This window comes from Microcystis flos-aquae FACHB-1344, from assembly GCF_014698375.1.
Taxonomy (GTDB): domain Bacteria; phylum Cyanobacteriota; class Cyanobacteriia; order Cyanobacteriales; family Microcystaceae; genus Microcystis; species Microcystis aeruginosa.
The window spans coordinates 1-57,671 of sequence record NZ_JACJSW010000216.1 but is presented as its reverse complement, the minus strand read 5'-3'; the positions used below and the strand labels follow the sequence as shown (position 1 = coordinate 57,671).

General features: G+C 44.5%; 54 protein-coding genes and 2 pseudogenes (1 of these 56 running past the window's edge). 25 read left to right on the top strand and 31 right to left on the bottom strand.

The genetic code is table 11. From position 1 onward, the window contains the following. On the bottom strand, nucleotides 1-479 hold the 5' portion of the coding sequence (gene pyrG, locus H6G48_RS22565) for a glutamine hydrolyzing CTP synthase (protein WP_190723289.1). It extends 1,162 nt beyond the left edge of the window; the window shows 479 of its 1,641 coding nt (coding positions 1-479); its start codon is at nucleotides 477-479; the stop codon falls past the left edge of the window. Nucleotides 480-710: 231 nt separating this feature from the next. Here pyrG and H6G48_RS22560 point away from each other — a divergent pair, with 231 nt between their 5' ends. Then, nucleotides 711-1,064: a hypothetical protein gene (locus tag H6G48_RS22560; RefSeq protein WP_190723287.1), complete on the top strand. Its 354-nt coding sequence runs from the start codon at nucleotides 711-713 to the stop codon at nucleotides 1,062-1,064. A gap of 47 nt (nucleotides 1,065-1,111) precedes the next feature. Here the strand turns inward: H6G48_RS22560 and H6G48_RS22555 are convergent, their stop codons facing one another. Genes H6G48_RS22555 through H6G48_RS22535 form a run of 5 tightly spaced genes read right to left on the bottom strand, consistent with a single transcriptional unit; the run spans nucleotide 1,112 to nucleotide 5,545 of the window. Then, nucleotides 1,112-1,882 (bottom strand): ABC transporter permease, encoded by a 771-nt coding sequence (locus tag H6G48_RS22555; RefSeq protein WP_190723285.1) that lies wholly within the window; start codon nucleotides 1,880-1,882, stop codon nucleotides 1,112-1,114. Between the two features lie 12 nt (nucleotides 1,883-1,894). Continuing rightward, complete coding sequence (locus H6G48_RS22550; RefSeq protein ID WP_190723284.1) at nucleotides 1,895-3,103, bottom strand: ABC transporter substrate-binding protein; 1,209 nt, start codon at nucleotides 3,101-3,103, stop codon at nucleotides 1,895-1,897. 4 nt (nucleotides 3,104-3,107) lie between these two features. Further along, nucleotides 3,108-3,890, bottom strand: coding sequence for an ABC transporter ATP-binding protein (locus tag H6G48_RS22545; RefSeq protein WP_149988525.1), 783 nt, complete (start codon nucleotides 3,888-3,890; stop codon nucleotides 3,108-3,110). Further along, on the bottom strand, nucleotides 3,887-5,002 hold the full coding sequence (locus H6G48_RS22540; protein WP_190723282.1) for an acyl-CoA dehydrogenase family protein: 1,116 nt from the start codon (nucleotides 5,000-5,002) through the stop codon (nucleotides 3,887-3,889). The genes H6G48_RS22545 and H6G48_RS22540 overlap by 4 nt, the downstream gene beginning before the upstream one ends. Nucleotides 5,003-5,014: 12 nt before the next feature. Next, a complete protein-coding gene (locus tag H6G48_RS22535) occupies nucleotides 5,015-5,545 on the bottom strand; it encodes a DUF4242 domain-containing protein (protein WP_190723280.1) in 531 nt (176 codons plus the stop codon). Between the two features lie 371 nt (nucleotides 5,546-5,916). On the opposite strand from H6G48_RS22535, the gene H6G48_RS22530 reads away from it, so the two are divergent. Next, nucleotides 5,917-7,293: a serine/threonine-protein kinase gene (locus H6G48_RS22530; RefSeq protein ID WP_190723278.1), complete on the top strand. Its 1,377-nt coding sequence runs from the start codon at nucleotides 5,917-5,919 to the stop codon at nucleotides 7,291-7,293. On the opposite strand, the gene H6G48_RS22525 is transcribed toward H6G48_RS22530, so the two are convergent. The 5 genes from H6G48_RS22525 to H6G48_RS22505 form a co-directional block, all read right to left on the bottom strand. Further along, nucleotides 7,285-8,724 carry an aminotransferase class I/II-fold pyridoxal phosphate-dependent enzyme gene (locus tag H6G48_RS22525; protein WP_190723275.1) on the bottom strand — a complete coding sequence of 480 codons (1,440 nt, stop codon included), beginning with the start codon at nucleotides 8,722-8,724 and terminating at the stop codon, nucleotides 7,285-7,287. The genes H6G48_RS22530 and H6G48_RS22525 overlap by 9 nt on opposite strands. Nucleotides 8,725-8,933: 209 nt before the next feature. After that, entirely contained in the window at nucleotides 8,934-10,748 is a 1,815-nt protein-coding gene (locus H6G48_RS22520; RefSeq protein WP_190723274.1) for an ABC transporter ATP-binding protein, read from the bottom strand. 40 nt (nucleotides 10,749-10,788) lie between these two features. Beyond that, nucleotides 10,789-11,865: a phosphotransacetylase family protein gene (locus H6G48_RS22515; RefSeq protein WP_190723272.1), complete on the bottom strand. Its 1,077-nt coding sequence runs from the start codon at nucleotides 11,863-11,865 to the stop codon at nucleotides 10,789-10,791. Nucleotides 11,866-11,900: 35 nt separating this feature from the next. Then, a complete protein-coding gene (gene ebsA / locus H6G48_RS22510; protein WP_190723270.1) occupies nucleotides 11,901-12,278 on the bottom strand; it encodes a type IV pilus biogenesis protein EbsA in 378 nt (125 codons plus the stop codon). A gap of 222 nt (nucleotides 12,279-12,500) precedes the next feature. Then, on the bottom strand, nucleotides 12,501-13,757 hold the full coding sequence (locus H6G48_RS22505; protein WP_190723268.1) for a GAF domain-containing sensor histidine kinase: 1,257 nt from the start codon (nucleotides 13,755-13,757) through the stop codon (nucleotides 12,501-12,503). 387 nt (nucleotides 13,758-14,144) lie between these two features. Here H6G48_RS22505 and H6G48_RS22500 point away from each other — a divergent pair, with 387 nt between their 5' ends. Next, complete coding sequence (locus H6G48_RS22500; RefSeq protein ID WP_002798554.1) at nucleotides 14,145-14,465, top strand: DUF3155 domain-containing protein; 321 nt, start codon at nucleotides 14,145-14,147, stop codon at nucleotides 14,463-14,465. A gap of 147 nt (nucleotides 14,466-14,612) precedes the next feature. Here the strand turns inward: H6G48_RS22500 and H6G48_RS22495 are convergent, their stop codons facing one another. Beyond that, on the bottom strand, nucleotides 14,613-16,430 hold the full coding sequence (locus H6G48_RS22495; RefSeq protein WP_242034739.1) for a S8 family serine peptidase: 1,818 nt from the start codon (nucleotides 16,428-16,430) through the stop codon (nucleotides 14,613-14,615). Between the two features lie 439 nt (nucleotides 16,431-16,869). On the opposite strand from H6G48_RS22495, the gene H6G48_RS22490 reads away from it, so the two are divergent. Next, nucleotides 16,870-17,658 (top strand): winged helix-turn-helix domain-containing protein, encoded by a 789-nt coding sequence (locus H6G48_RS22490; protein WP_190723266.1) that lies wholly within the window; start codon nucleotides 16,870-16,872, stop codon nucleotides 17,656-17,658. 85 nt (nucleotides 17,659-17,743) lie between these two features. Here the strand turns inward: H6G48_RS22490 and ftsH are convergent, their stop codons facing one another. Further along, the gene (gene ftsH / locus H6G48_RS22485) at nucleotides 17,744-19,639 is read right to left on the bottom strand and encodes an ATP-dependent zinc metalloprotease FtsH (RefSeq protein ID WP_190723265.1); all 1,896 of its coding nucleotides are present in this window, start codon (nucleotides 19,637-19,639) and stop codon (nucleotides 17,744-17,746) included. Between the two features lie 214 nt (nucleotides 19,640-19,853). Here ftsH and rimP point away from each other — a divergent pair, with 214 nt between their 5' ends. The 5 genes from rimP to H6G48_RS22460 all read left to right on the top strand — a co-directional run bounded on the left by rimP (nucleotide 19,854) and on the right by H6G48_RS22460 (nucleotide 25,872). After that, nucleotides 19,854-20,324, top strand: a complete 471-nt coding sequence (rimP, locus tag H6G48_RS22480) for a ribosome maturation factor RimP (protein ID WP_190723262.1) — start codon at nucleotides 19,854-19,856, stop codon at nucleotides 20,322-20,324. Nucleotides 20,325-20,521: 197 nt separating this feature from the next. After that, complete coding sequence (gene nusA / locus H6G48_RS22475; protein WP_190723260.1) at nucleotides 20,522-21,718, top strand: transcription termination factor NusA; 1,197 nt, start codon at nucleotides 20,522-20,524, stop codon at nucleotides 21,716-21,718. Then, a complete protein-coding gene (locus H6G48_RS22470) occupies nucleotides 21,715-21,996 on the top strand; it encodes a YlxR family protein (RefSeq protein ID WP_002798549.1) in 282 nt (93 codons plus the stop codon). Before nusA ends, H6G48_RS22470 begins: the two co-directional genes overlap by 4 nt. Before the next feature lie 111 nt (nucleotides 21,997-22,107). Next, nucleotides 22,108-25,140, top strand: a complete 3,033-nt coding sequence (infB, locus tag H6G48_RS22465) for a translation initiation factor IF-2 (protein WP_190723258.1) — start codon at nucleotides 22,108-22,110, stop codon at nucleotides 25,138-25,140. 162 nt (nucleotides 25,141-25,302) lie between these two features. Next, nucleotides 25,303-25,872 (top strand): low-complexity tail membrane protein, encoded by a 570-nt coding sequence (locus tag H6G48_RS22460; protein ID WP_190359887.1) that lies wholly within the window; start codon nucleotides 25,303-25,305, stop codon nucleotides 25,870-25,872. Between the two features lie 26 nt (nucleotides 25,873-25,898). Here H6G48_RS22460 and H6G48_RS22455 read toward each other — a convergent pair whose 3' ends face one another. Both H6G48_RS22455 and H6G48_RS22450 read right to left on the bottom strand, forming a co-directional pair. After that, nucleotides 25,899-26,627, bottom strand: coding sequence for a carbonic anhydrase (locus tag H6G48_RS22455; RefSeq protein ID WP_190723256.1), 729 nt, complete (start codon nucleotides 26,625-26,627; stop codon nucleotides 25,899-25,901). Between the two features lie 37 nt (nucleotides 26,628-26,664). Then, nucleotides 26,665-26,808: pseudogene (locus tag H6G48_RS22450) on the bottom strand (hypothetical protein); the annotation flags it as partial. Nucleotides 26,809-26,928: 120 nt separating this feature from the next. Here H6G48_RS22450 and H6G48_RS26620 point away from each other — a divergent pair. Continuing rightward, a pseudogene (locus tag H6G48_RS26620) lies at nucleotides 26,929-27,091 on the top strand (ISNCY family transposase); the annotation flags it as partial. A 53-nt stretch (nucleotides 27,092-27,144) separates the two neighbouring features. Next, on the top strand, nucleotides 27,145-28,098 hold the full coding sequence (locus tag H6G48_RS22445) for an ABC transporter ATP-binding protein (protein ID WP_190723252.1): 954 nt from the start codon (nucleotides 27,145-27,147) through the stop codon (nucleotides 28,096-28,098). A gap of 22 nt (nucleotides 28,099-28,120) precedes the next feature. Here H6G48_RS22445 and H6G48_RS22440 read toward each other — a convergent pair whose 3' ends face one another. After that, entirely contained in the window at nucleotides 28,121-28,873 is a 753-nt protein-coding gene (locus tag H6G48_RS22440; RefSeq protein WP_190723251.1) for a tetratricopeptide repeat protein, read from the bottom strand. A 44-nt stretch (nucleotides 28,874-28,917) separates the two neighbouring features. Here H6G48_RS22440 and nblB point away from each other — a divergent pair, with 44 nt between their 5' ends. Then, nucleotides 28,918-29,583 carry a phycobilisome degradation protein NblB gene (gene nblB, locus H6G48_RS22435; protein ID WP_190723249.1) on the top strand — a complete coding sequence of 222 codons (666 nt, stop codon included), beginning with the start codon at nucleotides 28,918-28,920 and terminating at the stop codon, nucleotides 29,581-29,583. A gap of 73 nt (nucleotides 29,584-29,656) precedes the next feature. Beyond that, entirely contained in the window at nucleotides 29,657-30,748 is a 1,092-nt protein-coding gene (locus H6G48_RS22430) for a tetratricopeptide repeat protein (RefSeq protein WP_190723248.1), read from the top strand. A 97-nt stretch (nucleotides 30,749-30,845) separates the two neighbouring features. Here H6G48_RS22430 and H6G48_RS22425 read toward each other — a convergent pair whose 3' ends face one another. Together H6G48_RS22425 and H6G48_RS22420 are read right to left on the bottom strand one after the other, a co-directional pair. Beyond that, complete coding sequence (locus tag H6G48_RS22425; RefSeq protein ID WP_190723247.1) at nucleotides 30,846-31,319, bottom strand: DUF29 domain-containing protein; 474 nt, start codon at nucleotides 31,317-31,319, stop codon at nucleotides 30,846-30,848. Nucleotides 31,320-31,557: 238 nt separating this feature from the next. Continuing rightward, entirely contained in the window at nucleotides 31,558-32,544 is a 987-nt protein-coding gene (locus H6G48_RS22420; RefSeq protein ID WP_002782393.1) for an RNA polymerase sigma factor, RpoD/SigA family, read from the bottom strand. A gap of 686 nt (nucleotides 32,545-33,230) precedes the next feature. On the opposite strand from H6G48_RS22420, the gene H6G48_RS22415 reads away from it, so the two are divergent. Continuing rightward, entirely contained in the window at nucleotides 33,231-34,655 is a 1,425-nt protein-coding gene (locus H6G48_RS22415; protein WP_002798537.1) for a Ni/Fe hydrogenase subunit alpha, read from the top strand. Nucleotides 34,656-34,739: 84 nt separating this feature from the next. On the opposite strand, the gene H6G48_RS22410 is transcribed toward H6G48_RS22415, so the two are convergent. From H6G48_RS22410 to H6G48_RS22400, 3 genes are all read right to left on the bottom strand, one after another. Next, nucleotides 34,740-35,312 (bottom strand): Uma2 family endonuclease, encoded by a 573-nt coding sequence (locus H6G48_RS22410; RefSeq protein WP_190723415.1) that lies wholly within the window; start codon nucleotides 35,310-35,312, stop codon nucleotides 34,740-34,742. A 20-nt stretch (nucleotides 35,313-35,332) separates the two neighbouring features. After that, entirely contained in the window at nucleotides 35,333-36,499 is a 1,167-nt protein-coding gene (locus H6G48_RS22405; RefSeq protein WP_190723246.1) for a DNA-methyltransferase, read from the bottom strand. A gap of 84 nt (nucleotides 36,500-36,583) precedes the next feature. Next, entirely contained in the window at nucleotides 36,584-37,855 is a 1,272-nt protein-coding gene (locus H6G48_RS22400; RefSeq protein ID WP_190723245.1) for a dihydroorotase, read from the bottom strand. Between the two features lie 189 nt (nucleotides 37,856-38,044). Between H6G48_RS22400 and H6G48_RS22395 the strand changes: the two genes are divergently transcribed. The 4 genes from H6G48_RS22395 to H6G48_RS22380 all read left to right on the top strand — a co-directional run bounded on the left by H6G48_RS22395 (nucleotide 38,045) and on the right by H6G48_RS22380 (nucleotide 41,472). Further along, the gene (locus H6G48_RS22395; protein ID WP_190723244.1) at nucleotides 38,045-39,313 is read left to right on the top strand and encodes a DNA methyltransferase; all 1,269 of its coding nucleotides are present in this window, start codon (nucleotides 38,045-38,047) and stop codon (nucleotides 39,311-39,313) included. Between the two features lie 376 nt (nucleotides 39,314-39,689). Beyond that, a complete protein-coding gene (locus tag H6G48_RS22390; protein ID WP_190723243.1) occupies nucleotides 39,690-40,469 on the top strand; it encodes an Rpn family recombination-promoting nuclease/putative transposase in 780 nt (259 codons plus the stop codon). Between the two features lie 22 nt (nucleotides 40,470-40,491). Further along, nucleotides 40,492-40,659 (top strand): hypothetical protein, encoded by a 168-nt coding sequence (locus tag H6G48_RS22385; RefSeq protein WP_199328878.1) that lies wholly within the window; start codon nucleotides 40,492-40,494, stop codon nucleotides 40,657-40,659. After that, nucleotides 40,660-41,472 (top strand): Rpn family recombination-promoting nuclease/putative transposase, encoded by an 813-nt coding sequence (locus tag H6G48_RS22380; RefSeq protein ID WP_190723242.1) that lies wholly within the window; start codon nucleotides 40,660-40,662, stop codon nucleotides 41,470-41,472. It abuts the gene before it with no gap. Nucleotides 41,473-41,536: 64 nt separating this feature from the next. Here H6G48_RS22380 and H6G48_RS22375 read toward each other — a convergent pair whose 3' ends face one another. The 6 genes from H6G48_RS22375 to H6G48_RS22355 form a co-directional block, all read right to left on the bottom strand. Further along, a complete protein-coding gene (locus tag H6G48_RS22375) occupies nucleotides 41,537-42,559 on the bottom strand; it encodes a 6-bladed beta-propeller (RefSeq protein ID WP_190723241.1) in 1,023 nt (340 codons plus the stop codon). A gap of 376 nt (nucleotides 42,560-42,935) precedes the next feature. After that, nucleotides 42,936-43,115 (bottom strand): hypothetical protein, encoded by a 180-nt coding sequence (locus H6G48_RS26615; protein ID WP_287738090.1) that lies wholly within the window; start codon nucleotides 43,113-43,115, stop codon nucleotides 42,936-42,938. A gap of 58 nt (nucleotides 43,116-43,173) precedes the next feature. Then, nucleotides 43,174-43,983, bottom strand: a complete 810-nt coding sequence (locus H6G48_RS22370; RefSeq protein WP_190723240.1) for a DNA adenine methylase — start codon at nucleotides 43,981-43,983, stop codon at nucleotides 43,174-43,176. After that, complete coding sequence (locus H6G48_RS22365) at nucleotides 43,970-44,659, bottom strand: peptidoglycan-binding domain-containing protein (RefSeq protein WP_190723239.1); 690 nt, start codon at nucleotides 44,657-44,659, stop codon at nucleotides 43,970-43,972. The genes H6G48_RS22370 and H6G48_RS22365 overlap by 14 nt, the downstream gene beginning before the upstream one ends. A 99-nt stretch (nucleotides 44,660-44,758) precedes the next feature. Next, on the bottom strand, nucleotides 44,759-46,690 hold the full coding sequence (locus H6G48_RS22360; protein ID WP_190723238.1) for a PBP1A family penicillin-binding protein: 1,932 nt from the start codon (nucleotides 46,688-46,690) through the stop codon (nucleotides 44,759-44,761). A gap of 148 nt (nucleotides 46,691-46,838) precedes the next feature. Next, entirely contained in the window at nucleotides 46,839-47,324 is a 486-nt protein-coding gene (locus H6G48_RS22355) for a pentapeptide repeat-containing protein (RefSeq protein WP_190723237.1), read from the bottom strand. Between the two features lie 219 nt (nucleotides 47,325-47,543). Here H6G48_RS22355 and H6G48_RS22350 point away from each other — a divergent pair, with 219 nt between their 5' ends. Beyond that, nucleotides 47,544-48,308, top strand: a complete 765-nt coding sequence (locus H6G48_RS22350) for a YebC/PmpR family DNA-binding transcriptional regulator (protein WP_190723411.1) — start codon at nucleotides 47,544-47,546, stop codon at nucleotides 48,306-48,308. 40 nt (nucleotides 48,309-48,348) lie between these two features. Here the strand turns inward: H6G48_RS22350 and H6G48_RS22345 are convergent, their stop codons facing one another. Next, on the bottom strand, nucleotides 48,349-48,960 hold the full coding sequence (locus H6G48_RS22345) for a 4Fe-4S single cluster domain-containing protein (RefSeq protein WP_079209518.1): 612 nt from the start codon (nucleotides 48,958-48,960) through the stop codon (nucleotides 48,349-48,351). 81 nt (nucleotides 48,961-49,041) lie between these two features. Next, nucleotides 49,042-50,223: an RtcB family protein gene (locus H6G48_RS22340; RefSeq protein ID WP_012264780.1), complete on the bottom strand. Its 1,182-nt coding sequence runs from the start codon at nucleotides 50,221-50,223 to the stop codon at nucleotides 49,042-49,044. A gap of 367 nt (nucleotides 50,224-50,590) precedes the next feature. Between H6G48_RS22340 and H6G48_RS22335 the strand changes: the two genes are divergently transcribed. Then, nucleotides 50,591-51,565: a hypothetical protein gene (locus H6G48_RS22335; protein ID WP_190723236.1), complete on the top strand. Its 975-nt coding sequence runs from the start codon at nucleotides 50,591-50,593 to the stop codon at nucleotides 51,563-51,565. 397 nt (nucleotides 51,566-51,962) lie between these two features. Beyond that, nucleotides 51,963-53,867 carry a molecular chaperone DnaK gene (gene dnaK / locus H6G48_RS22330; protein ID WP_190723235.1) on the top strand — a complete coding sequence of 635 codons (1,905 nt, stop codon included), beginning with the start codon at nucleotides 51,963-51,965 and terminating at the stop codon, nucleotides 53,865-53,867. 120 nt (nucleotides 53,868-53,987) lie between these two features. On the opposite strand, the gene H6G48_RS22325 is transcribed toward dnaK, so the two are convergent. Continuing rightward, on the bottom strand, nucleotides 53,988-54,638 hold the full coding sequence (locus H6G48_RS22325) for a calcium-binding protein (RefSeq protein WP_190723234.1): 651 nt from the start codon (nucleotides 54,636-54,638) through the stop codon (nucleotides 53,988-53,990). Nucleotides 54,639-54,792: 154 nt separating this feature from the next. Here H6G48_RS22325 and H6G48_RS22320 point away from each other — a divergent pair, with 154 nt between their 5' ends. The 4 genes from H6G48_RS22320 to H6G48_RS26980 all read left to right on the top strand — a co-directional run bounded on the left by H6G48_RS22320 (nucleotide 54,793) and on the right by H6G48_RS26980 (nucleotide 57,363). Further along, nucleotides 54,793-55,209: a helix-turn-helix transcriptional regulator gene (locus H6G48_RS22320; protein WP_190723233.1), complete on the top strand. Its 417-nt coding sequence runs from the start codon at nucleotides 54,793-54,795 to the stop codon at nucleotides 55,207-55,209. A gap of 161 nt (nucleotides 55,210-55,370) precedes the next feature. After that, the gene (locus H6G48_RS22315; protein ID WP_190723232.1) at nucleotides 55,371-56,345 is read left to right on the top strand and encodes a hypothetical protein; all 975 of its coding nucleotides are present in this window, start codon (nucleotides 55,371-55,373) and stop codon (nucleotides 56,343-56,345) included. 450 nt (nucleotides 56,346-56,795) lie between these two features. After that, nucleotides 56,796-57,179: a hypothetical protein gene (locus tag H6G48_RS22310; RefSeq protein WP_190723231.1), complete on the top strand. Its 384-nt coding sequence runs from the start codon at nucleotides 56,796-56,798 to the stop codon at nucleotides 57,177-57,179. Nucleotides 57,180-57,237: 58 nt separating this feature from the next. Continuing rightward, a complete protein-coding gene (locus H6G48_RS26980) occupies nucleotides 57,238-57,363 on the top strand; it encodes a hypothetical protein (RefSeq protein ID WP_277925695.1) in 126 nt (41 codons plus the stop codon). Nucleotides 57,364-57,409: 46 nt separating this feature from the next. On the opposite strand, the gene H6G48_RS22305 is transcribed toward H6G48_RS26980, so the two are convergent. Next, nucleotides 57,410-57,562, bottom strand: coding sequence for an HAD family hydrolase (locus H6G48_RS22305; RefSeq protein ID WP_190723230.1), 153 nt, complete (start codon nucleotides 57,560-57,562; stop codon nucleotides 57,410-57,412). Nucleotides 57,563-57,671 lie beyond the last annotated feature (109 nt).

The window sequence follows — 57,671 nt, the reverse complement described above, 5'->3', positions numbered from 1 at the left end:
TGCCTAATTGCTTCTAAAAAAGGCAGAGATTCGATATCTCCCACCGTACCACCAATTTCTGTGATGACAATATCGGGGTTGGTATCTTTGGCCACCCGGAGAATCCTTTCCTTGATTTCGTTGGTAATATGGGGAATTACCTGCACGGTTCCCCCCATATAAGCACCACGGCGCTCTTTATTCAATACCGCTTGATAAATCGAGCCAGTAGTCACGCTATTGAGACGGGAGAGTTCCGTATCGGTAAAACGTTCGTAGTGGCCAAGGTCGAGGTCGGTTTCGGCCCCATCATCGGTGACAAATACCTCTCCGTGTTGAAAAGGACTCATCGTACCCGGATCCACGTTGATATAGGGGTCTAATTTCAGAATTGAGACGGAATAATCCCGACTTTTCAACAATCTTCCCAAACTAGCAGCGACAATCCCTTTCCCAATACTGGAGACGACTCCCCCAGTAACAAAGACAAATTTACTCATAAAATTTTTCCTGCGATCGATTATACCTAGCAAGGGGTGAGAGTTTTCGGGATGGGGCGGTGTCATTTTCCCAGATTTCATTATAACTGGATGATCTATACCCCGATCCTCGTTTTAACTCCCTCTCGAAAATCTATTGCACCACAGCCTTTAGTCACCTTCATCCCGATCATGTAAATTTTCCGCTACAATCGAGAGTACTAAGACTCAGGCAATTGTAAAGTAATATTAATGATAGATTTTAATACCCTCGCTGAATTTTCCCGCAACTATTGCGTCTCGATTTGTGCCTTTTTAGTACCCGCTAACTTAGTAACCACCCTTTTAACAGTTCTTTTTCTCTATTTCGGTCGTCCTACCCGTCAAATCTTCCCCATTGCTTCCCTAGCTTTGTTGTTCGCTGTCACCATGTTTCTCCACGTCGCCACTTGGTTAATGATTGGTGTGGTTATGGCCCCCACTTTTATCCTCTTTGGACTAGGTTTAACCTGTTTTGTGATCAATTTTCAAGCCATCAGCGATCGCCAAAGCTTGGAACAGTTATTACACACCGGGATTAATCGTCTGGCCCGCTCTTTCAACTAAAGAAAAGCGCCAAGACTTCCCCCTTCCCACATAGTTGAACCAAGAGGCTAATCTTGATGCGTCCAAGAGCGATGAGCCAGACGCAAACCCCAATCGAGCAGATAACCAATCGCGCCAATAACGAGAATCACCGCCATCAACTCTGAATAAGCGAGTCGATCGCGTGTATCGAGAATATAATAACCCAAACCCGCACTAACCCCCAGCATTTCCGCCGGGACAAGAACGATCCAGATAATACCGATAGCCAAACGGAAACCAGTTAAGAGATGGGAGAGGATCGCAGGCAGAATAATCTGGAAAACCGTTTCCCCTCGGGTAGCACAGAGACTGCGGGCTAAAGTCAACCAAGAGCGATCAACCGCATTAACCCCAGCAGCCGTATTGAGAAGGATCGGCCAGATGGCCGCCACCGTCAGCAAAAAATACACAGGTAGATCACCAATTCCCAAAACCATCACCGCTAAAGGCATCCAAGAAAGGGGCGAGATCATGCGTAGAAATTGAAATAGGGCCGACAAAGCCGATTCAAGGGAGCGATACAACCCGATTAATACCCCCAACGGCACACCGATGGCACTAGCGAGAACTAAGCCCACAAGAACCCGGCGGCAACTGGTGAGGATATGGGGCATAATCTCCCCCCCAACAAAAAGCTGTAATAAAGCGACAAAAGAGCGCTCAGGGGAAAAATCATTTAAAATCGGGTTTGAGTGCCATAGAGGACTGGTAAATAGCCACCAGAGCAATAATCCAAAACCGATACCCCATAAGGGTAGTAAAGCTCTTGGCGGGGAGGTCAAAGATTGTGACTTCATAGGTTCAGACCTTTAAAATTTGATCGTCTCGATGCGGGAGAGATTATTCGGTAAGCCGAAAGCTTTCGGTCCGCCCACCTGTTGCAAGGCATTACGGACAAAAGAGTCATCCACGAGATCCCGCGCCACCTGTCGGGGTTGCAGTTTTTGGAGAAAATCCGTATTTCCTTCCACCTGAGTGGTTTTGAGCAAGCGTACCAGTTCCTCGGTATAGGAAGGGAAAGGATAGGGCTGGAAATCGATCCGGTTGACTTGCCAGTCTGGATTCTCGATCGCCCCGTCTTTTTTATAGAAATTGCGATCATAGTAAGTAAGCGCCCGTTGCAATACTGGCAGCGGGTGAGGCGTATATTTTCCACCATCTTTAGAGAGAATCCGGGCCACTTCCGAGCGATTGCTCCGGGACCAGAGTTGAGCTTTAACGAGGGCGTTTACCACCTTCTGCGTCCATTGTTTCCGTTGCCTAATATCCTCCTCGTGAACAAAGACGACGCAACAGGCGTGATTCTTCCAGACATCGCCAGTGAAACGGAGAACCCTACCGGTTTTTAGATTTTCCGCCGCCGCGTTGAAAGGTTCAGCAACGATATAACCACCGATGCTCTTATTGGCGAGGGCTGATACCATATCCGGGGGCGGGAGAACCACTAGATTAACCTCGTTAGAAGCGATCGGCGCGTCCTTGGCTTTGCGAACTATTTTCAGCCCGTTACGTTGTAAGAGTTGTTGCAAGACCAAATTATGAATTGAATACCAGAAAGGAACCGCGATCGTTTTACCTCCCAATTCCCTGGGATTTTCAATATCGGGAAGGACGGTGAGGGCTGAGCCATTGGTATGGTTCCAAGCGACGATTTTAGCGGGGAAATTGCGCCCGTAACGAATCCAGATCGAGGTGGGAAAAAGAACATGAATAACGTTCACCTGCCGAGCGAGAAAGGCTTCAACAATCTGCGCCCAAGAACGGAATAGGCGCGGTTGTTCTGTAGTTAAACCTTCCGCTTGATAAAGTTTTCGCGAGTGGGCTACCAATAGGGGGGCGGCATCCGTAATCGGTAGATAACCGATTTTCACAGGCTGATCTTTGGCATTGGCGTTAACGGGGAGATTCCAATTATCGGCGGCGATCGCTGCCCCGAAGGAACTGGTAAACAGTGCCGAAAGTTTCAGAAAATCTCGACGGCTCATGCCGCAACAAGCACAATTATCGTGTAGGTTCATGGATTTACAGTGTCATGACAAGGGCTAATTCTTGAAAAATTGACTGGCGTAGATCACTCAAAAGCTTGGCTGACTCGAAACGGGGTTTCGGCATCGAGATGGTCCATTCTCGGCGGATGCCCACCGGATGACGGCCCATGAGAAGAACTCGATCGGCCACTAACAGGGCCTCATCGATGTCGTGGGTAACGAGGAGAACCGTGCTGTTATAGAGAGCTATGACTTCTAGGAGGAGTTTTTGCATCTCGAAACGGGTGATCGCGTCGAGGGCGCTAAACGGCTCATCCAGGAGGAGGAGAGAGGGGCGGCGGGCGAGGACGCGGGCTAGAGAAACTCTCTGAGCCATACCGCCGGATAGTTGATGAGGATAGGCACGCTCGAAGCCATCTAGTTTGACGCTTTTAACGGCGGTGTGAACCCTTTCGCGTAATTGCTGATGATCGAGGCGGGGCATCCGCTTTAATTTCAAACCAAAAGCCACGTTTTGCCAAACGGTTAACCAAGGTAAAAGGGCGGGGGATTGAAAGACGATCGAGCTGCGGATGTCTGGTGCTTGTAGGGGTCGTGAGTGCAATTGTATTTCTCCGCCATCGGCACTTTGCAAACCAGCGGCGGTAGCAAGGAGGGTAGATTTACCGCAACCACTGGCCCCGAGCAAACAAACCACCTCACCGGAGCGCACCTGTAGGTTAATATCCTCAAAAACGGTACGGTAGCCATGGCGGGTTTTATAGCGTTTGTGGAGATTTTTGAGGGTGAGGACGGGGTAATCAGTGGCGACGCTCATTCCCTCACCCCCGCTCGATCAAGTTCGCCAGTGAGAATTTTATCGGTAGAGGACTGACGTTGTAACTCTCTTTCTAGTTGAATCAGGCTCGGAGTTAACACTGGTAAAAAGGCGACCTCGCGCAGCCGTCGCGCCGTGTCGCTATTACGAAAATAGCCTTTTCCTCCCTTAATTTCCGCTTCTAACCATACGGATTCCACCGCTAACCGGGTAATGTCCACTCTGAGGGTGAATAGTTGGCGTGTTCGTCCGAGATCGAAGCTTTCTAGGGTGCTGAATTGCTCGATTTTCTTTTCTAGACGAGTCAGACGCTCCCGGGCGAAGAAATAACGATCGCTGGCTACCGCGGCCTTTCCCCCTAAACTTTTCTCTGTCTCCCCAAGGGATTTACGCGTAATGCCAAGGGCCAGTCCGCATTGTAACAGCAAGAAACAGGGGCGGACTGAGGGTAAAAATTTTGCTGCTTCCAAGCTGATAATCCAGTCGTGAGATAACTGAACTCGATCGAATTCAAGGGTACTGGTGCGGGAAGCTTGTAAACCCAATAATTGTAGGTCTTCACCCCGTTTTAACCCTTTTGCGAAGGAGGGAAGGGCGAGGATAAGAGTTTGTCCAGATGTGGTTTGAGCGGCAACGGCCACTATAAATTCTCCCTTAGAGTCGAGGTTAGAGGCCCAGGGCAGGAAGCCATTAACAGTGACGTTTTCTCCCTCGATCTTTGCCTGTAAACGCAGCTCCTCGATCCCGCCGAGGTACTTCATCGCGTTGGAGAGTCCTGTGGCTCCGGCTATCTCTCCCTTGAGAACAGCAGGTAGAATTTTGTTTTGTAGGTAAGTGTTATTACTGGCGGCCAGATATTGAATGAAGACGCGCTGACACCAGAAAACAAAACCGGTGGTCAGGCAGCATTGGGACACAGAGGAGATCGCCTCTACTGCCTGTGATAAGGAGCCACCCCGACCCCCTAAGCTTTCAGGTATAGCATAGCCGAACCAGCCCGATTCTCCTAGCTTGGTTAGGGCCCAACCGACGTTGAGATTAGCTGTACCGTTGTTGAGGTCAGTGGCTCTTTCTTCCAGAAAAGAACTGATTTCGGAGCCTCGATCTAGCATCATTGTTCTCTCCTAGGGCTGAATATTTTCAATCGAGGTCAAACTATCTATGGGTGCGCCGACCACTTCTCTGGCTCTTTTTACCGCCGCTTCATCGGGACTATCGTAGAAACAGAGACATTTACTCAAGTCTTCGCAAATATATGTACGCTCGAAACTGACTTCAGGCACTTGAGCATAAAGGGGGGTTTTCTCCGCTTTTCGTTGCAGGTAAGTTTCCATCGTTAGCCCCGGAGGTAAATTCCACTGTACTAGATAGTTGGCTTTGTCTTTGCGCTCTCGCACAGTGGCTAAGTCCTGCCCAATCAAGCGCATTTCCTTGATTAGTTGCCAACCTAGCCCAGCGTTTTCTAGTACTTGTTCGAGGGAGGCGCGATCGATCGCTTTGATAATCAGGAATAACCGCCCCTCTGTTTCACCGATTAGGGCTTCGATTAACTCTCCCTGCGATTTTGATGCGAGTGTGGCAATGCGCTCCAATATCTCGCTCACCTCTTCTTTTGTCCTTTCTTGTCGATCATCCTCTACTAGATATAGAGTCATAATTCATCTGAAATACATTTACAATACATTTGAGTTTACTGTCTTTGAGAAAAAAAAGCAATATTTTCAAGAGCCTCAAAACGAGGTGACACGGGAGTAGATGGTTCAAGACCGTTTCGCTCAAGTCGTGGCCAGAACCCTGGCCTTGAATGATATGCGTGACCCGATTTTTTCGATAACCGCCCTTATCTGGCTGAATTTTTTTCGGCCAAAGACTTGACAAACTCCAAAATTTCTGCTAACCTTGTAGTATAATGGGAATCCGTGTCGGCCTACGAACCCTCTTTGTAACTCTTTCTCAAGAATAAAAATTTTAACCCGAATTGCCGGTAGTAGCTAAACTAAGAGCAGTACCACGGGAAACGGTGACTATGGAAGTTATTTGTACGCGTCCCCACTGTCCGAAACCGCGTAATCAGTGCCTAGACCTAGACGATAGCAATCGCTTAACCTCGATCGAGCAGAAATATTGTATTACTTGCGGGATGCCATTAATTTTGGGGGGACGTTATTTACCGGAACGTCTATTGGGACAAGGAGGATTTGGGGCAGCATTTTTAGCAGTAGATCGTTATAGTCCCAAAAAAGCTAAATGTGTACTCAAACAATTTCAACCCTCCGGTAATTTAAGTCCCCAAGCTTTAGAAAAAGCGAAAAACTTATTTTTTCAAGAAGCGCACGTTTTAGAAGATTTAGGCCGAGAACATCCCCAAATCCCCGATCTCTATGCTTTTTTCCCTTTAACAGTCAAGAATCAATTAACGGGAAAAGAAGAGCAATTTTTCTATCTGGCCCAGGAATATATCGACGGTAAAAACTTAGAAGAAATTCTCCAACAGCAACAAAAACCCTTTCAAGAAAGTGAAGTCAAAAACATTCTCAAAGAATTACTTCTTATCCTCAAATTTATTCATGAAAATGGTTCCATTCACCGGGATATAAAACCATCTAACATCATGCGCTCCCAAAATGGCCGCCTCTATTTACTCGATTTTGGGGCAGTAAAACAGGCTACCAATAACCCTAGTAATACACAAGAGAAATCCACAACAATTTACTCAGCTGGATTTGCTCCTCCCGAACAACAATTAGGCAATCAGGTATCGGCAGCCACAGATTTATATGCCCTAGCAGCTACCTGTGTTATACTCTTAACTAATCGCGATCCTGATGATCTATACGATCCCCAAAAACAGGTCTGGAATTGGCAAAATTATGCCCCCAACATCAGTGCAGATTTAGCAAGAGTATTCAATAAAATGTTACTAGCAAATCCCCTGGATAGATTTCAATCCTGTGGAGAAGTTTTAACCGCTTTAAATACACCTCCCCCATCTCCTCCATCTCCTCCACCTTCTCCAATTCCTCCATCCCCTCCAGCTTCTCCAGTGATTAGAAAAACTTCCCGCTTTTCTCTTGGGGAAACCTTCGCTAATGCTGCCTTTACAGGATTTGAGGGGACATTATTAGTAATTGCCTTAAATAGTTTACTCCCCTCGCTAGGAATTGTCATCGCTTTTATGATCTTAGGTGGCTTAGTTTGGGCATTATTTAAAAAAGTGATTGAAGGGAGAGATTTACCGATTCTAGCAGCAATTACCCTCACCCTCATCTTCTTTCTTTCGCAACTGCAAGGAAGCCTAAATTTTCCTGAAATTGCTATCATTGCCGTGATGGCAGCCATCGGAGCAATTGCTATTACCGCCTTTTTCCGGTTAATATATCAGATAATTTTGCGATTATTTTAAAACCCTGAAAGTGGTTAAATTATCATCACTACCGCCGGTAATCGTGCCACCGAGGTCTAAAATAGTTTGCAGATAGTCGAGGACTTCCTGAGAAATTAACTCACCCGGCATCAAAACGGGAATACCGGGGGGATAGGGACAGATAACATCAGCACTAAGACGATCGAGGGCATTTTTCCGGGATACTATCTCTGTAGGGGCAAAAAAAGCCTTTCTAGGAGAAATAGCCAAATTTCCCGTGACTGGGGGAGGAGTGGGGGGTAAACTGGTAGAGTCAGGAGATTGAAGGCATTGAAAAGCAGTAATTAGGCGATTAATGTGTTCGCGATGGTTGCCGATGGAGATAATAAAAGTAAGTTGGCTTAAAGTCGGTAATTCTGCGGTGACAGCGTATTTTTCTCGCAAAATATCGTCTATTTCGTAACCAGTTAAGCCAAAATTTTTGACAATTACCGTTAAACGAGTGCGATCAAACCAGTGACAACCCGGGATAGAATGGGGAAAGTCTAGAACAGAGATATTAGGAATTTTATCGAGTTCTTTTCGGGCAGTAGCGGCTAAATCGAGGGTTTTGCTCAGTAAATCTAGTCCTTGCGTCGCCATTTGCTTTCTAGCACTATCAAGGGAAGCGAGAAGCAAATAACTAGGGCTAGTGGTTTGAACTAATTGTAAGGCTCGATCGACTTTTTCGGAACTAATGCGATCGCTTTTTAAGTGTAACATCGATGCTTGAGTTAAGGCCCCTAAAACCTTATGGGTGGACTGAATAGCCATATCAGCGCCGAGAGACAGGGCAGCCGGAGGTAAATCGGGATGAAAGGCAAAATGCGCCCCGTGAGCCTCATCGACGAGCAGCGGGATAGAATAATGATCGGTAATCTGGGCGATAGTTTCTAAGTCACAGCAAACCCCTTGATAGGTGGGAGAGACTACCATCACCGCTTTGGCGTCGGGATGAAGTTTCAGGGCATTTTCGAGGGATTGGGGGGTTATATTTAAATTTAGATCGATAGTGGGATTATATTCGGGATTGATAAAGATAGGCTGCGCCCCAGAGAGAATTAAGCCCGAAATTGCCGATTTATGAATATTTCTCGCCAAAATAATTTTATCTCCCTCGCCGCAAGTGGCTAAAATCGCCGCAATAATGCCACAACTGGAGCCATTGACTAAAAACCAGCTTTTATCTGCCCCAAATGTCTCGGCTGCTAAAATTTGCGCTTCTTTAATCACCCCCGTCGGGGCAAACAAATTATCAAGGTCGGGTAATTCGGGTAAATCGGCTTTAAAGACGCTTTTTCCCAGTAAATTACTTAAATCTTCCCCGATTCCTTCCCCCTGCTTATGCCCTGGCGCATAAAATGGTACATCTAAACTATTGACTTTTTTTTGCAGTTGTGATAGTAGCGGAGCAGATTCTGGCGAAGGCATTGTGAGAAGTGGGAAGTGGGGGATTTGTCAGTGTTGCCAAAGGCACGGCGTAGCCGTCCAGTAAACAGTAAACAGTAAACAGTAAACAGTAATCAGTAAACAGTAATTAGTGAAGATTGATCGGCGAATAATATCATTTAAAACTTAAAACTTATCAGTTATCACTTTAATCTGATAACTGATCACTGATCACTGATCACTGATAACTGTTAACTATCTGTGCCTAACATTTGCAGTTTATATAAACTAGCGTAGAGGCCGTCTTCGGTTAATAAATCTTCATGGGTTCCCGATTCGACTAATTCCCCGCGTTTAAGGACAAGAATTCGATCGACATCGCGAATAGTGGAGAGACGATGGGCGATAATAATAGCGGTACGATCGACTAAAATCTGTTCTAAAGCTTCTTGAATTAATACTTCTGTCCCCACGTCTAAACTAGCGGTAGCTTCATCTAAAACTAAAATTTCGGGGTTACGAATAGCGACTCTCGCAAAAGCGAGTAATTGTTTTTGTCCTCCCGATAAATTTGCGCCTCGTTCCCGTAAAAGGGTATGATAACCATCGGGTAACTCCTCGATAAAGTGATCGATATTAGTTAATTTAGCTGCTGCCTTCACCTGCTCAAAATCATAATTTTCCCCTAAAGTAATATTGCGAGTAACATCTCCGGCAAAGAGAAAAGTTTCTTGCAGAATGACACCGATATAACGTCTTAATTCCGCTTGGGGAAGATAACGGATATCGATACCATCCACTAGAATTCTGCCCTTACTTGGTTCGTAAAGACGACAGAGAAGACGAATAATCGAACTTTTTCCCGCACCAGTCGGACCAACTAAAGCGACTTTTTCCCCTGGATGAATGGTAAAATTGAGACCTTTGATAATATATTCATCGGGTTTATAACCAAACCAAACATTATCAAAAATAATCTCGCCAGTTTTAAGTTTTTCTGGGAAATAAATCTCCTTATTATTGTTATAATCTTTGATTTCAATGGGAATACTAATTAATTCACCAATTCGTTCTATAGCAGTAAAACCCGCTTGAAACATAGTAAATTTTTCGGCAAACTGACGCAGGGGATTAAAGAGACGTTGGGAGAATAAAATAAAAGCTGATAAAACCCCAAAATCAATGGTTTTCTGGAGAATCAAAATCCCGCCTAACCATAATACTCCTCCCACGGCAATTAATCCGATCCATTCCAAAGTGGACGAGACAGCCGAATCATAAAAAATTGTTTTATCTAGGGATTGACGATAGTGAGTATTGATAGCGCGAAACATTTCAGCATTAAAGCGTTCGCGGCGAAATAATTGAACAATATTAACTCCGACTATATTTTCCTGTAATTGGGCATTAAGTTTTGATAATTCCTCGCGTACTTGATAGTTAGCGATGCGGTATTGTTTTTGAAAAAAGATAATTAAAGCAGTGACGGGAAATAACATCAACACCAACAATAGAGCTAATTGCCATTGTAGGGTAAACATGGTGATGATAATAACTAAAATATTGACCAAATCACTGACAACTCCGATCGCCCCACTAGCAAAAACTTCTCCTAATGCTTCCACATCGCTGGTTAAACGAGTGACTAAACGTCCCACGGGAGAGCGATCAAAAAAACTGGAGGAAAGGGAGGTGACATGGGTAAATAAATCTTCCCGGACATTAGCAGTAATTGACTGACCGACTTTCTGCACTAGATAACCTTGTGTTGTCCCTAAAATCAGTCGTAAAATAATCGCAGCCGAGAGGATAATAATTAGGGTATTAATGGCTGCTGTTAAGGGCATTCGAGCCAAAAAATCCCAAGTTTGTTCCTTTTGCAAAAGGGAGACCGCTTGACCGATAATTAAGGGTTGGATCGCCCCTGTGAGAGATAGGGGAAAAAGAAGTATTAATGACCAAAATAGCAGGGCTTTTTGCTTTTTTGCGTAGGGAAGTAATCTTAATAATAATCTCCAGTCATTTTCTTTGACCGGAGGGGACACAGGGGAGGATGATAGACTCATGAAGGGATTTCCAATGAAATTCTCGGCAGCCGGGGAGAAATTACCCCTCTGTTGTTAACTTTTCTAACAGGCGATCGATCTGGAAATATTCCTCCATTAATTCTCGAATACAAGCGACTTTTACCTGTTCCTGTAAGCGAATCTTCCCGAAGGCCTGATCGACGATTTCCACGGTACTGAGAGTATCTAAATTTACCGAGAGAATCGGTACTTCTAAATCCTCGGCCCGGCCCAAAATCAGGGGATCTGGAGAGATAGAACCAGTTAAGATTAAACAGGTGGTGGAAGTTTCTAGGGCAGCTAACTGGAGGTCTGTGCGATCGCCACCCGTAATCACGGCCATATTTTCCCCCTTGCGAAAATATTCTAAAGCGGCGTTGACATTCATCGCCCCGATCGCTAAACTTTCTACCATCCAATCCAAACGATCGGGCCGACATAATACTTTGGCCTCTAAAAGATGGACAATTTCCCGAACACTAATACTGCGCAGCAGTTTACTAGCGGGTAACAGTCCTAAAACTTCCACACCTTGGCCAGCGAGATAGGGTTTAAGGAGAGATTGTACTTCATCCCAATCATCGGCGGGGATATCGCTAATTACTACCCCCAGCAGCTGATTATTTAATTCCTGTTGCGCTTTCAGCAGACTATCGGCAATCAGGGGAGAACTATAGCGGGCCACCAATAGGATCGGAGTCTGGAGAATTTTGGCCATCTCCCCCATCGATAACTGAAAAATACTCCCTTCCCAGAGAGTCCCCGGCCCTTCGAGGAGGGTAATATCACTGTTAACCCGATCGAGATAGCCAGCAAGAATATTGCCGTAGTCCTGTTTATCTGCACCTTGCAGACGTTTAGCAACGGAATCCACATCTGTATAGATCACGGGTAAACGCAGCTGATCGGGGGATAATTCTAGTAATTGCCGGATAAATTCTACATCCTCATCGACCAATTGCCCATCGACGTAGCCCGGACAATTGCCCACTGGTTTGCCGTAACTTATCTCTAGGCCTTTTTGCCGCAAGAGATGCGCTAAACCGACGATAGTTCCCGATTTACCACTGAGGGGTTCCAGGGAAGATATGAGTATAGATTTGGCTGATTTCGCCACGATTTGCTCCTTTTTAACCCGTAAAATCCCGACTTTTATTCTTCAAATCGCAGCAGTTTCCGATAAAATCCCTGCGAAAAGTCGGCTGAACCTAGCTGCTTAAAGGTTTTAATCGCATCGATGAGATATTCGATCAACTCGGCGTTAATAATCGTCATCTCATAGCTTAGGTCGGCCTGTCCTTCAAATTGTAAACGACAACGGGTCAATTCCGAGGGCAATTTTGATACATACCAAGACGCCACAAAGGGAATCCCTTGACTGTTTTCTATGCGACGACGACCTTCTAAAAATCCTGCTTGATACAAAGCGATCGCATAGGGCAGGATACTATGTTTGTCCTTGGCATAGTAGGGCATATATACTACCACATCGGCCTTATTAGCGGGTTCTAATTGTTCGATAGTCGGCATAATTTAAGTAATAGGACAAAATTAACTTCTTGGTTAGGATAGGCACTCATGCAAGGGGCAAAAGGCAAGAGTTACTTAGATGTGTGTAATTGATTGTCTCTAGCTACTGTTAATTCTTTGGTTCACAGCCAAGTTACCATTGACACTGATATTTTCCATATATTTTAACCGATCGCCCCAGGAATCTCCCGATCGAGAAAATAGGCAGAATTGACGACCAGATCATCCCTCTATACTGAGGTTATCATCGGGTATAACTGGTATATGAACCCGAAAAACCGTGCCGGGGTAGAGGGAACTTGTTTGCTCGGGATTGGGACTGATAAATTCAATCGTCCCCCCCATGCTGGTAATTAATTCTTTAGCGATCGCTAAACCCAATCCTGTGCCGGGTATATCTCCCCCTGCTTGCACTCCCCGGTAGTGACGTTGAAAAATTCTTTCTTGATCGCTCCTCGATATACCATAACCCGTGTCTTTAAAAACAATTTCTACACTATTCTTAACATTCTGCACCTCGACGGTGACTTTTCCGCCAGCAGGAGTATATTTGAGGGCATTATCAATTAAATTGCTGAATACTTCCCGCAAACCGGGGATATTGGCGCAAATAAGTGGTATGTCTTCCCCGTGAATCGTTTCTAGACTGAGATTTCTCTCTTTGGCTACGGCCTGGGCCGAAAGGAGCAGCGGATCGAGAAGATCATGGAGATCGATCGGAGTTAGTTGGCCGCTGCCAGCAGGCAAGAGAAAGGCGGTGGGGGAAGATTGCGCTTGCAGGAGAGGAATATCGACGGTGGGGTAATTTTCGCTTTCTTGCTGAATTTGTGCCTCAAATTCGGCGATTAAGTCCCGAACTCGATCGCTTTCCCTCAGGATACCAGTAATGGCGGGATCGTTACCTTCTTCGGCTAAAAGCCTTTTGAGCAGAAGTTTACCAAAGGTTTTTAAAGCGGTGAGGGGATTGCGGATTTGATGGAGAAAGGTATCGAGGCGCTGACGTTGCCATTGTCGATAATAACGTTCTTCTCCTAATTGGCGATCGAGTACACAGGCCAAAGCGAGGGTTTGGGTGATTTTTTCCATCCGGGTTAATTCCCAACTTTGCCAAGGTCGTTTTTCTCTGGTTGTCACCAATAATCCGATCATGCCCTCTTCATACATTAAGGGTAAAAACAAGCGATGACTGCTGACGGTCTCCTGATTACCCCAGAGGTGGGATAAATCTTCTAACTTAACCGCAGTTAACAAGTCTGCCGCCGGTTGCCCCGGTTGTAAGGAAAGCCGCTTTTTTTGGGGAGAAGGGGGGTTAAAAGGCGGATAAACAACGACTGGGATTAAATTACTCGATAAAGGTTCAGTTAAATAAACCGCACTTCTGTCCGTTTCCATTTGCTCTCGCAAAAGTTCCATCTGTGCCTGACACAGGGCAATAAAATCATCACTCAGGGGAGTCCGGGAGGGGGAGGAGAAGGGCATACCAAGAAAGTAAAAAGTAAAAAATCAGAAAACCTAGATACAGCTAGGGTTGCGAGTTTTGTTTCCCAGTTTACATAGGGGAGAATGACCCTCCTCTTGAGTCGAGGGCAGCCAGCAAAAAGCAATTAGGACAAGGGTTTAGCACTATTTTCGGGGTGGATCACGGTATATATTAAAAAAAGTTTAAGAATAATAAGTTTTGTATCGATATTTGTGGGTGTGTTTTTGTAACAAAAACTTAAACCTAGTCTCAGTCTAGCTTCTAGTCAAACTTGTCTGTAATTGGCTTTGTGAGAGACACTTGATTTCTTGGTCTAGAACGGATACAATTGCTACGGCTTTTGTAACTATCATTACAACGATTAGCCAAAACAGGAGGTAATTGGGTTGGCCAGAAAACGGAAACGTAAAAGTCGCCGTCGTCAAGAAGGACGTAAGATACTTGAACTTATACCCCAGTATAGTATTGAAAGTGGCGAAGATAAACCCGTAACTGCGGCGCGTAAGTATATTCAAGCTATAGGCATTAGCCCACCAGCTTTATTGATTGTTAAGCGTAACGAGCATACAACCGATCGCTATTTCTGGGCTGAAAAAGGACTGTTTGGAGCGCAATATGTGGAGGAAAACCACTTCCTTTTCCCAAGTTTGCGCGACCTGCAGCCCCAGCCCCAGCCCGTCAAAGCACCGGTAGCAGTTGCCAAATAATTCCCAGGACTATTAATCGTATCATGGAAAGTAAACTCGTTTACGCAAAAGTAAACGAGTTTTTTTTGTCTGAGATCTAGGAATCAGCCATCAGCTTTTCGCTGATGGCTGAAGGTAAGAAATCTGAGGCTGAAAAACAGCCAAGTTTTAGGCGACATTACCTGCTGTGGCCGTAATAATTTGACGTACTTGAGCATCGGTCAGATTAGGATTGGCACTCAACATTAGGGCCACCACTCCGGCCACATGGGGTGTTGCCATGGAGGTTCCACTCAAGAAACCATAGCCACCATTAGGGATAGTAGAATACACTTGCACGCCTGGAGCGGTGACATAGCTCATCGAAGAATTGGAGCCAGCACGATTGGAGAAGGAAGCCATCTGGTTAGAACTATTAACGGCACCTACGGCAAGACCCCAAGAGGTGGCATTGAAAGCGGGATAACCGGGTTGAGCTGCCCCCGCATTACCGGCGGCCATAACCACGATAACACCGCGACTGCTGGCATACTGGAGGGCCGATTGAACTGCACTGTTAGTGCTACCACCGCCCAAACTCATATTAATCACATCGGCACCGTTGTCCACGGCGTAGCGAATTCCTTGGGCAACGCCACTATAGCTGCCACTACCGGAATCGCTCAAAACTTTCACCGGCATAATTCTGGAATTGTAGGCCACACCAGTGGCTCCGAAACCATTATTACCGGCAGCAATGGTTCCCGCCACATGAGTACCATGGCGGTTGCCATCTAAAGTGTTATTATTGCCATTGGCAAAGTTCCAGCCATAAACGTCATCAACGTAACCGTTGCCATCGTTATCAAGCCCATCATTGGCAATTTCGCCCGCATTCGTCCAAATATTGCCCGCTAAGTCGGCATGATTGCGGTCAACTCCTGTATCTAGTACAGCAACGACGATTCCTTGTCCTGTATAACCTCTTGCCCAAGCTTCCGGAGCATTAACTAAGTTAACCCCCCAGTCATTAGCACCACCAAAAGTGGGAACATTGGCAAAAGTACTTTGATTCAAGGCTCCGGCGACGGCTGCTGCGGCATTAACTAAACCGTATCCTGAAGTGGCACTATATCCGGGTACAACTGTGGCTGTGGTCGCCGACAGGGTTAAGTTATAGTTAGTGCTGCCACTCCAGGGATAAACCCAGACATAGTAAGTACCCGCATTCAGTTGACCAGTAATACTCTCACTGATGTTACTGCCATTAGTGGAGCTAGTAATCTCATTGCCATTACTATCTAATAAGGACACATCGGCATCGGCACTTAATCCCGTTAAATTGAGGCTAAAGTCGCTACTGTTGCCTAAACTGAAACGATAGTAATCATTGGTGTCTGTAGAACCAACAAAATCACTGTAGCTGGTGGGAGTCGCTCCAATGGTGATATCACGCGCCGTTGCTAAGGTATTGCCAGCGTTATCAGGACTCCCCGCAGTGGCAGCTAAACTTAAGTCATAGTTAGTGCTGCCACTGTAGGGATAAACCAGGACAAAGTAAGTACCCGCATTCAGTTGACGAGTAATACTCTCACTGATGTTACCGTCATTAGTGGAGCTAGTAATCACACTGCCATTACTATCCAATAAGGACACATCGGCATCGGCACTTAATCCCGTTAAATTGAGGCTAAAGTTGCTACTGGTTCCTAAACTAAAACGATAGTAATCATCGGTGTCTGTAGAACCAACAAAATCGCTGTAGCTGGTGGGAGTCGCTCCAATGGTGATATCACGCGCCGTTGCTAAGGTATTACCGGCGTTATCTAAGGTAGTAAGATCAAGATCAATGCTCGCTACTTCTTCTTTGAAAAGAGATGTGGCTCGATTAGTGGCTATGGTGGGAAAAATTGATGACTTATTCCCCGCTAGGAATTTCTGAAAATCTGAGGAATCTAGACTATCTATACAGTTATAGAGGTCGTTGGCGGCAAAGTTATCTATCATGGTGTTCTGGTGCTTTTTTAGTGGTTAAATGGCTGAGAGAACAATCAATAAGATATTATCAGACAGACAATATGGCGCTTCTGGTTTCTGTGTGAAAACGAGGTCTATACTGATAGAATATCCGCAAAATAGTCCTAAAAGTCTTGCCCGATAAGCATTTCACGATTACATAAGCAAAAATTATCACACAAAGTCGAGAAGAGCCAAAATTAGTTGCACATGGGGTGAATTATGAAGTAGGGAGCAGGGAGCGGGGAGCTTTTTTTCAGTGACCAGTCAACAGTAAACAGTAATCAGTGAACTGAAAACTCAGATCTGATCACTGATCACTGATTCAAAGCTGACGACCGACGAATGTTACGATTGTTACAACATCTTGACATTAATTCTGATACCTTGACAATGTGTCAATCTGTGCAGTAATGGGGCAGAAACTCAAGTGGTATCGATCCATATTTCTATTGTTGAGGGCAACCCGCACTTGCGATCGCTATTAGCTTGGCATCTGCAACAGGCCGGTTATTTGGTTAATCAATCGGCAACCCTGCAAAGTGCGCGTCAAGCTTTCCTTCATCGTCAACCAACCTTAGCAATTATCGATTCCGACTTGCCGGACGGGGATGGAATCGAACTCTGCCGTTGGCTTGATCAACAAAAACAGTCTTTAATACTGATTCTCTCGGCCCGCAATAGCGAAAAAGACGTGGTCAATGGTTTAAAAGCAGGGGCCGACGACTACCTGAGAAAGCCCTTTGGAATGCAAGAATTTATGGCTAGGGTAGAAGTGTTAACTCGTCGTTTAGGCAGTAGGGCTGCTCCTCTACACTTGGATTATGGGCAATTAAAAATAGATTTAGCCCAACGACGGGTACAATTTCGCGGGGAGTATATCGAATTAACGCCCCAAGAATTTAGCCTACTCTACGTTTTAGCCCAAGCGGAGGGAACACCCCTATCAAGAGCCGATTTACTGCGTCGCGCTTGGCCCGAGGAAATTGATAATCCCCGGACAATCGATACTCATGTTCTCTCTCTGCGGAAAAAAATCGAAACCGATCCCAGACAACCTAATTTAATTCAAACCGTCCGCAACGTCGGCTATCGTTTCAATCTAGAAATGTTGGCCGAGATCAATTCAGCTTTAGAAGCTAATATTATTGCTTCCACCAAAGGCAATCATAACGGTCATTCCATTAACAAAATTCCTGCTCACAATGTTAGTCGTTAATTCTGGCTTTGTCCGACTGATTAGCAGATTGTCTGCTGAAATCGTCTCCTAACCACTTAATCGAAGCGAGGAGACGAAGGGCAAATTAAACCGTAGTCACCATTGACCGATCCGCTTGTTGCTGAAATTCCGTCAATAAACGCCGGAATTCGTCGCCGTCAATGGTTTCCTGTTCAATCAGTATATCCACCAAGCGATCAATCGCCACACGATTGTCAAGGATAAGTTTTGTTGCTAAATCGTGGCATTGCTTGACAAGTTCCCGTACTTGTGCATCAATTTTCGCCATCATCGCAAAAGAATGGTCGGCATGATAACCGGCACCGGCACCACCGAGATAGGAATTGCCCTCCTCCTCTAGGGCAATCAATCCCAATTCCGACATTCCCAGACGCGTTACCATCTGTCGGGCCAGATAGGTAATTTTTTCAATATCATTACCGGCCCCGGTGGTCACTTCATCCTCACCGAAGACACATTCCTCCGCCACTCGTCCCCCTAATAATCCCGCAATTCGGGCTAATAACTGGGAACGACTGGTTAAACCCTGTTCTTCATCGGGAGTGAACCAAGTTAACCCCTGCGCTTGACCCCGGGGAATCAGGGTGACTTTTTCCACCTGATCGTGGCCGGGACAGAGAGTACCGACAATCGCATGGCCAACTTCGTGATAGGCGATCAAACGCTTGGCTTTACTATCCACTAAAGCGCGCCCTTCCATACCGGCCACAATCCGATCGATCGCATCGTTGACTTCCGCCATGGTAATCGCCTCTTTCCGTCTTCTAGCGGTAAAAATCGCCGCTTCGTTGAGCATATTAGCCAAATCTGCCCCGGTAAAACCGGGGGTGCGACGGGCGATCGCCTCCAGAGTAACATCGGCAGCCACCTTTTTATCGCGAGAATGGACCTCTAAAATGCCCAAACGTCCCTTAAAATCTGGATAATCCACCACCACCTGTCGATCGAAACGACCCGGACGCAGCAGGGCCGAATCCAAAACATCGGGGCGGTTGGTGGCGGCAATGACGATAATGCCGGTATTTCCCTCAAAACCGTCCATTTCCGTCAATAATTGGTTCAGGGTTTGTTCCCGTTCATCATTACCTCCCCCATAACCGACCCCTCGTTGACGACCAACGGCATCAATTTCATCGATAAAAACCAAACAAGGGGCATTTTCCTGGGCTTTTCGGAACAGATCTCGCACTCGCGACGCACCAACCCCGACAAACATCTCCACGAATTCCGACCCGGAGATGCTGAAAAAAGGCACTCCCGCCTCTCCCGCGATCGCTTTAGCCAGTAAAGTTTTCCCCGTCCCCGGAGGCCCGATTAACAGGACTCCCTTGGGGATTTTTGCGCCAATAGCCGTAAATTTTTCCGGTTGTTTGAGGAATGTCACCACTTCCTGTAGATCTTCCTTGGCCTCATCCACACCCGCCACATCATTGAATTCTATGCCAGTTTTCGCCTCCATCTGAAACCGCGCCCTTGATTTACCGAAGTTCATCGCTTGACCGGAAGCATTGGCAGAACGACGGATAATAAACACCAATAATCCCAAGACGATAATAATCACTAACAGGTTAGTGAGAACATTGATCAAGGCCGAATTGTCAGTGCTGGGGAGAATGCCGTACTCAATTTTTTCAGCATCGAGTTTCTTGATTAATTCGGGATTTTGGTCAAATAAATTGACTTCTTTCGGGGGATCCTTGTCTGTTTGACCGACGAGGGTAACTGCTGCCTGCTGCAAAGAAGGATTGATTTCGACCTTTTTTACCTTTCCTTGCTCGATCTTCTCTAACAATTCACCGTAGGTGAGGGTATTTTGGTTTTTTTGACTCCAAGCAGGAGTGACATGGCCAAAGGTTTGCAGAATCATCCAAGTGGTGACCATCCCTTTCCATACTGGCCGACGACCACGATTCTTAGCTGACTTGGCTCTAACTACGGTGAGTGGAGATTTTTGATCCATAATTGACTCTATATCTAGTTACCCTGTATTCATTGTGACAGATCGACTCGATCGTGACCACTGTTCTGTTTTCCCCCAGGCACGACCCCGGGGGCAAATAGTGATGACGGTTTTTTGCTATATTGTATTTAGCTAGGTGGTCTAACAACTGCCTATCCCAATCACTAACAGTTTAGGGAAGTGGGTTTCGCCCGCTTTTTTTGTTGTCTAAATCATGACCCATCCGCTCATTCCCGACCTGCTGCACCTAGCCACCCCTATCGCTGAAAACTTGGGGCTAGAAGTGGTCGATATCGTTTTCCAAACCAATAAAAGGCCTCCCGTCCTGCGCGTCGATATTCGCAATCTGGGGGGGGATACTGGTTTAGAGGACTGTGAGCAGATGAGTCGGGCCTTAGAAACCGCCCTCGACAGTCAAGAAATCTTACCCGGGGCCTACGTTTTAGAAATATCTAGCCCCGGCATTTCTCGACAACTGAGCAGTGAGCGCGAATTTCAGTCTTTTAAAGGTTTTCCCGTCATCGTTACTGGCCAGGATAGCCAAGGAAAACCACAAGAATGGCGCGGAAAACTGCAAGGTAGAGATGAGCAATCTATTTATCTTAACCAAAAAGGTCGATCCCTGACCATCGATCGCACTACCGTCATCAGCGTCCGTTTAGATGAGCAGCGCAATAATCAGTAATCAGTAAACAGTAATCAGTAATCAGTAATCAGTGATCAGGGATGAAGATAAAGATAAAGATGAAGATAAATAAATAACTAACTAATTAACTTAAAACTTACATCTGATAACTTACATCTGATAACTTACATCTGATAACTGATACAAAGCTAATGGCTAAAAAACTAATCACTCAAAAGTAAGGAGAAAAAATAATTATGGCTACTGTTAATTTGCCTGGTTTAAAAATAATGCTCGAAGAAATTAGCCAACGACATAATCTGCCCAAAAATGCCGTACAAGAAGCCTTGCGTGAAGCACTTCTCAAGGGGTATGAACGTTATCGACGCGCTCAAAGTTTAGAAAAAGCTGCTCAATTCCATGAAGATTATTTCAATAACTTTGATGTGGAATTAGACGTAGAAGAAGAAGGCTTTCGCATCCTTTCTACTAAAACTATTGTCGAAGAAGTGACCAATCCCGACCATCACATCGGTCTCAAAGAAGTGCAAGAAGTGGCCGATGAGGCCCAGTTAGGGGATGAAGTAGTTCTTGATGTCACCCCCGACCAAAAAGAATTTGGTCGCATGGCGGCGATTCAAACTAAACAGGTTTTACTGCAAAAACTGCGGGATAACCAACGCAAAATGATTCAAGAGGAGTTCCAAGAGCTGGAAGGAACCGTTTTACAGGCCCGGGTCGTCCGTTTTGAAAGACAGGCCGCTATTGTCATGGTACAAAGTACCTACGGTCAACCGGAAGTGGAAGCAGAACTACCCAAACGGGAACAGCTGCCCAACGATAACTATCGCGCTAACGCCACCTTTAAAGTTCTGCTCAAAAAAGTTCTGGAAGGTTCTCACCGCGGCCCGCAATTAATCGTTTCCAGAGCGGCGGCGGGTTTGGTAGTATATCTGTTCGCCAACGAAGTTCCCGAAATCGAGGAGGAAATCGTGCGTATTGTCGCCGTCGCCCGGGAAGCCAATCCCCCCTCCCGTCACGTTGGTTCGCGGACAAAAATCGCCGTCGATACCCTAGAAAGAGACGTGGATCCGGTTGGGGCCTGTATTGGGGCCAGAGGTTCGCGGATTCAAGCCGTGGTTAACGAATTGCGGGGCGAAAAAATCGACGTGATTCGTTGGTCTCCAGACCCCGCCACCTACATCGCCAATGCCCTTAGTCCTGCCCGTATCGACCAAGTTTTGTTCACTAATGCCGAAGAAAGACAAGCACTGGTACTGGTGGCACAGGATCAATTGAGTTTAGCGATTGGCAAAGAAGGGCAGAACGTGCGTCTAGCCGCCCGTCTGACGGGCTGGAAAATCGATATTAAGGATATAGCCCTCTATAAAGGCGAACAAGAGGTAAAAACCGCTGAAACAGACCCAGAATCCCATGATTTAGACCGAGAATGAACACCTTCGTCAATTATCGACGCTGTATTAGCTGCCGTCTCTTCGCCCCGAAAGAATCCTTTTGGCGAATTGTCCGACTACACCCGTCCGGACAGATACAATTAGATCAAGGCATGGGAAGATCAGCCTATATCTGTCCACAGCCCAACTGCCTGCAACTAGCCCGACAAAAAAATCGTCTCGGACGCGCCCTAAAAGCCAATATTCCCGAAACGCTCTATGAATCCTTGCAAGAGCGACTCGGGACTGCCTGGCAAGGTCGTCCAAATCAGGATTAAAATTGAGGATCATAGCCACAAAATCGTTAGCATGGAAATGGGACAGTCCTGACAGGATCAAAAAATCAGCCAACTTATAGGATCACTAACACTTTAGCCGGGGGATAATGGATGAGTAACACGAAAGTCAGAATTTACGATTTATCAAAAGAATTGAATCTAGACAACAAAGACATTTTGGACATCTGTGACCAGTTGAACATCGAGTACAAGAGCCACAGTAGCACGATCAGCGAAGAGGATGCCCAACGCATCAAAGCGATCGCTGCGAAGGGATTTGCCTCGAGTACCAGTAAAAATAGCACGGGTCAGCGAGAATCGGCTAGTCCTGCCGAAGAAAAAAAACAAAAGATTTTAGCCCTGCATAAACACAACCGCCCCGAAACCGGCGAAGAAAGGGAAAGCTATCCCGGTCAAGCCGGTTCCTCGGCCAAACCGACTTTAATCAGTCCCCCCCGTCCCCCGGTTAAACCCCTCGTTGCTCCCCCAGGGCGCGACGAGGCGGCCGAAAAAACTCCCGCCACTGCAGCAGAGATGCTATCTCATAGCCCCAGTGTTAAAGAAACCCCGACCGAAACCCCGCTAGTGCCAGAAGCATCCCCCACCTTAATCGCCCCACCTAATCGACCTTCCCTCACCCCGAAACCACGCCCTGAAACTGCCTCGGGCCGGCCAGAACCCCGATCTAAAAATGCTCCTGGCAGTAACGACAGGAGCCGGGGAGAAAAACGCGAGCGCGGCGAGAGCGAAAACGCCCCTAGTCCTGAGCGTAGGGTAGGCTTGGCTAAACCAGAAAAACCGACCCTCAACCGCAAACCCGACGGAAAAAGCCCGAAACTGGCGGAACCAGCTAGGGAAGTGCGGGAGACGGTGGAGTTGAAGCGCCCGGTTCGCCCCGGGTTACCCGCTAAAATCTCGGCTACCAGCGAGGAGGAAACCGATACCACCAAGAAATCTGGTGTTGATGGCACAGAAATCGATACAGATACCGGATTGCTCGGAGCAGACGGGCCCAAAAAACTCAAACGACCCACCATGCCCCCTCGCATGGCCAAAAAATCTAGCTGGGAAGAAGAAGAAGAGGAAGAAAAAAAAGCGGCCAAAACCGCCAAAACTGCCGGCAAAAACAAACGCCGCACCCAAGCGCTCTTTGAAGATGACGATGATCTAGAATCGGAACTGTCCGGGTTAATTAATACCCCCAGTTTTACCCTCTCCACCGCTCGTCCCCCCAAACCGCCCACCGCTAAGGCTGCCACCCCTGGCACTCTAACAGCAGTCAAAGTTAAGCGGCCCAGTAAACCAACCGCCCACACTGGCGGACCGAAAAGCGAGCGCCAAGAACCCCAAGAGGAAAAACGCCCGGAAAGCATCGTCGTCACCGGCAGTCTCACCGTGCGCGACCTCTCGGAATTGATGAAAGTCCCCGAAACTGAGATCATCAGAACCCTATTTTTTAAAGGGATGGCGGTTAATATCACCCAAACTCTCGACGTGGACACGATCGAAATGATCGCCAGGGACTTCGAGATCGCCGTGGAAACCCCCAGCACCCAGTCGGCGGCGATCAAAACCACGGAAATGATCGATGTCTCCGACTGGGAAAGTCTCCAGCGTCGTCCCCCCGTCGTCACCATTATGGGTCACGTTGACCACGGTAAAACCACCCTCCTCGACTCGATCCGCAAAACCAAAGTCGCCCAGGGGGAAGCAGGCGGCATCACCCAGCACATCGGTGCTTACCACGTCGATGTGGAACATAACGGCAAACCGGAACAGATTGTCTTTTTGGATACCCCCGGCCACGAAGCTTTTACCGCTATGCGCGCCCGCGGGGCGAGAGTCACCGATATAGCCGTGCTGGTGGTAGCCGCCGATGACGGCGTACAACCCCAAACGAAAGAGGCAATCAGTCACGCCAGGGCTGCCGAAGTCCCCATCGTGGTGGCGATTAACAAAGTCGATAAACCTTCAGCTAACCCCGACCGGATTAAACAGGAATTGACCGAACAGGGACTGGTGGCCGAAGATTGGGGCGGTGAGACGATCATGGTTCCCGTTAGCGCCCTGCGGGGTGAAAATCTCGATAATCTGCTGGAAATGATCCTCTTGGTGGCAGAAGTGGAGGAATTGGTCGCTAACCCCGATCGCTTGGCGAAGGGAACCGTCATCGAAGCTAACCTCGATCGCACCAAAGGCCCCGTGGCTACCCTGCTCGTCCAGAATGGCACTCTCCGGGTCGGTGATAGCATCGTCGCCGGTTCCGTTTTCGGTAAAATTCGGGCCATGATCGATGATCGCGGTCAAAAAGTCGAAGCGGCCACCCCCTCCTTCGCCGTGGAAATCCTCGGTCTCAGTGATGTGCCGGCCGCTGGCGATGAATTCGATGTCTATGAAAGTGAAAAAGAGGCCCGATCAATCGCTGATCAACGGGCGATCGAACGACGCAACACCCGTTTACAACAGGCCCTCTCCTCCCGTCGCGTTAGCCTTAGCACCCTCTCTATCCAAGCTCAAGAAGGACAACTCAAGGAACTTAATCTCATCCTCAAGGCAGATGTGCAAGGTTCCGTCGAGGCCATCCTCGGTGCGCTCAAACAGTTACCCCAAAACGAAGTGCAGATTCGCGTTCTCCTCGCCTCTCCGGGGGAAATCACCGAAACCGATGTGGATCTGGCCGCCGCTAGTGGTGCGGTGGTGGTGGGCTTTAATACCACCCTTGCCAGTGGTGCGCGCGCATCCGCCGATCGGGAAGGGGTCGATATCCGCGATTACAATATCATCTACAAGCTTCTCGATGATATTCAAGGGGCGATGGAAGGTCTTCTCGACCCCGAAGAAGTGGAAGAACACCTCGGTTTTGCCGAAGTGCGTGCCGTCTTCACCGTCGGCCGGGGAGCCGTGGCGGGCTGTTATGTCCAATCTGGTAAACTGGTGCGGAACCGCTTCCTGCGCGTGCGTCGCGGCAAGGAAATTGTTTATCAGGGAGTTCTCGATTCCCTCAAACGGATGAAGGAAGATGCCCGGGAAGTGGCCACCGGTTTCGAGTGCGGTGTCGGTGTTTCTAAATTCAATGACTGGAAAGAAGGCGACATTATCGAAGCCTACGAAATGGTCATGAAACGCCGCACTTTATCCAGTTAATTAGACTTGAACCGTCGGGAGTCGGGAGTCAGGAGTCGGGAGTCAGGAGTCAGGAGGCCGCTTTTTTTTCCCCCACTCCCCCACTCCCCATCTCCCCACTTCATAATTCATAATTCCCCCACTCCCCCACTCCCCTGCTCCCCCATCTCCCCACTTCCCCCTATGAAATCAGAACCTTTTTTGTGGATTCATCTGGCAGGGTTAGCGGCTGTGCCAATCTTTTTACAAATCGCTTGGATTGGTTTAGCTGTGGGCGATCCCTTGCCTTTTCTTTGGCTAGAATGGCTATTTCTAGGAGCGATCGCTATCCTACCCGTCTTTTGGATGCAGTGGACAAAACCTTTTGATATCTTTAGTCTTTTGTTGGTCGCTCTCAAACCGAGTCAACTCACCCCCGAACAGTTAAAAATTCTCTCTCTTTTTAAACGTCCTCGCCATCGTCTTCTTACTCTTTTGGGAGTCGTCCTTCTAATTCTCATCGCTTGGCCAATCTATAATTTTGCCCCTCTAGCGGCTGCCGTGGCCGCCTATCTTCCCCAATGGCGGCTTTTAGGTTTAGTAATCGCTGCGATCGCTCTCCTCTTAAGTCACCTATTTCTACAGGTTCCTCTGAGTGTTATTGGGGTTTTAGCCACTAAGGAAAGTGACTGGACAGCCACCGAAGCTTTAGTTATTGAGCGCATTCCTGAGTTATTTACCATTGTTGGTCTAAAAGTTAATAAAATTATCTAAATTAGCCAAAATGCCGACAATTTCGGCTAGGAATGCAGGATCGAGCGCCCGTTTAAGGGTTGAATATTCCTCGCATTACTCGGAAAAATCTCAGCCAATTGTTGCAGTTGTTGGGGAGAAATTTTGATCGCATTTTGCCAGACTAACCAGAGAACATCCTCGCTACAGGGGGGAGTGGACAAAGACCCCCGATATTCATAAAAATCGCTATTTTCTGGCAGTAAAAGCCCGGGATTGACCCAAGTATCGGGGATAATCATTTCAGGAGAAGGTTCTTGGGGCAAATAAGCCCAAATGGTTGGTAAATAGGGATTATTTGCGCCAATTTCGGCTAAGATACCCACAACTGCTAAATTTCCTCTCCCATTTCGATGCACTAAATGAATTTCTAGAGGGAAAGACTGACCTTTAATCTGATGTTCGCTGGGGTGATGAAAATGAAACTGCAATAAATCCCAGTTTTCGCCGTGAAAACTCATGTTTCCACCTTTTTCGGTCTGAACCAAGATTGTACGACCGTTATGGCGAATTTTTAGGGGTACAGGACGATAATTAAAGGTGGGGTGGTATAGCTCTTTTTCAGTCACTATACTCAGATCGATCGGTGTTTGTTGCTTTCCCGTGGTGCAGAGGCGATAATTCCTTGATAATTCGCCCCAATGGTCAATATTTTGATAATTCCAAGCAAATTCTGGATTAATAGCCCCAAAAAGAGCGTGAGAGCCAATAAATTGCAGTAATTCTCGTCTATACATCGTATTAAATCCAGAAATCATCGGATAATTAGCAATTTTATCGGGGATTTATGCCCAATTCCCGCAATTTAGCCGCTAATTTTGCGGCTTTCTGCCTTTCCTGTTGGACTTGATTTCCTGCCTTGCCTGCCGCTTCTGCGGGAGTGGGAACCAATTCACCTTCGGGGGTAAAATAGCGCAAGGTAAGGATTTGGTGGTAGTGGCGTAGCCCTCTTGCTTATCTGGTATGAACTGTGTAAAATATTCATTAACAAAAAAAAATAATTGGAACCCAATCAGTCTTTAAACATCTAGCTTGATGATCAGTTTTCTGATCAATATCTTTTTGTGGTTCGTGTTAGACTTACTCAAATATCAGTCTAACACAGAACAAAATCACCTCTTCGCCTGTATTGCCTTGTCCTAGTTGTGGTTCTCACCATACCATCAAGAGTGGTTCTATTGATAACGGGAAACCCAAACGTTAATGTTAAGAATGTGGTGGCCAGTTTGTCAGCAATCCCACTACTAAAACTTTATGAACACACCCGAATTAGCCATTGCTACCGTTGGTTTAACCAAACAATTTGACCGCCATGGGGCTGTTAATCAAGTGGATTTACAGATTGAAGCGGGGGAAGTTTACGGGTTAATCGGTCCAAATGGAGCGGGAAAAACCACTTTAATTAGGATGTTAGCGGCAGCGGAAGAACCGACAACGGGAGAAATATATCTGCACGGAGAACGTCTTTTAAGAGATGAGAGTAATCCCCGTCTCAAAAAAAACTTAGGTTATCTACCCGATAATTTTCCCCTCTACGATGACCTAAATGTCTGGAATTATCTGGATTATTTTGCCCGTCTTTATCATATCCCTCGCTCCCAACGTCATCGCCGCATTTATGAGGTTCTAGAACTGGTACAATTAACCGGTAAAAGCCATAATTCGATCGCTACTTTGTCCCGGGGGATGAAACAACGTTTAAGTTTAGCCCGAACGATTATTCATGAACCTTTAATTTTACTTCTCGATGAACCAGTTTCTGGATTAGACCCGATCGCTCGCCTACAATTTCGTGAGATTATTAAAGTCTTACAATCGGCAGGTATGACGATTTTAATTTCCTCCCATGTCCTTAGTGATTTGGCCGAACTTTGTAGTTCTGTGGGCATCATGGAATTAGGTTATCTAGTGGAAAGTACCTCTTTACAAGAATTAAATCAACGTCTAGCTGGTCAATACTTGCAGATTACGACTCTAGGCAATTTAGAAGCCTTAGAAACTGCTCTTAAACAATGTGTTTTTGTGGAAAGTTGGCAAAGAATTATTCATACTAATACTCTCCGGGTTAAATTTACGGGAACCCTAGAAGATAGTGCCGAATTGTTGAAATCTTTAGTCGTTTCTGGCCTGACCTTAAGCGAGTTTTATACTTGCCGCGAAGATTTAGAAACTATTTTCCTAAAACTGGGACATCGACAGGCATCCTAAGGGGAAATAATAATTTTTCAATCTAACCAGATAGTAACTTTTCGACTAATTTAATTTGCTCCTGACTAAAACCAGCTTCCTTCAGGTGTGCCAGAAACCATTTTTGTCGATAACGACCGTCTAAATCCCTAGCCTTTTTGTAGGTATCCCGCGCTTTTTTACTATCACCTTGATCTAAATAAATCATTGCCAAAGCCACAAGAGGATGGGGATTATTCGGCTCTAATTTAACTGCTTTTTCAGCGTTAGTAATAGCTGAATTAAAATCTTTTAAGCGATGATAGGCGAGGGATAAATTATAGTAGGCAATTTCATTATCGGGTTTTAAATTAGCGGCTTTAGTATGAGTAACCACGGCCTTGTCAAGATGACCACCGACAAGATAAACAATACCCAAAGCATTATAAGCAGCCACATGATCGGGAGCAATTTTAATCGTTTCTTCGAGGGTTATTTGTGCCGCTAAAGGTTGTTTAGCTAGGTGTTGTGTCCAGCCTAAAATTACTCTCCCGTCTAGATGATTGGGGTTTAACTGTACCGATTTTTTGAAAGCTTCAATACTTTTGATAAAGTCTCCCTGTTGACGATACTGTAATCCCAATTGACGATAACGATTAGCAGCTTTAATGTCTGATGCGGAAATAATCGGACTGGGAGAAGGAGAAACGATCATCTCGGCCGTAGGTTCTTTTTTAAGGGGAGAGGGAGGACTACAGCCCCAAAAAACCGGGGAACTAAACATGATCAAAATAGTCAGGAGTCGATAACTATTCATGGGACAATTAATACCAGTCCAATTGTTAAGGGTGTCATCAAATTATGAATTATTCCCCTGAATCCGTGCAACGGCTGCTCGATTCCGATGATTATGGCGATCGCTTATCGGGAGTTAATCAACTGCGTTATTTAGCCCCAGAAATCGCCTTCGAGATGTTACAGCCTTTAATTAAGGATAGTAACGCTAGAGTGCGTTATTCGGCGGTAAGTCAGCTAGATATCCTCGGTCGTCAGAATCTTGATCTGGCCTTAACTATTCTACGCGATCGCTTGTTGCATGATCCGGAAGCAGACGTAAAAGCGGCCGCGGCCGATGCGATCGGGGGGTTAAAATTAACGGCAGCCTACGATGATCTGGTGGCCGTCTATCAACAATCCTGCGACTGGTTAATTCAATTTAGCATTGTGGCAGCTTTGGGCGAATTGGGGGAACCCCGGGGCTTTGAACTGCTGGAAATCGCCCTTAACTCCGATAATGAATTGGTAAAAACGGCCGCCGTTAGCGCTTTTGGGGAACTAGGCGACCCTCGCGCCGTCTCTTTACTTGTTCCCTTGGCTAATGATGATGACTGGCAACTGCGCTATCGTCTCGCTCAAGCTTTAGGCCGCTTAGGGGGGCAAGATGCGATCGCTGTTTTGACCCAGTTAACCGGCGACAAAAGCGCCCAAGTCGCCCAAGAAGCCCGCAATAATCTCGCCCAAGGGTGATGCAGAATAGTTGATTTTTGTCAATACCATTTACAATAAACTTTAATTAAGAATCGTTAACAAAGGTAAAGCGATGAAACAATTTACCCGTTTAATCTTGCTCGTCGGTCTTCTCGCGGGGGGCTGTTTCTCTGCCTCAATTGCGATCGCCGATAATCCCGCAGGGGCAATCGTGAGCAAGGATTCACAGGTTAACGAACTACTGCGTCAAGCGCGGCAATTGGTCAAAAATGGCAATTATGGGGAAGCTATAGCCATTTACGAGCGGGCTGCCGCCCTTGATGGCAATAATGCCAAAATTTTCTCCGGGATCGGCTTTTTACAAACGCGGCAAGGGGATTATAACGCCGCCGCCCAAGCATACCAAAAAGCTTTAAGTCTCGATCCGAGTAATCCCGACTTTTTCCATGCTCTCGGTTATAGTTTGGCTAATATCGGTGATTATGACAATGCATCCACCGCTTACTACTACGCTATCCAAATAGAACCGAAAAACGTCCAACACTACCTCGGTTTAGGGGTGGTGTTATTACGCCAAAAAAACTATGCTAAAGCGGGCGAAGTTTACCAATGGGTTTTAGCTCTCGACCCCAATAATCAGCAAGCCCACGAAATCATGGGTAAAGCCTTGATCGAACAGAATAAAAGCAGCGAAGCCCTCGATTTTCTCCAAAAATCCCTGCAAAGATTCCCTAACAATAGTGAATTAAGATTGCAACTGGCCAGCCTTTTGCTCAAACAGGGCGATTTAAATGGCGGAACCCAAATTTTAAAGGAAATAGAGCGACAAAGTGCAGGAAATTTTTTAATTCAGCTAAAAATAGGTATTTTACTCGAAAAACAAGAGCGTTTTGACGAGGCTCTCCCCTTTTATCGTCGGGCTGTTTTCCTGCAACCCCAATCTTTGGAAGCACAAGCGGGAATCGGTCGCATCCATCTGGCCAGAAAAGATTATCTTGCAGCAATTATCGCCTATCAAGATTTGGCCGAAATCGCCCCCAATAACGCCGATGTCTATCTTAATCTCGGTCGGGCCTACGCGGGCCGGGGACGAAAAACAGAGGCTGCGGAAGCTTTTAAGCAAGCGCGAGCGGTTTATGTGCAGAAAAATAATCAATCTGGCCTCCAGGAAGTGGATGCTCTACTGAAGAAGTTGCTTGAATAAAACCAGATCAGTTATCAGTTATCAGTTATCAGATTTGAGTTTTCAGTTCACTGATGACTGTTTAGCGATTTAAGGAGTGATTTAGACAGTCAATAGTTTATTCCCAATCGATCGGCAGCCATTGATTATCTAACACCTGTTCGAGATTAAAAATTATCTGACTCGGTAAACCGCCGGGGGATAAACCCATTTTTTTCCGGACGGTCTCTAAAGCTGTATGGTAGGATGGCTCAAAAATCTCCCGAAGATAGGGCTTTAAACTAGGGCTATCCTCCAGTAAATCTTGAATTTCTGCCCGAAAATTATTGATTTCTCCATGACCATGATTGCCATTCCGGTCTCTTTCCGATTGCCAGTAAGTTAATTTGAGTAAATGTTCTAGGAGACGAGTTAAAAGACTTTTGAGCGCGTGTCTTTCACTTCTCCCCATCGATTCAATCTCCTCAATTAAGTTATCTAAATCCACCTCGGCAAATTTGCCTTTTTTTAATTGTTCTGCCGTGGTTTTTAGCCAGAGATAAAAATCTTCTTCGTATAGTGTTGGGGTCGCTGTTTCTGTCGATCTAGTCATGACGGAACTGCCACAGGTGAAAACTAATCGGGATTCTATATTAATTAAACCCAAAAAAAAGAGGCTCTTCTGGTTTCTGTGTGGAGGGAAGAAGAATAGGGATAATTTTATAGAAATATAGTCTTCAAAGCCTTGCCTAGCAAGACTCCTACGAATGATAATCAGTGCTTATCACACAAAGTAGAGAAGAGCCAAAAAGAGAGCGCAAGCTCTCCTTCTTGGTTATTTGCTAATTTTACTAACTAGCGACAATATATTCCTTGACGTTGGCCCGGCGACGGCGTAAATGAGCCAGGGCCTGGTGTTCTAATTGTCGCACCCGTTCCCGACTGATGTTCATTCTCTGACCGATTTTGGCTAGGGATAACTCTTTGCCATCGGTTAAACCGAAACGGAGAGTAATTACTTCCCGTTGTTGGGGAGTTAATTCGGCCAGGAGATTGGCTAAGTCTTGCCGTAATAATTCTTGGGTGATGAAGGTATCGGGAGAAACTCCGCTATCTTCTAATAATTCCGACAATTCCGTATCTTGGTTATCGCCGACGCGCACATCAAGGGAGATGGGTTGACGAGCCATACTGAGATATTCGCGGATTTGAGCGGGTTCTAGCTCTAATTCCAGGGCAATCTCGGCAGGAGTGGCACTTCTTCCCAGTTTTTGGGCGAGTTCGCGCTGGGTTCTTTTGATTTTATTCAGTTTTTCGGTGATATGGATGGGTAAACGAATGGTGCGGGCCTGTTGAGCGATCGCACGGGTAATCGCTTGTCGAATCCACCAGTAGGCATAGGTAGAAAATTTATAACCTTTGGTGGGATCAAATTTCTCTACACCTCTTTCTAATCCCAGACTACCCTCTTGAATTAGATCTAGGAATTCCATGTTCCGCTTTTGATATTTTTTGGCGATCGCAACCACCAAGCGGAGGTTAGCTTCAATCATTTTCCGTTTAGCTCGATCGCCGGTTTTCAAGGCTCGATCCAGTTCATTTTCGCTTAAATTCACCGAATCCGCCCACTCCAAGCGATCTGGTTCCCGTCCTAATTGCTTCGATAGTGCTTCTTTCGCTTCTAACAGGCTCATCATCCGTTGGACTTGTTTGCCGTAAATAATTTCTTGTTCGTGAGTTAGGAGGGGAACTCGCCCAATTTCGTGCAGATAGGTACGCACCATATCGGCATTGAGGGTGGGCTGTGATTGAGTTTGGTTGGTTTTTGCGGTGGGCATTGGTTTGGTGGTGACTCCTTGACACAGAAAAAGTCTGTTACTATTCCGACTCGCGGGTGAGTCTGGCTTATCTGAAGTCGGTATGAGTTTGATCGGAATTTCTTTGATTGTATCCTGCGCTTTTAGACGCGGGCAATCCCCTAAAGGTTCAAAGTTAATTCATTCTTTGGTATGATGTTAAGTTTATGCTTTTTTCTCAACATCCAGAACAAAAGTATTATAGTGTAGGACTATCAACTACAATCGCTTGTTTTTGGGTCGCTTTTTCCTGAATCCTCGGCAGTGCCGCTGATACTGTTAGGTAAGATTACAAGACAAAAAGGCGGTTTTCCCGATTAGTCATAAACAATTTGGCTGACTTCCGACCCTTTCACCCTCAGCTTTGAGAGGAAGACTGACAGCCGAGAACCGACTTCTATATATATAATGACCGATCAACACCAGCAAAGCGAGATGTAATCATTGCGGATTTCCGAACTATTTTCTGTAGTATTTGCTACAAAATTTTAATTTTTTTTCCGATTGAGAATCGGAAAAAATTGTCAAAAAAATTAGGATTGCTAGGGGGGTAATAACTATCATAGAGACAGCAGGGCGGAGATCGGGATAAATTATCGTTGAAACCAAGCTCGATCGCAATCTCCACAATGCCGTTCTGTGAAACTCCTGAACAATGAGGACTTACTATGACTAAAACCGTCGTTATCGATCCCGTCACCCGGATCGAAGGCCATGCCAAGATCTCGATTTTCCTTGACGATGGGGGGGAAGTGGATGACGTGCGTTTTCATGTGGTCGAGTATCGCGGTTTCGAGAAATTCTGCGAGGGACGGCCGATGTGGGAGATGGCGGGAATTACTGCCCGAATTTGCGGCATTTGCCCCGTTAGTCACCTACTTTGTGCCGCCAAAACTGGCGATAAAATTCTAGCGGTGCAAATCCCCCCCGCGGGTGAAAAACTGCGGCGCTTGATGAATTTGGGACAGTTAACCCAATCCCATGCTTTAAGCTTTTTCCATCTTAGCAGTCCCGATTTTCTGCTTGGTTGGGAAAGTGACGCCGCTAAACGGAATATTTTCGGTTTAATCGCGGCCGATCCCGACCTAGCGCGAGCGGGCATCCGTTTACGTCAATTTGGACAGAAAGTTATTGAACTTTTGGGAGCAAAAAAAATTCACCCCGCTTGGTCCGTCCCGGGAGGTGTGCGTTCTCCCCTGAGCGAAGAAGGGCGACAATGGATTAAAGAACGACTGCCGGAGTCTAAAGCGACTCTTTACACGGCCTTAAACCTGTTTAAAGGACTTCTAGACAATTTAACCACAGAAATCGCCGCTTTTGGGAATTTCCCTTCCCTGTTTATGGGACTGGTCGGTAAACGGGACGAGTGGGAACACTACGGCGGTCATATTCGTTTTACCGATAGTCAAGGCAATATCGTGGCCGATAACCTGAGCGAAGACAATTATCGCGATTATATCGGCGAATCAGTAGAAAAATGGTCTTATTTAAAGTTTCCCTACTATAAACCCCTCGGTTATCCCAACGGTATCTATCGGGTTGGTCCGCTGGCGCGCTTAAATGTTTGTTCCCATTTTGGCACGGAGGGAGCGGATATCGAGTTACGGGAATATCGCCATCGGGTCGGTGGTGTAGCAACCTCTTCTTTTTACTATCATTATGCCCGATTAGTGGAGATTTTAGGCTGTTTAGAGCGTATCGAACTTTTAATCGACGATCCCGATATAGTTTCTCCACGCTGCCGCGCCGAAGCAGGAATTAATAATCTGCAAGGGGTGGGAGTTAGTGAAGCGCCCCGGGGTACTTTATTCCATGATTATAAAGTGGATGAAAATGGTTTGATTGAAACGGTGAATTTAATTATTGCCACGGGTAATAATAATTTGGCCATGAATCAAACGGTGAAACAAATCGCCCAACATTATATCCATGGTGGCGAAATTCCCGAAGCGATGTTAAACCGGGTGGAAGCGGGTATTCGTTGCTATGATCCCTGTTTAAGTTGTTCCACTCACGCTATGGGACAAATGCCGCTACAGCTAGAGTTAGTTAATGCAGCCGGTGAGGTGATTAATACTCGACAACGGGGTTAATTATCTAAGTTGTTGGGGGGTTAGGAAATAGGGGAAATTTCTCCTAATACCTGACCCCATTTGACTATTTTTACGGCCAAGATTCTAGCTAAGAATTTCTAGGTTTTGATAAAGAATTTCTATCGGACAAGAAAAGTTAATACAGTTAATAGTGATTAAATCTCCCGCTTGATAAATATGGGGAATCCAGAGGTTATTAGATTGACGTTGATATTGTTCGATTAGGACTTGTTTTTGCTCGATAAGTAGATATTCCTCTAATTCAGGGATAGTTTGATAATTGGCAAATTTATCGCCTCTATCAAAGGCTGCTGTGGAGTCGGATAAAACCTCGATAATCACTCGCGGATGCAGGATAAAATCTTCCTGGGAAACTCGATCCCGTTCGTCACAAGTAATGGCAAAATCGGGATAATAGAAGATATTTAAGCTAGGGAGACGCACTTTCATATCGGTAGCGTAGGCAAGACAACCACTACCCCGTAAATGATTAATTAATTGGGCTGAAAGATTACCTGTGATGATAACATGGGCTTTACTGGCCCCCGCCATCGCCAAGATTTGCCCTTGTATATATTCATGTTTAATGGGACTAATTTTCTCTATTTCCAGATAGTCTTTTGGAGTAAAATAAGCGTGACTTTTACTGGCTGTCATGGTGTTTACCTCGCTCATTGTTAGTTTTCTAACGGACAATTAAGCCAAATAACTGAGTCTAAATCAGTCTGATTGCCTTCAGTAATTAGCTTTCGTATCAGTTCAATATAATTAAAATTACTCTCGAATAAAACAAAACGTCTATCTAAAGAAGCGGCCGCTAGTCCCACGGTTCCTGAACCAGCAAAGGGATCTAAAACCACATCACCTTTAAAAGAGTAATAGGTAATCACTTTTTCTGCCAATTCTACGGGAAAAGCGGCGGGATGTTTTGAGTTAGTGACTGGGTTAATTTTCCAGACATTAGTGCGTTCATAACCATCGGCAATTTTTGAGGCTTTTACTACTTCTTGATCGGGATGATTACGAATATGCCAATCGATGAGTAGATCCGTGTGTTTACGATAGACTAAAACGTATTCAGTCACTGGCACAGTTTTGTATTGGAGAGGATTGCGATCGGCGGCAAATCTGCGGCCTCTACCAGTTGCCCACCCTGCTCCCTCTGGTTTTAGCCAAATAATATCATCAATAAAATCGTAACCTTCCTCAACAAAAATTCGATGTAAATCAAAGGGGACAGCAATACGTTTAGAAGCTTGATTACGGGAAGCACGACGCAACAGCACGGGAGAAATATTAATGACAAAAAAACGTCCTTCACTCAAAACTCGATGACATTTTCTGATCACCTGTCGCAGCTTCAATAGATAGGTTTCGTATTCTTCAAATTCCGAATATTCTGGGCGAGCATTAAAATAGGGTGGTGAGGTAAAGATTAAATCAACACTTTCTGCGGGCATTTCCTCCAAAAGTTCACTACAATCACCAAATCCGATCGTATTTCTCAGAGAAGAAAGCTTGTATTCTTTTTTGGTTTTCTTGCGGGTTTCTAATTTAGATTCATCCTGTTTTAACAGACGAGCGATAATAATTTCAGTCCGGGTTGTCCTATCGGCTAAAATTTCGGTGGTGTAGGCATCGATCACCACTTCCCCAACGGTTTTTTTCTGGTCATTACATAGAGGAACTCGCCAAATATGATATCTGTCATCCACTTCTGGTAAACCTAATTTAATCGCATTAACTAAATTTATTTCTCGCAACCAATTAAGGACAATTTCTTTAGCTTCTGCCACCGTGCGAAGTAGATAACCGCGCTTTTCCGATACCAGTTCTTTTTCCATGATATTACTCTAGTTTTCTCTAGAATTCTAGCTGATCATTATCCAAAAAACTAGGAGAGTCTCAAGATAGAAATTGGCCACCCTTTAAAAATTCCACATTTCTAAGACTTTTCCCGTAATTGTTTGATTTAACCAGAAAGTATTATGACTGAGGGAGTGAAGATTATTTGCCGTTACTTTCCAGCTTGCTTGGGGATGAAAAAGAATTGCTTCTGCGGGATTACCGGGGTTGAGAGATGCCGGTTTTTGTTGTAAACAATGACAGGGATTGAGACTAAGCGCTTGCCACAATTGTAAAGCTGATAATTGCCCAGTTATTACTAATTTTTCCCAGAGTAGCGGTAAAGCTAATTCTAACCCGATCGCGCCGGGGGGTGCTTCTGCAAAAGAGACGGTTTTTTCTTCGTAGGTATAGGGACGATGATCGATCGCGATTGCATCGATAATTCCCTCCTTAATTGCCGCAATTAACGCCTTGCGATCGCTTTCGTTGCCCAAGGGTGGAGCGAGGTGTAAACTGGGATGATAGCTGGCGATCGATCCTGTATTTAAGAGCAGATGCAACCACGTCACACTAGCGGTTATCGGCAATCCCCGCATTTTTGCCTCGCGAATTAATTCCACTCCTCGACGGGTAGAAATTCGCATTAGGTGAACAGGTGTATTAATTTCGCCGACGATTTCTAAAATTGTGGCTAAAGCAGTGGTTTCGGAAATAGCAGGATCCCCCGGTAAACCGAAGCGAATCGAGGTTTCTCCCTCACGCATGACTCCATTACCCTTTAATTGCTGATTTACGGGGGAAAGGGCGATATTTTTACCGAAGGGTTTTAGGTATTCCAATAAGTGCCGCAACAGTCCCAAATCTTCCAGTCCGCGATTATCGGTAAAACCCACCGCTACAGGCATTAAATCAGCTAATTCGGTCATTTTTTGCCCTTGTCTTCCTAGTGTGAGACTTGCCCAAAAATGCAGACGAGTCGATTTTGAGTCAAAAAACCCTTGACTTTTTTGCTGTAATGTGCTAATGATTGCGGGGTGATCGAGGGGGGGGAGAGTATTGGGGAGAATTGCCACCCGGGTGCAGCCTCCGGCCGTGGCAGCTTGGATCAGAGATGCGAGGGTTTCTCTGTCCTCGTGGCCGGGTTCCCCAGAATGACTGTAGAGATCGACTAATCCGGGGGCAAAAATACAGTTTTGACCAGAAATATAGTTACTATTTTCTCTTGGGGGAAGCTGAGATTCGATCGCTTTAATTACCCCCTCCTCAATCCAGACATCGGCAATGCGATCGGTTTGTGTCAGGGGGTCAAGGACTCTAACCTGTTCTATGATCGTCGAGGATTGGCTATTCACGCAGACTAATTAAAACGTCATTTTTTCCTCTGGCAGTATATCACGTTAAGTAAAAAGTAAAAAGTAAAAAGTAAAAAAGTTGAGTTCTCGGTTAGGTTAAGGGACGATAAGTTAGAATATTGATCGACTACGGTTTTAATCTTTATTTTAATTGGCTGGCCTACCCTAGGAAGAATTGATAGCCGAATCATGCAGTTAGAACTTTTCGATTTTAATAATTTAGAAGAAATTAATCGGGGAACCCCGCGATTAGTTTCTTTTCGAGATTTAGTACCAGAAATCACCAGCACCAGTTATCTAACCCATGGCATCTATTATTATCCTGCTAAATTTATTCCCCAAGTGGTGAGATTTTGTCTTGATAATTACACTAAAAAGGATGATTGGATTATCGATCCTTTTGCTGGTTCTGGTACGGTGGGTTTAGAGGCTAAACTTTGTCAAAGAAACGCGGTTTTAACTGACCTGAATTATCTTTTAAACCATATTATACCGATTAAGATCACAGAACACCAAGAACAATTGAGTTACTCAGAGTTAGATAAAAAAATCTTACAAGTTTTTGCCAACGAGGATAAATTTATCCCTCAGTGGTCAAATTTAAACTATTGGTATCCAGAGGAGATTTTAGCAGTTTTGCAGAAACTGTGGGCAGGTCAAAAAAATCTAGAAGCTGATTTGTATTCCCAGATCATTCAAGCGGTTTTAGTGAAAGTTAGTAAACAGTTTTCCTATGCAGAACATACGAAACCAAAATTATTTCAATCGAAATACAAAAAATCAGATATACAAGAACTATTACAAAGAGATTGGCAAGAGGAATTAAAACAAACGATTAAAGAGATGAGTTTTGAAACTTTAACCAGCGTTAATCAATATATTGCCGTCACTTGGCATAATTGTAATCAGGTGCTTTTTTATGGGGGAGTAGATAGTGCCACTTTTGAGATCGATCAAAATCTAGAGTTAGATTGTTTAATTAGTTCCCCCCCCTATCTGCAAGCACAAGAATATATCAGAACAGCAAAACTAGATTTATATTGGTTAGGATATACAGAAAAAGAAGTACAAAAAATCTCTAAGCTAGAAATTCCCTACCGACAGGCTACCAGATTAATCGAAACCGAAACCTTAAATCAAGTGAGATCGACTTTAGAGAAAGAGAATTTACATAAAATACTCGATTCCTATTTTTGTCACACTATCAATGCTTTAGAAAATGCCACCAGAAAATTAAAACAAGCTGGGAAAGCTTGCATTTTTGTGGGTAATCCGAAAGTGGATGGGGTGGAAGTAGAAACTTGGCGAATATTAGGGGAATATTTTCAGGAAAATGGCTTTATTTTTGATACCGTCTTTGAGGATAGAATTAAAACCAGACAATTATTCAAATCTCGCAAGAATAAAAATCCTGATGGCATGAAATCAGAATATTTACTAATTTTAGAGAAAAGGTAACTTTCTATTGCTTATGTAGCCCAAACATCCCCTATTTCATCAATGTTTGACCTGTCTGGAATCCTTACCTAATTTTCAGGAAACTATTCAAGATAAACCCTATATATAGGGTAAATTATTGGCTGATGTAAAGTTGGTTATTCAGACCGATCATGCTACCTTTAATTATGTTTGTGAAATTAAAACAGGATCAAATCATGATCTATCTGAATCGGTGATATAATATTTCGTAAGCTTGGTTCAAAGACTACCATAAAATCAAAGAATTTTACTAATTATCGGGGGGTTATCTAGCTTAATTGTTAAGGAATTTATAGCAAGTAATCTTGAATTTATTGATGTGGATGGTAGTAATTACAAAGGCAGAACGCTCGCAATGTTTGATAATATTTGTAAATTTATTGCCGAAAACTTCTCCGATGATCTAGCCACTTGGTTATTGGGTTCTCCCCTCTCCTTAACCGTCCTCGACCCGACGGAATTACAATTAGACCCCATTCGCGCCGATTCTCTGATTTTTTTGCAGTCAGAGGAATTAATTCTCCATACCGAATTTCAAACCGACCCCGACTCCAAAATTCCCTTCCGAATGCTCGATTATCGCCTTCGCGTCTATCGTCGTCATCCCCAAAAACCAATGCGTCAAGTGGTAATTTATCTGCGACGCAGTGATTCCCCCCTAGTGCAAGAAAATACTTTCCGTCTGGGGGAAACCTTTCATTCTTTTCAAGTCATCCGTCTTTGGGAAGAAAATACGCCACAATTTTTCCATCAACCCGGTTTATTACCCTTTGCCATCCTCAGCAACACCGATGATCCCGAACAGGTGTTAAGTCAGGTGTCCCGTTCTCTAGAAACTATCTCCCAAAAACAGGTGCAAAGCAATCTCGCTGCCGCTACCAGTATTCTCGCCGGGTTAGTATTAAATCGAGAGACGATTAAAAAAATCCTTCGGAGTGAGATTATGAGAGAATCCGTCATCTATCAAGATATTTTAGAGGAAGGCCAGGAAAAGGGACTACAAAAAGGTAAGGAAGAAAAAGCCCGACAAATTGCCCTAAAAATGCTATCTGCTGGCTTTCCTATCCCAGAAATCGCCCGATTTACCGATTTATCCCCCGACGCAATCGAGGAATTACAATCGAGAGACGATTAAAAAAATCCTTCGGAGTGACATTATGAGAGAATCCGTCATCTATCAAGATATTTTAGAGGAAGGAGCATTAACCGCTAAATTAAACTCTATTCCCCGTTTATCAGCCTTAGGATTAAGTGTAGAACAAATTGCCCAAGCTTTAGACTTAGAAATTGAACAAGTACCAGAAGTCATTGAGGGACAAAATTGAGTGAAAACGGACAGTATTTTCTATCGTCTCTTTGAGACTTTTCCCGAAAGTTTCTTTGATTTGCTCAATCTTCCCCCAGAAACCGTCAATCATTATCAATTTTCCTCCCTAGAAGTTAAACAACTCGCTTTTCGTTTAGATGGGGTCTTTCTTCCCGATAACCTGAATGATCCGATTTACTTTGTTGAGGTACAATTTCAAAAAGATGAACGGTTTTACTCGCGCTTTTTTAGTGAAATATTTCTCTATTTTCATCAAAGTGAGATTAGTAACAATTGGCAAGGGGTGATCATTTATCCCCATCGGGAAATTGAAAATAGTCCCAAATCTCGTTATCAAGAATTCTTTGAGTCAGGCCGGGTTAACTGTTATTATCTGAATCAGTTAGATGAGGGGGATTCTCTGGGGGTAAAAGTGTTACAATTAATTGTGGAATCGGAAGCCAACACCTTAGGGCAAGGAAAAGAACTGATTCAACAAGTTAGACAACAATTCCAGGAGTCTTTAAAAAGAGAGGACATTCTCGAATTAATTGAGACAATTCTCATTTATAAATTGCCCAAATTAAACCGTAAGGAGATAGAAAAAATGTTTAGTTTAAGTGATCTAAGAGAAACTAAAGTCTATCAAGAAGCTTTAGAGGAAGGCAAAGAGGAAGGCAAAGAGGAAGGCAAAGAGGAAGGCAAAGAAGAAAAAGCTCGACAAATTGCTCTAAAAATGCTATCTGCTGGCTTTCCTATCCCAGAAATTGCCCGATTTACCGATTTATCCCCCGCAACTATCGAGGACTTACAAAGGCAGCAGGACAATTAAAGCTTTTAACCGCAAAGGGTGGGGAATTAGGAAAATTTTAACTCATCTCCCCACTCCACACCGATTAACCACGTTTAGCGAGGCGACGCACCACTAAACCGCCCCCTAGTATGCCTAATCCGATAATACCAGAAGGTTCGGGCGTTCTGAATACCTGTACGCGATTGTTGAACGTATCAGCTACATAGATATTACCACCGCCACCGACAGCGATACCACTGGGTGAATTGAACTGACCGTTCCCCGAACCGAGGCTACCGAAAGCGTACTGGAAGTCACCATTGAGGTTGAATACCTGTACGCGGTTGTTGAAAGTATCGGCCACATAGATATTACCAACGCCATCGACAGCGACACCACCGGGTGAAAAGAACTGACCCCCCAACGAACCGGAGCTACCGAAAGTGGACAGCAAGGTACCACTAGAGTCGAACACCTGTACGCGATCGTTGGCAGTATCGGCTACATAGATATTACCACCGCTACCGACGGCGATACCTTGGGGCATACTCAAATCACCGACCCCGACAGTGGACAGGAAGACTCCACTGAAGTTAAACACCTGTACGCGATCGTTGAGAGTATCGGCCACATAGATATTACCTACGCTACCGACGGCGATACCACTGGGCATACTCAAAGCACCGACCCCGACATTTAACTTCCATTTTCCATCGGAGTCGAACACCTGTACGCGGTTGTTGTAGGTATCGGCCACATAGATATCACCAACGCCATCGACAGCGATACCACTGGGTGAATCGAACTGACCGTCCCCCGAACCGGAGCTACCGAAAGTGGACAGGAAGCCTCCATTGGAGTTAAACACCTGTATGCGATTGTTGGCAGTATCGGCTACATAGATCTTACCACCGCTACCGACGGCGATACCGTAGGGGTTATTGAACTGACCGTCCAAGTTACCTTTGCTACCGAAAGCGAATTTAAAATCGGCCGCAGTGGCACTGGTGGCGATACTAATACATCCGATCGCAGTGGCCGTGACTAGGGAAAAGGATTTCAGCAGAGCCTTTGATAAGCTACGCTTCTCCCGCCCCCCATGATTGATAACTTTAGATAGGGACATAAAACTTCAGAAAATCTGCCCTTAATATACCCTTTCCTCTAGCAATTGTCAAGAAATTTCTGGGAAGATGTGACAAATTTGCCGCTATCTAGGGCTTGCTGAATAAATCTAAAAACCCACATTCCGCACCCTAAAGTGTCACATTGAAAATTTTATCTAAATCGTCAAAACGATTGCCGGCTCTGAATTACAGGCTAATTTGTTTGACCAGCAGATGCACAATTAGCCCTAAAAATCTGATAGCTCTGATACCAAATTATTGAGATAAACTCTCATTAAGCTGGCGATCGCTGACTAGAGTGTGACACTTCATAATTCTTAGTAATCGCTAAAAGTCTTACTATACAAGGGCTAGAGCAACTTTTGATTTCAACGACTAGGGTGCGGAATGTGGGTAAAAACCTTGTTGGGTAAGACTTTTAGACCTTTTGTCAATCAAAAAGTACTGGATCTGGGAGTGATCGGGGGTAAATTTAGGCACTTTTTCCCTGAAAATTAGGTAATTGGCCACCTCAAAACCGGTAAAACCCCACACCCCACACCCCACACCCCACACCCTGCCCCCACCGAAAAACTTTTTCAGCAGACCCTAAATACTCCACTACAATCTGGCACTAATAATTTTTGATCATTAATTCTCTACCAGATGCCGCCGCTCCTTGTTTATAATTATTCATGCCATACTGAAGATTCCACTCGATAATATGGGCAAAATCAAAGAGTTTTCTGATCTCTGGACAATCATCGTAGGTAATTAACCATTTAGCCTGACATTGACGCATATTATCGGCAAAACGTTGATGATCGAAGCTGGTATGTAAATTACCTCTTACACCGTACAAACGGGATTTTGTGGCACTATAGTAGGGGGGATCGAGGAAGATAAAAACTTCTTTTCCCTCAGCAAATAATAATTCTTCGTAGTCTTGGTTAGTAATTTTTACTGATGCTAATAAGGGCGCAATTTGAGTTAATCTGGCCATTGATGAATCAGTAAATCTACTGGTAAAAGCTGCTTGAGAATACCCCCCCGAATCCACTGTTCCCGAAAAAGTAATCCGATTTAAGATAAAAAAACGCACTGCTTTCTCAAAGTCGGTTAACTTTAAATCTTCCCTTGTCAAATCTTGAAATAATTCTCGTCCAGTATCATATTTCTGTTTAATTTCTGTTATTTTTGCTACCAATAACTCAATATTTTCTTGAGCGCATTGCCAGAAACAATATAAATCATAATTTAAGTCATTAATCCAATAGGTTTTTATTTGTTGTCCAAAGAGTTGCTTAACAGCAAAAAACACAGAACCACCACCAAAAAAAGGTTCTCTATATTCCCTAATATTGACAGAAATTTGCGGCAGAATTTGCTTAATTGCCCGGGATTTCCCCCCGGGATAACGCAAGGGACTTTTAATTTTTGACATTAGATTTACTAATTGAGGCTGCGCCGATTTGACGAGGCAAAAGTTCTGCAATTTTAGAGAGCGTTATTGAACCAGCTATACCGTCAGGTATTCCCAATCGATTTTCAAATTGAAATTTCTCAACCGCTTGGGCTAACTCGGGAGTAAAAACTTGATCTATGTTCCCGTGATAGTAGCCAAGTTGGCCTAACATATCTTTAAGTTCCTTGATTCCAACACCTTCGCTCTTGAGATGATTGTAAGTCAGAGATTCCTGTGTTGCTAATTTTGCTTGAGGATTCATCTTCGCAAGTACGTTGACAGTCCAAGAATCATAATTTTGTTGCCGGATTTCGCGAGCTTGCTGTGAAAGTGATGACTCATTTTGTTGAATCCTATCCAGTGTCTGCAATAATTTATTGTCCAGTTTTTCTACTTTTTCATCAATTTTTTGTATTTCTTTTTTGACCTCATTCATAGCAATTTCGATACCACTACTGCCAACCTTGATAGTCTTTATATAAACTACCACTTCTTCAAGATATGGAATTATTGCTGATACAAGTGCAGCATAGAACCAGTATATAGCTTGAGTTTTAATAGCAGTCTCAGGTATGACAAACAAGCTATGGTAACAAACTATTAGAGCAAAGACAGAAAAAGCAATACTAACAATAGAAATACTTACGCGGCGCATGGTTGATTTTTTCAGAATGTAGAATTATTTACATTGTATGACTACTGGTATTTTTAAATCAATGAAGCTAAAACACCCATGATCGATTATATTAACTATCTACTTAACTGTTGGTTTGCGGAATTTGGAGGGAGAAGGAAAATATTCTACTCGTTCATTTTTCAGAGCTTGTGCCATAAAATCGCGCCAAATGGGAGCGGCAAAACCACCGCCGGTGATACCTTTACCTAAAGTGCGGTTTCGGTCATCTCCAATCCAAACTGCGGTGGCTAATTGGGGAACATAACCAACAAACCAGACATTTTTCTCGTTATCGGTAGTACCGGTTTTTCCCGCTGCTGGACGACCGATTTGGGCCGAAGTGGCTGTTCCCCCTTGAATAACTCCCTGTAGGACAGAATTGAGAGAAGCGGTGGCCCAGGGGTCTAAAACTAGCTTCGGTTTGGGTGTATTATCGAGCATGACGTTACCACGGCTATCAGTAACACGCATGATAAAGGTAGGCTTAGAATGCCAGCCATTACTGGCAAAAGTAGCGTAGGCCCCCGCCATTTCCAGAGGAGTCACATCCACGGATCCCAAAGGTAAAGAGGTGACGGCAATTAAAGGACTCTCGAAACCCAGCAGACGACAGACTTCAATGACTTTATTTATCCCGACGCGACGACCGAGAATAACTGCGGGAATATTCAGAGACTGCATCAGAGCGCTACGCAGGGAAACTTGACCAGAATAGCCGCCACCGTAGTTTTTTGGGCTATAGAAGCCGCCAGCCTCGCGAAAACGAATGGGAGCATCATTAACTACCGTTTCGGGGGTAAAACGACCACTAGCGAAGGCAGTATAATAGACGAAAGGTTTAAAAGCTGACCCCGGTTGACGACGGGATTGGATGGCGCGGTTTAATTGACTTTTATTGTAATCAACGCCACCGACGAGCGCCTTGACGAAATGGGTGCGGGGATCCACTGCGACTAGGGAAATTTGTAGGTCTTTGGTACGAATACCGCGACCACGCAAGCTATTATAGGCCCGTTGGATGGTAGACTCGGCCATGTTTTGGAAGTCGAGATCGATCGTGGTTTGAATCCGCATTCCCCCTTTAATTAGGGTTTCCTTGCCAAATTTTTGCCGCAATTCTGCCACCACTGCATCGGTAACGTAGGGTAATTTACTTTCTTGCCAAGCGGTGGGTTTACCCAGTTTCAGCGGTTCCTTTAAAGCGGCCTCTTCCTGTGCTGGGGTAATCCAACCTAAAGTACGCATCCGACTGAGAACCAGTGCCTGTCTTTCCTTGGCGGTTTTATAATTATTAAAAGGACTATAAACTTCCGGCGCTTGGATTAATCCAGCCATCATCGCCGATTCTGCTAAATTTAACTCGGAGGCGGGTTTATTAAAATAACTTTTAGCGGCGGTTTGCACTCCGTAATTATTATGACCCCAATAGATATTATTGAGGTACATTTCCAGAATGTCATTTTTGCTAAAAACCTGTTCTACTCGTATTGCTAGGACTGCTTCGGCTAATTTACGGCTAACGGTGCGCTGATGGGAAAGAAAAATATTTTTGACTAACTGCATGGTGATAGTAGATGCACCTTCCACCACACCGCCACTTTTCCAGTTAGCCACTACTGCCCGGCCGATACTATTAGGATTAATACCACGATGATGATAAAAATGGCTATCTTCGATCGCCATCACGGCGCGTTTCAGATTGGGAGATATCTGATCGAGTTCCACCACTTCCCGATTCGCTTCTCCGTGTAAGCTGGTCAGGGGTCTGCCTTTAACATCGTAGATATAACTGGTTTCCGTGGGGACGTAACCCCGTAAAATCCTCACATCGGGTAGATTGCGGTAACTAATCGCCAATCCTACCACAGCCCCAGTCACCACGGCCGTGGATACCATCAACAGGCCGAGAGCGGTTCCCCCTGCGACTCTAGAGACTCCTTGGAAAAAGCTATCCGAGTCACTACTAGGTTTCTGCTCTTTATCTTGATTGCCGAGGGTACTGGTGGACACGATGGTTACAATTTCCTTTTTCCAAGAGGGGACTGATCGATCGAACTGACTTGAAAGTCTATTCTAAAGGTTGTGTTAAAAAATCGAATACTAGCTTACAGCAATTATGGCCGATCTGGCTCTAGTTCGATCGGTCATGACAGCGCGATTAGGGACAAAATAGGGTATCGCGGGTATTTCTGCCAGTTACTGGGTTAGTTCCCGTCGCTCTCTCACAAAGATATTTTTCCACATCGGAGCGAATAATTGCATCGGTAAAATCGGCTCCGTCGATAATTGCACCTTTGATTAAAATGTTAGTGGCAAAAGCTCCTTCGAGAACGGCATTGGTAAAGTTGGCTCTGGTTAAACGGGCCGATTCTAAATCCACATTTCTCATATTGGCATCGCTAAAGTCGGCCCCCTCCAAGTTGGCAGAAAAAAAGCGTACTCCTTCCAGATTGGCATGACTGAAGTTACTACCGCGCAGATTAGAGTGATCGAAGGTGGAATCGCGCAAATCCTGCCCCGCAAAGTCGTTATCGGTCAAATTGCGGTTATTATAACTTAGCGCTTGGGCCGGAGCCCAGGAGAATAATAATACTAATATACTAGCAAACAAGGTTAGTAGAGTTTTGCGAGAAAATTGCGCCATATTGCCCCCTGATTGATCAACCTTTTCTATAATAAGCTGTACTGCATTTAAACCGCCTATCGGTAATTTTAGTACAAATGCTCGAACTAGCCGCTTCCCTATACCTTTGAAACAGGATTTATGATCATTACCCTGCACTCGTTGAGTTGACAATTATCCCCGGATTTACCAAGAGCGATCGATCTGCTAGATTTTTGATGTTGGATATCTTAGATGGATATGGCTGGTCATAGTAAATGGGCAAATATTAAACGACAAAAAGCCCGGGTTGACGCCAAAAAAGGGCAAACTTTCACCCAGTTATCCCGGGCCATTATCGTGGCTACCCGTAACGGTGTTCCCGATCCGGCGGGCAATTTTCAGCTACGCACGGTGATCGAAAAAGCCAAGGCGGCCGGTATTCCTAATGACAATATCGAAAGAGCGATCGCTAAAGGGGCGGGAACTTGGGAAAATGACTCAGCTTTTGAGGAAATTCGCTACGAGGGTTATGGTCCCGGGGGTGTGGCGATCCTGATCGAAGCACTGACCGATAATCGCAATCGCACGGCGGCGGCTCTGCGGGCGGCTTTTAGCAAAAATGGCGGTAATTTAGGCGAAACAGGCTGTGTGGGCTGGATGTTTGACCATAAGGGCGTAATTCGCCTTGAGGGAACTATTGATGAGGATAAGCTTTTAGAAGCTTCCTTAGAGGGCCAGGCCCAATCCTACGAGTTTTTTAACAGTGAGGAGGAAGGTCAAGGAGCAGAAGTTTTTACTGAGGTGTCTAACCTGGAGAGATTGAATAAGGTTCTGCAAGAAGCGGGATTTAAGGTCAAAGAAGCAGAATTACGCTGGATTCCCACTAATACCCTAGAAGTGAGCGATCGAGAACAGGCCCGTTTTTTATTCAAGTTAATCGACACCCTAGAATCCCTCGATGATGTGCAATCGGTGACGGCTAATTTTGATTTAGTCGAGGAATTGATGTTACTGGATCTGTGATCCTAAATTCCTAGGCAGTGATCACTGATTCTGGGCCCGATCAAGAAATAATCTGTCCCCAAAATCCCGTAAAAATTCGGGTTCCGTCTTTGAGAATATGAATTTCCACTTGATCCGATGCCCAATTAATCTGATCTTCCAGAGCGGGATTGAGGACGTGAATCCGTTGATTGCTAGAAGAAACGGGAGAATCGGGGGAATGAATAGCCAGGGATTCCACATAGGCCCCATCCACCAAAATATCTAACTGGGCCAATAATTCTTGAGAGTGGGGCGGTGCTTCGGTTGAGCGCAATTGTTCGATCGTAAATCCCGTGAAGGACATCACATTTAAGCCTTTTTCCTTAACATATTTAGCCAATTCTGTCAAGGCTTTTGCTTGCCAAAAAGGTTCACCTCCGGAGAAAGTTAGGCCACTATTGCGGGGATTAGCCAAAATTTTGGCTGCTAGAGACTCAACAGTAATTAATTGATTGATCTTAAAGGGCCAGGAAGCTTGATTAAAACAACCCCGACACTCGCGAGAACAACCCTGTACCCAGACCACCGCCCGACAGCCGGGGCCGTTAACGGCGGATTCATCCACATAGCCCATGATATTGAGATGATGGGCGGGAATTTGCGCTAATTCGGCAGCAATAGTCAGACTCATCGCTTATAATCCTCGATCGATTCCTATCTTTTTCATGCTAGGGAAAAAACAGCAAAAATCGATCGCTCTGGCCATGATTTGTTAACCTTTGACACACAGCACCTGCTTGAGAGTGGCGACAATTTCCACTAGATCCGCCTGTTGATTCATCACCTGTTGGATCGGTTTATAAGCTCCCGGAATCTCATCAATAACGCCCTCATCTTTGCGGCATTCAACCCCTTGGGTTTGGGCAATTAAATCATCAAGAGTAAAGGTTTTTTTAGCCAGATTTCTCGACATCAAGCGCCCGGCCCCGTGGGAACAGGAACAGAAGCTATTATGTTCTCCTTTGCCTTTGACAATATAAGATTGCGCTCCCATGGAACCGGGGATAATACCATAATCGGTTTCTCTGGCGCGGACGGCTCCTTTGCGGGTGACATAAACTTCCTCACCAAAATGAATTTCTTTTTCGGCATAATTGTGATGACAATTAACTACTAAGAGGGGTTTAGTTGGTTTGCCTCCCGCTAGATGTTTTTCAACAATGCGTTTAAATCTAGCCATCATAATTTCCCGATTATAACGGGCATATTCCTGGGCCCATTGTAGGTCATGCCAGTAGGCGGTAAATTCTTCTGTACCGGCGACAAAGTAGGCCAGATCGAGGTCGGGTAATTTACCTTCTGCTAGTTTTGCTAACTCTTTGGCCGTATCAATATGACATTGGGCCAGTTGATTACCAATACCTCTAGAACCGGAATGGAGCATTAACCAAACTTGATTGTCTGTATCTAAACAAATTTCGATAAAGTGATTACCACCCCCCAGAGAACCCATTTGTTTAAGGGCTTTTTTCTCTAGGTTCTGCACGCCTCGATGAATCTGTTTAAATTCCGCCCATTTTGGCCATTTAGTTACTTCCCGATCCACTTCTTTATTTTCAGCAAAACCGACGGGAATATTCGCCTCCACATCGAGGCGAATTTTTTTAAGTTTTCCCTGCAATTGTTCACCGGTGAAAGGCATTTTTAGGGCAGCCATGCCGCAACCGATATCGACTCCGACGGCGGCAGGAATTACGGCATCTTTGGTGGCAATCACCGAACCGACTAAAGCGCCTTTACCCAAGTGAACATCGGGCATTAAAGAAATGTGTTTATAAACAAAAGGTAGGGAAGCGACATTTTTGGCCATTTGGGTTTCTTGGGGTCCTAATTCATGCCCCGCCCAAGATAAAATCGGTGTCGGTGTGGAAATATCCAGAGTTTCGTAAGCCATAGTTTTTATGAAATAATCAGGTCAAAAGCCGATGTAACCAAGACAATAAGGCAATTTAGATTCTGCGATGAATTGAAGAAATTATTATCGGCGATTGTGTTTTAACACAGAGGATAAGCTGTTGACTGTCTAAATTACTCGTTCAGACTGCACCAGAGTTCTGAGCATTTGTACTAAAATTGTCAAGACGCAGTTTAAATGCAGTACAGCTTATTACCTATATTACATTATATACTACATTCGTGTTATCAACAAGTTCCCAGAAAGAGCAGGCATTGGGGAGCTTTTTTGCTGTGATCGGTAAACAGTAAGCTGTTCAGCATCTAAATAGCGTATAACAGAAACAGTAACTTAGTCAAAAAATTCAATGATGAGCAATCTTACTGATTTACTCGCACTTCCATTTGGCAAACCTTTAGCTGAGATCGATGCCACAATCCTTGAGAGTTTTGGGGATAATTGTTACAAAATAAATGATCAGATTTATTTATTAACAATGAGTATTGACAATATTCCTGTATATAGAGGTCTTGCTTGGGTAGTTTCTGAGCGGGCAGCCGCCTGGATTTTTACAGGTCGTTGGTCTGATGATGAAATCAAACTGCCGCCACCAGATATTCTTTTACCAATGTTTACTATAAAAGATTATCAAAGTGTTTGTGAATTTGGCCAGCAAGTAGATCCGAAAAACTTTGTTAATGATCTTCCAGGGCCGCGAAGAGTAAAATTTAGCGACTACACTTACTATTATCGCATGGTAGAACCCCGTCAATCGGATGATCCCATTGGTATCGAGATTGATCGCCGACCAGAACAGTATAGGCATTGGGTAAATTCTCTAGTCATTATTAATAGTTGGCAAAGAACGATAACTAAAACCTTTCTTGACTTTCAACAATGTTCTCTTAATAATTTAAGAGGAGGGGGAGTCAATACTGGTAGTCATCTTATTCAGTTGAGAAGTTTTGGCAAGCCTGATAATTATCGGGAATCTATTTTATCTGTTTTTAATCCACCTACTCTATGCTATTTTGATTTAGGTTTAGAATTTGTGCCTTCTGCAGATATGCGCTTGGCCTACATCTACATCTATTTACAACCTAACTGTAGCAGTTTATTTTCCGAGGAAACCCGTTCTTCTACCTTTAGGGTTTTTTCTGGTGATCTTCTTTACGGAAATAGATTAATTAGTACCTCTGAATTAGAGGATTTTCCTGAGTTAATTAACAGTTTTCAAGATAGTAGATTTAAACGATATGACACCGATACTTATATTCAAGAAATAAATGGAATACGCACAGGAACAATTGTTTTTACTCATGATTACATAATCTTGTATTAATAGCATGACCTTTCGGTTATTAATTAAAGTCAAGTGCGGTCAATTTCTGAACTATGGAATGATATTGATATTTGAGATTCATGTTTTCTACTTAAAAGAGAGGAAGTGAGGGATTGCCAACACCAATCCAGGGAAACCAAGGGGAGCGAGCATGGAGTGGTAAGAACTAAGAGTTTGTCTCACTTCTGACTCCTTTCCTTCACCCCTAACTCTTTGATCCCGAACTGACATTAGCAATACTACCAAAAAGGTTCGGATACCTACACTATCGAGAAAGCGGGGTTATTTTGCACTATAGAGATAACGAAGGAACTGATAGGGGTGGGTATCGCCTAAAAACCGAGTACAGTTCCGATTCTAGAAGTCACTATAGTTGTATCGGAGCAGCACAAAGATTATGGGAAAAGTAGTTGGAATTGACTTAGGGACGACTAACTCCTGCGTCGCGGTTATGGAAGGGGGTAAACCCACTGTTATCGCCAACGCCGAAGGGTTTAGAACCACGCCCTCAGTCGTCGCCTACGCCAAAAATGGCGAGCGCCTAGTAGGACAAATCGCCAAACGTCAAGCGGTAATGAACCCGCAAAATACCTTTTATTCCGTCAAACGCTTCATCGGCCGGAAATTCAACGAAGTTACCAACGAAGCCACAGAAGTATCCTACAAAACTCTCCAGGACGGCAACGGCAACGTTAAATTAGACTGTCCCGCCCAGGGCAAACAATTCGCCCCCGAAGAAATTTCCGCCCAGGTACTGCGGAAACTGGTGGAAGATGCCAGTAAATACCTCGGCGAAACCGTTACCCAAGCAGTCATCACCGTACCCGCTTATTTTAATGACTCCCAACGTCAGGCCACCAAAGATGCAGGGAGAATTGCCGGGATTGAAGTTCTCCGCATTATCAACGAACCCACTGCCGCCTCTCTTGCCTACGGATTAGACAAAAAAGCTAACGAAACCATTCTCGTTTTTGACTTGGGTGGGGGAACCTTTGACGTATCGGTTCTAGAAGTGGGTGATGGTGTCTTTGAAGTTCTCGCTACCTCTGGAGATACTCATCTCGGTGGTGATGACTTCGATAAAAAAATCGTTGATTATCTAGCCGGAGAATTCAAAAAAGTTGAAGGAATAGATCTCCGTCAAGATAAACAAGCCCTGCAACGTCTCACGGAAGCGGCAGAAAAAGCCAAAATTGAACTTTCTAGCGTTACCCAAGCGGAAATTAACCTGCCCTTCATCACCGCTACCGCCGAAGGACCAAAACACCTAGATACCACTTTAACCAGAGCTAAATTTGAGGAAATTTGCGCCGATTTAATCGATCGCTGTCGGATTCCCGTCGAAAATGCCATCCGTGATGCCAAAATCGATAAATCTGCCCTCGATGAAGTGGTTCTCGTCGGTGGTTCAACCCGGATTCCCGCCGTTCAAGAATTAGTTAAAAAAGTTCTGGGCAAAGATCCTAACCAAAGCGTTAACCCCGATGAAGTGGTAGCCGTAGGTGCCGCTATTCAAGGTGGTGTCCTCGCTGGTGAAGTCAAAGATATTCTTCTGCTTGATGTTTCGCCCCTGTCTTTGGGTGTGGAAACCCTCGGCGGTGTGATGACGCGGATTATTACCCGCAACACCACTATCCCCACCAAAAAATCGGAAGTTTTCTCCACGGCAGTAGATGGACAAACTAACGTGGAAATCCACGTCCTGCAAGGGGAACGGGAAATGGCCAAAGATAACAAGAGTTTGGGAACTTTCCGACTCGATGGTATCCCTCCCGCTCCTCGTGGTGTGCCTCAAATCGAAGTGGTCTTCGACATCGATGCTAACGGTATTTTAAATGTCACCGCTAAGGATAAAGGTACAGGAAAAGAACAATCGATCAGCATCACCGGCGCTTCTACCTTGCCCCAAAATGAAGTGGAACGCATGGTTAATGAGGCAGAATCGAACGCCGCAGTCGATAAGGAACGTCGCGAACGCATTGAACGCAAAAATCAAGCTGAAAACGTGGTTTATCAAGCTGAGAAGCAGTTAGCCGAGTTGGGCGATAAGGTTCCCCCATCCGAGAAAAATAAAGCCCAGGCATTGATTAAGGAACTGGAAGAAGCGATCGCTCAAGACGATGATAGTAAGATCAAAACCATCCTACCGGAATTACAACAAGCCCTCTACGCGATCGGTAGCAGTATGTATCAGCAAGGGGCCCCTAGTAATCCCACCGGTGGCAATGATGGCAATGGCCCCTCTGGTGGTGCTGGTGGTGGCGATGATGTCATCGACGCGGAATTCTCCGACGCTAAATAAAAATTAAGTTCCTAGCTTCGGGAAGGACACAAGTTACCTTGTGTCCTTTTTTTGTTGCAGCTTTCTTAAAGATAAACCACATCAGGGTTTCCCTACGTCAACCCATCGCTACCAAGATAACTAAACAAAGTTAAAGTAATAACTGGTTAACTGAATACTGGTGTTATCTTGAACTACTCCAATTAAGTCACTTCCTTGATAGATGGCTGTATCTAAAGCAGAACTACCAGCCCAATCTTCTCTTCTGAGACTGAGAGAACCACCCTTAACTTGAATATAGTCATACAACGGATCGTAATCTTGAATAATGGCATATCCACTTCCTTGATAGAAGTTACCAGTCGTTGTACCTACAACGAATATATCATTGCCGTTACCTCCCAGAAATCTATCTATGTAACTATTATTTAAGAAGGAACTTCCTCCAAACAAAGTGTCATTACCATCCTCACCCTGAAGAAAATCATCACCATCCCCACCCTGAAGAAAATCATTTCCAGTACCTCCCAAAAGAACATCAATGCCCGAATCTCCATATATATAGTCATTACCAGACCAACCATATAAGTAGTCGTGACCACTACCTCCCCATAAATAATCGTCGCCAGACCAGCCATTGAGATAATCATTTCCAGCACCACCATCAATACGATCATTGTTCGTATTGCCATAGATGGTGTCATTACCACCATAACCATTGGCAATAAGATTGTCAGAGCCAGTGTAATTTAAATAGTTACTCGTGCTGGTACCTTCGTAGTAGTAAGTCATTGTTTTTTCCTGAATTTATTGAATCTATTGCTCCATCGCGGTTAAGAAGCTCAAATAAACTATATCGAATTTCGATATAGTTGTCAAGGTAGATATATAAATATGTGTTAAGATAAATTAATGAATATTATGTAATCGATACAAGGTAAAAACAGTGTTTAATCGCCAAAAAAACGAAAAAAATGAATCTCAAGACCTTTCAACGCTAGAAGAATGCCTCTTAACCCTCCTAGCTGCCGAATCCCCCTCAAGACAACCAAGAGGAATGTATGGACTAGAATTTACGGACGCGATCGCAAAAGCCAGCCAAGAAAAACGAAAAATCAGTTATGGTAGCCTCTATCCCGCCTTACATCGCATGGAAGAACGAGGCTTAATCTCATCTAAGTGGGGGGATGAAGCCACAGGGCCGAGACGAAAATATTATATAATTACTCCGAAAGGCCGAGAAATATACCGTCAAGTCCAAGAATTTCGCTCAAATTTAATTCCTTGTGCCTTAGAGATCTATGGTGTCCATTGCCTAGCCAATAGAGAGTCAGATCTCAAGAGTGAGATTGAAATTGTATAGCACTACGCAAATCATGGCCACAAACACCATTTGTCGGGACATTAGCCGCGTAAGTCCTAGCTAGACAATACCTTGGAATGCTGACAACAACATAAAATAAAGTATGGTATTGAATGATGAAGTTATTAATACACATATTATTAGCATCCCTATCCTTGATTATGACTCTGTTGCCTGAAGATTGGCAACGAATTATTTTAGATGAGCAAGAGAGATTAAAACAAAATAACTGCTCTGATTATCAACTATTAATATCAACATTTCATTTCGTTGTGGTCTTTCTCTGGATTGGTATTCGTAGCCTTCCTGGATTATTTATCAAAATGATTAAGATTATTGATCCAAATTTTGTGAGTAAAAGTCTTAATAAAGCGTACAAATCAGAAACCATCAACAAGATAGAAGAAGAATTTGAAAAAGATTATTACAATCGATATCTAGGAAGTATTAGAATATCATTATTCATGAGTTTATTTCTTTATTTGGTTTTCATATTTCTAGATCAATATTGTTCATCTCAGGCATCAAATATTTTACCTATTCGTTTGTCAATCTGTTTTTTTATTTTGTATGTTATTTATAAAAGTTATCAAAAAAATTTCATCAAGTCTTATCAATTATTAATGAGTATTCTCGGACTCATTGGAGGAATTGGTATTAATTTAATGATTTTTATGTCTGATCAGAACGATCTGGCTTATGTTACCTATTATTCTGGCTTAATGTTGGTTTATATGGCAATATATTCAGCTTATCGAATTAGATTTTTTAATGCGGTTATTGTTGGCACTTGTATCTTACTAATTTATAACGCACTGACTATCAATAAAATGATGATGTTTGATCAAATAAACTGGCTTTTATTAATTAATAGCAACTTTTTCCTGGTAAGCGCAAATATTATAGGAGCTTTTATGAGTAACCTTTATGAGCGTTCTAATCGACTAGATTTTTTAATGCGATATATTGTTGCTAGTAAACTACTAGAAATTTATCGGTATCATGAACATAGTTCTCCTTCTTCCGAAGATTTATTAAAGAGAATCAATAAAATTCGTCACGATCCCAGAGAGCTTGAAAAGTTTTTAATGGAGAATTTGATTGAAAGTAAACAACAGGAATTACTTGACAATTAAATATGACACAATCGACCCTCGAACTGAATTTTTAACGATACTTGGAAGACATTTTAAAGGCATAAGTGGAATTTCCATCGCTTTTGTTAAATTTTTTAATATTTTGGGTTCTTCGGTTTTTGTTATGCAATGTCTGTCTCTACAAGGGTTTCATTCCTTATAGAGACAGACATTGCTGCGATTTTTGTCAACTGTTTTCGATCTAGAGCGAACTAATCAATTAAATCTCTTGCCAGATAAGGATTTAGTCGATTTATGCCACCCTATTGAACCATACCAAGTAACGAAGAGCCATTAATCACAATTTAAATGGTTATCCTTTGATTCAGGTTTATAGTTTAGGATGGCAGAGGATATATCCAGATGAACAGCATTTGTCATTGAATACTAGCCAAATTTTATTTAGTTACCCTGCTTTAGGGTATGTAATTTTATCTTTATGAGGTTTTTATGCCACGATTTGACAACAATATTACCTTTGCCACCAACGCGACGGCTTTAGTCCCTGATCCTAGCGCAGCTTTGCACGCCGTCAATTTCCAGACGATGGAAGCCTATTTCACTGGATTAAATGAAAAAGCAGCAGTTTTGGCTAGTTCTTCAGGAAATATCAATTTAAGCGCACCAGGAGCTTCAATTAATGGCGTGACTATGGTTCTTAATGGGCGCTTTTTAGCGGCCAATCAAACTAACAACACGCAAAACGGAATTTATTTGTGGCAGGGTGCTTCTGTGCCTGCGGTTCGGGCTTTGGATGCTAATAGCTCTGCTGAATTGACCAATGCTACTGTTTACGTCCCTGATCCGACGGGGACAACAGTAGGGGGTTCCTAAAGGTACAATTCACAATCCCAAGGGGATCAATCAATATCCTGGGATTCGATCGAAGAAGATGATCGCCCTGCGGCTTCTTAAGGAGCATGATCCGATTATCCGAGCAAAGGCCGAGAAGGAAGGCAAAACGATCGCGGCTATTCTTGATGAGGCGATCGCTCTTTACCTCTCCGTTAACCCCTAGCAAAAATCCCCACGGTAGCCGTGGGGGCTTGCGAGATTTTTTCTCCTTAAAATTCGCAATCGATTGGCGGAAATCTCCAAATATCAGCACTTAAGAAGTGGATCCCTGCATTTTTTGCGGCTTCTTCATCTTCTGAGCGATCGCCCACTATTAGAGCTTTTGATAGATTTTTAAAACTTTTTAAAGCTGCGGAAATCATCGAAAATTTTGGGTCTGAAACCCCGTCGTTCTACGACGGCTTTACCGTCAAATATTAGCACATTTACACGATATATGCTAGAATGCGGGATATGGAAAAAGCCTATTCG

Excerpts from the sequence above, each read along its gene's own strand:
- H6G48_RS22335 (WP_190723236.1), top strand. The coding sequence starts at position 50,591 with ATGATGAGCAATCTTACTGATTTACTCGCACTTCCATTTGGCAAACCT.
- rimP (WP_190723262.1), top strand. The coding sequence starts at position 19,854 with ATGACCCATCCGCTCATTCCCGACCTGCTGCACCTAGCCACCCCTATC.
- H6G48_RS22520 (WP_190723274.1), bottom strand. The coding sequence starts at position 10,748 with ATGAGTCTATCATCCTCCCCTGTGTCCCCTCCGGTCAAAGAAAATGAC.
- H6G48_RS22470 (WP_002798549.1), top strand. The coding sequence starts at position 21,715 with ATGAACACCTTCGTCAATTATCGACGCTGTATTAGCTGCCGTCTCTTC.
- H6G48_RS22315 (WP_190723232.1), top strand. The coding sequence starts at position 55,371 with ATGACTCTGTTGCCTGAAGATTGGCAACGAATTATTTTAGATGAGCAA.
- H6G48_RS22545 (WP_149988525.1), bottom strand. The coding sequence starts at position 3,890 with ATGAGCGTCGCCACTGATTACCCCGTCCTCACCCTCAAAAATCTCCAC.
- H6G48_RS22365 (WP_190723239.1), bottom strand. The coding sequence starts at position 44,659 with ATGCGCCGCGTAAGTATTTCTATTGTTAGTATTGCTTTTTCTGTCTTT.
- H6G48_RS22345 (WP_079209518.1), bottom strand. The coding sequence starts at position 48,960 with ATGAGTCTGACTATTGCTGCCGAATTAGCGCAAATTCCCGCCCATCAT.
- H6G48_RS22385 (WP_199328878.1), top strand. The coding sequence starts at position 40,492 with ATGAGAGAATCCGTCATCTATCAAGATATTTTAGAGGAAGGAGCATTA.
- H6G48_RS22355 (WP_190723237.1), bottom strand. The coding sequence starts at position 47,324 with ATGGCGCAATTTTCTCGCAAAACTCTACTAACCTTGTTTGCTAGTATA.
- H6G48_RS26980 (WP_277925695.1), top strand. The coding sequence starts at position 57,238 with ATGATCGCCCTGCGGCTTCTTAAGGAGCATGATCCGATTATCCGAGCA.
- H6G48_RS22495 (WP_242034739.1), bottom strand. The coding sequence starts at position 16,430 with ATGATAGATAACTTTGCCGCCAACGACCTCTATAACTGTATAGATAGT.
- dnaK (WP_190723235.1), top strand. The coding sequence starts at position 51,963 with ATGGGAAAAGTAGTTGGAATTGACTTAGGGACGACTAACTCCTGCGTC.
- H6G48_RS22390 (WP_190723243.1), top strand. The coding sequence starts at position 39,690 with ATGTTTGATAATATTTGTAAATTTATTGCCGAAAACTTCTCCGATGAT.
- H6G48_RS22460 (WP_190359887.1), top strand. The coding sequence starts at position 25,303 with ATGAAATCAGAACCTTTTTTGTGGATTCATCTGGCAGGGTTAGCGGCT.
- H6G48_RS22350 (WP_190723411.1), top strand. The coding sequence starts at position 47,544 with ATGGCTGGTCATAGTAAATGGGCAAATATTAAACGACAAAAAGCCCGG.
- H6G48_RS22310 (WP_190723231.1), top strand. The coding sequence starts at position 56,796 with ATGCCACGATTTGACAACAATATTACCTTTGCCACCAACGCGACGGCT.
- H6G48_RS22535 (WP_190723280.1), bottom strand. The coding sequence starts at position 5,545 with ATGACTCTATATCTAGTAGAGGATGATCGACAAGAAAGGACAAAAGAA.
- H6G48_RS22525 (WP_190723275.1), bottom strand. The coding sequence starts at position 8,724 with ATGCCTTCGCCAGAATCTGCTCCGCTACTATCACAACTGCAAAAAAAA.
- H6G48_RS22560 (WP_190723287.1), top strand. The coding sequence starts at position 711 with ATGATAGATTTTAATACCCTCGCTGAATTTTCCCGCAACTATTGCGTC.
- H6G48_RS22555 (WP_190723285.1), bottom strand. The coding sequence starts at position 1,882 with ATGAAGTCACAATCTTTGACCTCCCCGCCAAGAGCTTTACTACCCTTA.
- H6G48_RS22305 (WP_190723230.1), bottom strand. The coding sequence starts at position 57,562 with ATGATTTCCGCAGCTTTAAAAAGTTTTAAAAATCTATCAAAAGCTCTA.
- nblB (WP_190723249.1), top strand. The coding sequence starts at position 28,918 with ATGAATTATTCCCCTGAATCCGTGCAACGGCTGCTCGATTCCGATGAT.
- infB (WP_190723258.1), top strand. The coding sequence starts at position 22,108 with ATGAGTAACACGAAAGTCAGAATTTACGATTTATCAAAAGAATTGAAT.
- H6G48_RS22530 (WP_190723278.1), top strand. The coding sequence starts at position 5,917 with ATGGAAGTTATTTGTACGCGTCCCCACTGTCCGAAACCGCGTAATCAG.
- H6G48_RS22410 (WP_190723415.1), bottom strand. The coding sequence starts at position 35,312 with ATGACAGCCAGTAAAAGTCACGCTTATTTTACTCCAAAAGACTATCTG.
- H6G48_RS22325 (WP_190723234.1), bottom strand. The coding sequence starts at position 54,638 with ATGACTTACTACTACGAAGGTACCAGCACGAGTAACTATTTAAATTAC.
- H6G48_RS22405 (WP_190723246.1), bottom strand. The coding sequence starts at position 36,499 with ATGGAAAAAGAACTGGTATCGGAAAAGCGCGGTTATCTACTTCGCACG.
- H6G48_RS22430 (WP_190723248.1), top strand. The coding sequence starts at position 29,657 with ATGAAACAATTTACCCGTTTAATCTTGCTCGTCGGTCTTCTCGCGGGG.
- ebsA (WP_190723270.1), bottom strand. The coding sequence starts at position 12,278 with ATGCCGACTATCGAACAATTAGAACCCGCTAATAAGGCCGATGTGGTA.
- H6G48_RS22375 (WP_190723241.1), bottom strand. The coding sequence starts at position 42,559 with ATGTCCCTATCTAAAGTTATCAATCATGGGGGGCGGGAGAAGCGTAGC.
- H6G48_RS22370 (WP_190723240.1), bottom strand. The coding sequence starts at position 43,983 with ATGTCAAAAATTAAAAGTCCCTTGCGTTATCCCGGGGGGAAATCCCGG.
- H6G48_RS22550 (WP_190723284.1), bottom strand. The coding sequence starts at position 3,103 with ATGAACCTACACGATAATTGTGCTTGTTGCGGCATGAGCCGTCGAGAT.
- ftsH (WP_190723265.1), bottom strand. The coding sequence starts at position 19,639 with ATGGATCAAAAATCTCCACTCACCGTAGTTAGAGCCAAGTCAGCTAAG.
- H6G48_RS22540 (WP_190723282.1), bottom strand. The coding sequence starts at position 5,002 with ATGCTAGATCGAGGCTCCGAAATCAGTTCTTTTCTGGAAGAAAGAGCC.
- nusA (WP_190723260.1), top strand. The coding sequence starts at position 20,522 with ATGGCTACTGTTAATTTGCCTGGTTTAAAAATAATGCTCGAAGAAATT.
- H6G48_RS22445 (WP_190723252.1), top strand. The coding sequence starts at position 27,145 with ATGAACACACCCGAATTAGCCATTGCTACCGTTGGTTTAACCAAACAA.
- H6G48_RS22440 (WP_190723251.1), bottom strand. The coding sequence starts at position 28,873 with ATGAATAGTTATCGACTCCTGACTATTTTGATCATGTTTAGTTCCCCG.
- H6G48_RS22420 (WP_002782393.1), bottom strand. The coding sequence starts at position 32,544 with ATGCCCACCGCAAAAACCAACCAAACTCAATCACAGCCCACCCTCAAT.
- H6G48_RS22425 (WP_190723247.1), bottom strand. The coding sequence starts at position 31,319 with ATGACTAGATCGACAGAAACAGCGACCCCAACACTATACGAAGAAGAT.
- H6G48_RS22455 (WP_190723256.1), bottom strand. The coding sequence starts at position 26,627 with ATGTATAGACGAGAATTACTGCAATTTATTGGCTCTCACGCTCTTTTT.
- H6G48_RS22415 (WP_002798537.1), top strand. The coding sequence starts at position 33,231 with ATGACTAAAACCGTCGTTATCGATCCCGTCACCCGGATCGAAGGCCAT.
- H6G48_RS22505 (WP_190723268.1), bottom strand. The coding sequence starts at position 13,757 with ATGCCCTTCTCCTCCCCCTCCCGGACTCCCCTGAGTGATGATTTTATT.
- H6G48_RS22395 (WP_190723244.1), top strand. The coding sequence starts at position 38,045 with ATGCAGTTAGAACTTTTCGATTTTAATAATTTAGAAGAAATTAATCGG.
- H6G48_RS22340 (WP_012264780.1), bottom strand. The coding sequence starts at position 50,223 with ATGGCTTACGAAACTCTGGATATTTCCACACCGACACCGATTTTATCT.